The organism is Streptomyces sp. WM4235, from assembly GCF_001279725.1.
Classification (GTDB): domain Bacteria; phylum Actinomycetota; class Actinomycetes; order Streptomycetales; family Streptomycetaceae; genus Streptomyces.
In genome coordinates this window covers 1-55,287 of record NZ_LGDE01000148.1, presented here as the reverse complement: position 1 = coordinate 55,287, position 55,287 = coordinate 1, and the positions used below count along the sequence as shown (strand labels likewise).

Sequence of the window (55,287 nt, the reverse complement as noted above, 5' to 3'; positions counted from 1 at the left end):
CCACAACTTCAACCCCTGGCGGCGCGAGATCCCGCCGATGCTGACGTGGATGAGCGGCCGCATCCAGGCCTGACCGCCTCCAGGCCTGACCGTCTCCGGCCTGATCGCCCTCCGGTGTCACCGTCCGAGGCGTGACCGGCCCCGGCCCGACCGCCCCCGGCTCGACCGCCCCCGGCCCCGCCGCCTTCCGGTCGGGCCGGGGGCGGTCCGGTCAGGCCTCCTGAAGTCGGGACCGGCGCAGCGCCCGGTGCACGCCCTCCGGGGTGAGTACGCCGACGAGCGCGCCGGAGTCCGGGTCGGTGACCCCGACGCGGCCCTCGTCCTCCTGGAGGAGGGCCGCGAGGGCCTCGCGGAGACTCGCCCCCAACGCCACCGTGGCCGCGGGGGCTTTTCCGTGCGCGGGGTCCTGTTCCGCGAGGTCCGCGGTCTCGACCGGGGTGACCGCGAGGCGCTTGAGCCCCCGGTCCGTGCCGACGAAGGAGGCGACGTAGTCGGTGGCGGGGGCGGCCAGCACGGTGGCGGGCTTCGCGAACTGCTCGATGGTGCCGGTCCCGTAGACGGCGATCCGGTCCCCGAGCCGGATGGCCTCCTCCAGGTCGTGGGTGACCAACAGGATCGTCTTGCGGACGGTCCTCTGCAGGGCCAGGAACTCGTTCTGGAGCCGCTCGCGGACCACCGGGTCCACCGCGCCGAACGGCTCGTCCATCAGCAGCACCGGCGGGTCGGCGGCCAGGGCCCGGGCCACGCCGACCCGCTGGCGCTGCCCGCCGGAGAGCTGCTCCGGGTACCGGCCGCCGTACACGGCCGGGTCGAGGCCGACCAGTTCCAGCAGCTCCGCCGCGCGGGCGCGGGCCTTGGACTTCGGGGTGCCGAGCAGGTGCGGCACGGTCGCCGTGTTCTCCAGCACCGTCTTGTGCGGGAACAGGCCGACCTGCTGGATGACGTAGCCGATGCGGCGGCGCAGCTCGACGGGGTCGGCGGCGGCGATGTCCTCGCCGTTCACCAGGATCCGGCCCGACGTGGGCTCGATCAGCCGGTTGACCATCTTCATCGTGGTCGTCTTGCCGCAGCCGGACGGGCCGACCAGGGTGACCAGCTCGCCCTCCGCGACCTCGAAGGAGAGATCCCGGACGGCCGTCGTCCCGTCGGGGTAGCGCTTGGTCACTTGCTCGAATCGGATCACCGGACCATCCTTCCTCACGCGCGGGTGCCGTTTGTGAAGGGCATGTTGCCCGACTGCGAAGGATTCCGGCCATTGTCGGTGGCTGGGGTTAAGGTCGGTCTGACCAGGCCCTCGGGTCGGACGCGTGTGCGATGACGGGCTGACGGAGCGAGGCGGGGGTGAGCGGCATGGCCGGGCAGAGCTGTCTGGTGGCGAACGACTGGATCTGTTGGGAGTACGTCACCTCCCGCTCCCAGGAGCTCACCGACGCCACCGTCGAGCACATCTGGATCACCGGTCTGTCGGTGGTCATCGGGCTCGTCGTGTCCGTTCCGCTCGCCCTGCTGGCCCGCCGCGGTCGCGGCTGGGCGGCGCCCGTGCTCGGTCTGACCACCCTGCTCTACACGGTTCCCTCGCTCGCCATGTTCTCCCTGCTGCTGCCGGTCTTCGGGCTCTCGGCCACGCTGGTGGTGACCGGTCTGGTGCTGTATTCGCTGACCATCCTGGTCCGCAACGTGCTGGCCGGCCTGGAAGCGGTCCCCGACGAGGTGCGGGAGGCCGCGCGCGGCATGGGGTACGGCTCGGGCCGGCTGCTGTGGCAGGTCGAACTGCCGCTGGCGCTGCCGGCGCTGCTCGCGGGGGTCCGTATCGCCACGGTGTCGACGGTCGCGCTGACGACCGTGGGGTCGATCGTGGGCAAGGGCGGTCTGGGCAACCTGATCGCGCCGGCCGTGAACAGCTCCTTCAAGGCCCAGGTGCTGACGGCCTCGGTGCTGTGCGTGCTGCTCGCGCTGGTGGCGGATCTGCTGCTGCTCGGGGTCCAGAGACTGCTCACGCCCTGGACCCGGGCCTCCGCGCCCGCTCCGAGGAAACGTTTCTTCAAGCGGGCTCCGGCACCCGTCGCCAAGGAGGTCTGAGCCATGGGCGTACTGGGCGAGGCCTGGGACTGGCTGGCCGACGGTGCCAACTGGGCCGGCGAGAACGGTGTCTGGCACCGGCTCGGCGAGCACGTGTACGTCAGCGGGATCGCCCTGGCCGTCGCCTGCGCGGTGGCGCTGCCGATCGGCCTGTGGCTCGGCCACCTCGGCAAGGGCGGGGCCCTCGCGGTGAACGTGTCCAATGTCGGCCGGGCGATCCCCGTCTTCGCGGTGCTGGCCCTGTTCATGGTCTCGCCGCTGCGCAGCGCGGGGTACCTGCCCACCATCGTCGCGCTCGTCCTGTTCGCCATCCCGCCGCTGCTGACCAACGCGTATGTGGGTATGCGCGAGGTGGACCGCTCGGTGGTCGAGGCGGCGAGGGGGATGGGCATGTCCGGGACACAGCTGTTCCTGCGCGTGGAACTGCCGCTCGCGCGCGGACTCGTCATGACGGGGCTGCGCTCGGGCGCGGTCCAGGTCATCGCCACCGCCACCATCGCGGCCATGGTCGGCCAGGGCGGTCTGGGCCGGATCATCACCGCCGGCTTCAACACCTTCGACACCGCCCAGGTGGTCGCCGGCGCCCTTCTGGTGGCGCTGCTGGCCCTGCTGGTGGAGGGCGTGCTGGTGGCCGTCGACCGGCTCCTCCTGCGGCGCCCGTCGGTGGCCCGCTGAGCCCTGCCGCCGGCCCCGTCACCTCTTTTCCTTCCCGCTGTACTCACTCCCTGGAGGAGCAACCATGAGCAAGTCCACGCGCGTTCTCGGCGCGGCACTGGGCGCGGTGGCCCTGACCGTCTCGCTCGCCGCGTGCGGTGGCGACAGTCTGGAGAAGGCCAAGGACGGCGGCTCGTCCGCCCCGGCCTCCTCCTCGGGCGGGGGCGCCAAGGGCAAGCTGGTGGTCGGCGCGGCCGGCTTCACCGAGTCCAACGTGCTGGCGGAGCTGTACGCACAGGTCCTGAAGGACGCCGGCTACTCCACCTCGATCACCACGGTCAACAACCGTGAGCTGTACGAGCCCTCGCTGGAGAAGGGCGAGATCGACGTCGTCCCGGAGTACGCGGCCACCCTCGCCGAGTTCCTCAACGCCAAGGTCAACGGCAAGGACGCGCCGAAGGACAAGCCGGTCGCCTCCAGCGACGCGGCGGCGACGGTGGCGGCGCTGGAGAAGCTCGCGACGCCGCTCGGCATCAAGGCGCTCCCGGCGGGCGAGGCGGTCGACCAGAACGCCTTCGCGGTGACCAAGGAGTTCGCCGAGAAGAACAAGCTCAAGACCCTCTCGGACCTGGGCAGGTCGGGCCTGAAGGTGAAGATCGCGGCGGGCGACGAGTGCACCGTCCGTCCCTTCTGCGCGCCCGGGTTGGAGAAGACGTACGGCATCTCCGTCGCCGGCATCGACCCCAAGGGCGTCGGCACCCCCCAGTCCAAGCAGGCCGTCAAGGACGGTGTGGACCAGCTGGTGCTGACCACGACCACCGACGCCACGCTCGACTCCTTCGGCCTGGTCCTGCTGGAGGACGACAAGAAGCTCCAGAACGCCGACAACGTCCTGCCGGTGGTCAACGCCAAGGACGCGGGCGCCCCGGAGGTCGCCGCCGCGCTCGACAAGCTCACCAAGGCACTGACGACGGCGGACCTCGTCGACCTCAACCGCAAGGTGGACGCGGAGCGCGCGAAGCCCGCCGATGTGGCCAAGGCGTACCTGGAATCCAAGGGTCTGCTGAAGAAGTAGCCTCACAGCAAGATCAGTTACGCGATTGATGCGGAAATGACGGGTAACTGCCCGGCAAGAGATTGCCGGGCGGCTTCCCCACACCCCACCTACTCCCTGTAAATTTCAGGCCATGCCCCGTGGACGCCACCGCAATCCAGAACCCCTGCACCGACTGCTCACGCCGACGCTCGTCGCCGGTGTCTCCGTGGCCGGCGCCGGCGCGGCCTGGCTGCTCGCGGGACCCGAAGGCGGCGCCGCGTGGCGCCTCCTCGTGGCCCTCACGGCCGCCTCGGGCCTGGCCGGCGCCGTCGTCATGCGCTCCTGGGACCGCTCGGCCGGCCGCCGGGTGGCCGAACTGACCCGAGAACGGGTCAAGGACGAGTGGAAGACGGACGAGCGGATAGCCGAGCTCGAATCCGACCTCGAGGAAGCCCGCATGCTGCGCGCCAGGCTCGACACGAAGCTGCGCGCCAAGCGGGTCGAACTCGCGGGCCTGCGCGGCGAGCACGCCGCGCTGCTGCGCCGGTACGCCACCGCCGAGACGGAGCGGGCCACCGCCCTCGAAGGGCGCCGACTGCTGGCCATCGAGGCCGCCTCGGGCCCGGGCGCGCCCAAGGAGCTCCCGGCCCCGTCACAGGAGCGCACCGCCGCCGGGGCGCCGACCGCGATCGGCTACGCCCGCGCCAACGCGGCGATGGCGGCGTTGGTGCGCAAGGGCCGGGAGCGGGCCGAGGCGCGCCCCAAGGCCCTGGCGCCCGGCGCCGACCCGACCCCGGGCGCCGACCCGACCCCCGGGGCCCCGACCCCCGGCGCCCGCACTTCCGGCGCCGCGCCCGCCGGCGCCCCGGCCACGACGTCCGGTGCGGCCCGTACCACCGAGGCACACGGCCGTACGGCGGCCGGTGACCGGGCGTCCGCCGTTCCGGCGCGGCGGCCGGCGGCGACCGTGGCCCCGTACACCGCCCCGAGGCGCTCCGCCTCGCGCGTCGAGGGCGGCTTCGACTTCTTCGGCACCAAGAACGCCGCGCAGGCCCGTGCGGCGATCGAGGCCGTGCAGAACGAGGACCTCGCCGACGTGGTCGGCGCCGAGGTCCTCGCCGTGCACAAGGCGGAGACCGTGCGCGCGGCCGGCGACCCGGAGTTCAAGCCGGTGACCCCCGAGCACCGTGCGGTGGGCCAGGTCATCGACCTGACGGAGCACGACGAGACCGAGCCGATCGACGTGGTCCGGCTCCGCACCGCGATCTCCTAGGCCCTGATCCCCGAGGCGCCCTACGACAGCGCGTCGAACCAGCGCACCACCTGGGGGGCCGACCTGAGGGCCGTCGTGAAGTGGTCCGCGTCCGGGCCCTGGTCGACGACCTTCGCCCGGACCCCGCGGCGGGCCAGGTCGGCGGCGCAGGCACGGGAGTTGGCGATCGGCACGTCCGTGTCGGCGCCGCCCGCGTAGAGCCGTACCGGCACGTCCGGCTTCCAGTCGCAGGCGCCGTCGTTGGCCCGCAGGGCGGTGCGCAGGGCGCCGCGCGGGGCGCGGACGTTCTCGGACCAGGCCGGGGTGAGCAGCTCCTCGGGGGTCGCGGGCAGCGCGGCGACGATCTCCTCCTCCGGGTGCGTCCCGTCGAACAGGCCCTCCACCATCCGCGCGTAGGGCGGGCGGAACACCTCGGCCGGGTCCTTGTAGAGCGGGTGGAGCCTGTTCTGGGCCGTCAGGAAGTACGAGAGGTAGAAGACGGCGGTGCGCGGCGCGACCCGGCCGTCCGCGATCCCGGGTATCTCGGACCCCGACAGGTCGTAGGGGCCGGCCATCGGGGCCAGGGCGCGCAGCCGCAGTCCGTCCCGGCCCGCGGAGAGTTCGCGGCCGACGGCCATGGCCACCTGGCCGCCCTGGGAGAAGCCGGTGGCGTACACGTCCCGGGTCACGGGGCGGCCCAGCCGGTCGGCCGCGGTGCGGGAGGCCTTGAGCATGTCGACGGTGGCGGTGACGGCCGAGCGGGTGTCCATGTAGGGGTGGGGTCCGGTGCCGCCGCCGAGGCCGAGGTAGTCCGGCGCGGCGACGGCACGGCCGGCCGAGGCGTGCAGGTACGGGGTGAGCCGGTTGTAGCCCTTGCCCCCGCTCGGCGCGCTGTCGCGGTGGGCGACGGTCCCGTGGGTGTCGGACACCAGGTCGGGCCGGGCCGGGCCGCCGCGCGGCAGGACCAGCAGCCCGGTGGCCGTGGTGGGGCGGCCCTTCGGGTCGACGGTGGCGTAGGTGATCCGGTACGCGCGGACGCCGTACCGGACGCCCGCGGTGTCGACCCCGAGGGCGCCGAGCTCGGCGGTGACGCCGGCGCGGTCGAGGGTGTCGACCGGGGTGACGGAGATCAGGGCGCCCCGGGCGGCCGGGGCCCGGACGGCGGCGGTGGGCGAGGCGAGGGCCGCCGGGGCGGCTGCCGCGCCGAGGACGGCCGCGAGGGCCACCGCCGCGGCTCCGCGCCGCAGCCGGCGCTTGTTCTGATGCGAGGTCGTCGTCATGTCCCGAACGCTAGGACCCGGTCACGATCCCCGACATCCCGTATCCCCCCGGCGGTCGAGGGGGCTACCCCCCGGCAGGGGCGTCTCAGAACAGGGGGAGTTGCCCCGGGTTCGGGCCCAGGACGAAGCCGTCCAGGGTCGGCGCCGACGCGCCGAGCACGACGCGGGCGCGAGAGCCGGGGCAGGACACCAGGTCGCCGCGTCCCCGGCCGTCCGGCGGGTCGTGGCGGGCGATCCGGCCGGCGGTGACGGCGCAGTCGCGGCCGCAGGTGGGGCAGGCCCTACGGGGGGAGTGGGACATGCCCCAAGTCTGCACCCTCGCACCGACAACGCGGGCCCGGTGTCAGCCCACCCGCGACGCGGGCGCGGTCCGCGCCGACGGCTCCTCCCGCGACTCCCGCCACGTCTCGTGCGCGCGGTCGACCCGCTCCCACAGGTCCGCCCGGTCCCGCGCGCTCAGCTCGTCGAGCGACCGCCCGAAGACGCCGGTCAGCACGTCGAAGAACTCCTCGGGCGTGTGCAGTTCCCGGTCGGTCGTCCCCGCGAGGGGGTCGATTCGGCTCAGGACGCGCCCGCGCAGGGCGTCGATGCCGTGCGCGTCGCGCCGCAGCATCGCGAAGGTGCGTACGAAACCGGAGTCCTGCGCGGTGGACAGCCGCAGGTGCTCGGCCTCGAAGTCGGCCATCGTGGCGGGGGCCGAGCGGAAGTTCATCACGGGGAAGGGGCCGTCCGGGTTCCGGTACGTCCAGCCCGGTCCCTCCCCGTCGAGCGGGACGAGCGGCTCCAACGCGTACCGGAAGTGCCCCCGTTCGAAGGTGCCCGCGCGCAGCGGCAGCGGGTCGTGGGGCCCGTCGCCCAACCCGGCGTCCACGAAGAACGCGGCCCCGTCCACCCGCACGACCAGCGCGAGGTGGTCGCCGTTGACGCCCCGCGCGTCGGGCTCCTTGTACACGCCGCCGACATGGCGGGTCACGTCGTAGCCCAGTGCCTCCAGGAGCGTGGAGAAGGCGCCGTTGAGGTGGAAGCAGTAGCCACCCAGGCCCGCCGCGAGCCGGCGCACCGACAGCGCGGGGTCGATCCCGGGCGGCCGGCCCAGCTGGATGTCGATGTTCTCGTACGGCACGCGCTCCAGGTGGGCCCGCTGGAGGGCGAACAGCCCCTCGACGGAGGGCGCCGCCGGGTCGACGCCGAGCCGGCGCAGGTAGTCCACGCACATGTCGGTGATCATGTGATCACCCTAGACACGACCCGCCCGGGGACCGTCGCGTTCAGGACTACTTGTCGATGTCGCCGACGACGAAGAACAGCGAACCCAGGATCGCCACCATGTCCGCGACCAACTGCCCGGGCAGCAACACGGCCAGCGCCTGGATGTTGTTGAAGGACGCCGAGCGCAGCTTCAGCCGGTACGGGGTCTTCTCGCCCTTGGACACCAGGTAGTAGCCGTTGATGCCCAGCGGGTTCTCCGTCCAGGCGTACGTGCTCCCCTCGGGCGCCTTCAGCACCTTGGGCAGCCGCTGGTTGATGGGGCCCGGCGCCAGCTCCGCCATCCGGTCCAGGCAGGCGACGGCCAGGTCGAGGGCGTTGTGCGTCTGGTCGAGCAGCACCTCGAAGCGGGCCAGGCAGTCGCCCTCGGTCCGGGTGACCACCTTCAGCACGTCCTGGAGCTCGCCGTACGCCAGGTACGGCTCGTCGCGGCGCAGGTCGAAATCGACGCCGGAGGCGCGGGCGATCGGGCCGGAGACCCCGTAGGCGTGCACGGCCTGCGCCGACAGCACGCCCACGCCGCGGGTGCGGCCGCGGAAGATCTCGTTGCCGTGGACCAGCTTGTCGTAGACGTCCATGCGGGTGCGGACGTCCGCGACGGCGGCGCGGGCCCGGCCCAGCCAGCCGGCGGGGAGGTCCTCCTTGAGGCCGCCGACCCGGTTGAACATGTAGTGCATGCGGCCGCCGGAGATCTCCTCCATGACGGCCTGGAGTTCCTCGCGCTCACGGAACGCGTGGAAGATCGGCGTGATCCCGCCCAGCTCCAGCGGGTACGAGCCGAGGAACATCAGGTGGTTCAGCACCCGGTTCAGCTCGGCCAGCAACGTCCGCATCCACACGGCCCGCTCGGGGACCTCCATCCCCAGCATCCGCTCGACGGCCATGACCACGCCCAGCTCGTTGGAGAACGCGGACAGCCAGTCGTGGCGGTTCGCGAGCATCACGATCTGGCGGTAGTCACGGGCCTCGAAGAGCTTCTCGGCGCCCCGGTGCATGTAGCCGACCACCGGTTCCGCGCTGACGATGCGCTCCCCGTCCAGGACGAGGCGCAGGCGCAGCACGCCGTGCGTGGAGGGGTGCTGCGGACCGATGTTGAGCACCATGTCGGTGCTCTCCGCCGCGCCGCCGATACCGACCGTGGTCTCCGTCATGGCGGCATTCTCTCAGCCCTAGGGTGTATGCATGGGAACCGGGACAACGGGTGGGACGAGCGGACCCGAGTGGGTGGGGCTGCCGGGCGGGCTCCTCACGCTCCGGCGCATGCTGCTGGTGATCTGGATGACGGTGCTCACGGCGCTCACGGCGGTCGTACTGGGCCTCACCGCCGGGCCGGCGTGGGCCGCCGTCGGGGCGCTGTGGCTCGGGGTGCTGGTCTGGGGCTGGGTGCTGCTCGGCCGCAACTGGCGGTCCTGGCGGTACGCCGAGCGCGCTGACGACCTGCTGATCAGCAGGGGCGTCCTGTGGCGGGAGCAGACCGTGGTGCCGTACGGGCGGATGCAGCTGGTCGAGGTGACCTCGGGGCCGCTGGAACGCCGCTTCGGGCTGGCCTCCGTACAGCTGCACACGGCGGCCGCCGCCACCGACGCCAAGATCCCCGGACTGGTCCCGGCCGAGGCCGAACGGCTCCGCGACCGGCTGTCCGCACTCGGCGAGGCGAAGTCGGCCGGGCTGTGAGCGACACCGCGGCGCCGGAACGCCGGCTGCACTTCCTGACCCCGCTGCTGCGGGCGTGGGTGCCGATCGCGGCCACCATCGGCGTCATCGCCCAGCAGGGCGAGCGGGCCGGGGAGTGGATCGCGGACCTGTCCGGGCTGCTGCGGCTCCTGGTCCTGGCCGGGATGGTCCTCGTCTTCGGCGCGTACGGCTTCCTGAGCTGGTGGTTCACCCACTACGCCGTCACCGACGCCGAACTGCGCATCCGCAGCGGCCTGATCTTCCGGCGCACCGCGCACATCCGCCTCGACCGGCTCCAGGCCGTGGACGTCACCCGACCGCTGCTGGCCCGCGTCGCCGGCGTCGCGAAGCTGCGGCTCGACGTCATCGGTACCGCGGACAAGGACGAGCTGGCCTACCTCGCGGAGAAGGACGCCGTCGCGCTGCGCGCCGAACTCCTGGCCCGGGCGGCCGGCTTCGCCCCCGCGGAGGCCGTGACGCTCGGCGAGGCCCCGGAACGCGAACTGCTGCGGGTCCGGCCGAGGGACCTGGTGGTCTCGCTGGCGCTGACCCTCGCCGTCTGGGCCGCCCTGCTCGCCGGGCTGGTCGTGCCGGTCGTCGTGTGGTGGCTCAGCGGAAGCATCTGGGCCACCGCGGCGACCCTGCTGCCGTTCCTCGGCGGGGTCTGGGCCGGCACGGCGGGCCGGTTCCTCACCGAGTACGACTGGACGGTCGCCGAATCCCCCGACGGGCTCCGGATCGACCACGGGCTGCTGGACCGGGCCCACGAGACGGTGCCGCCGGGGCGGGTGCAGACCGTACGGATCGTCGAGCCGCTGCTGTGGCGCCGGCGCGACTGGGTCCGGGTGGAGCTGGCGGTGGCCGGCTCGAAGAACGACGTGCTGGTCCCGGTGGCCTCGCGGGCCGCCGCGTACGAGGTCATCGCGCGGGTCCTGCCCGGCGTGGACCTCGCGGCCCTGTCCTTCAGCCCCGCCCCGAGGGCCGGCTCGCGGTGGGTGGTCCCGGTGTGGTGGAAGGGCTACGGCCTGGCCGTGACCGAGGACGTGTTCGCCGCGCGCAAGGGGCGCCTGTGCCGCCGCACGGAGATCGTCCCGCACGCCAAGGTGCAGAGCGTGCGCCTGACGCAGGGGCCCTGGGAACGCGCCCGCGGCGTGGCCGACCTGCACGTGGACACCGGCGCGAACGCCACCGTCACCGCGCGGCTGCGGCCGTCGGCGGAGGCCGCGGCGCTGCTGCCCGCGCAGGCGGCCCGCTCCCGCACCTCGCGCGCCGCGGCCCGGCCGGACCGCTGGATGACCTGACCGGGCCCCTGTCCGGGCCCCGGTCCGGCCACGGCACTAGAGACCGCCGGCGCGGACCAGCCCCGTCTCGTACGCCAGGACCACGACCTGTACCCGGTCGCGCAGGCCCAGCTTGGTCAGGATGCGGCCCACGTGCGTTTTGACGGTGGCCTCCGAGAGGACCAGCCGCGCCGCGATCTCGCCGTTCGACAGGCCCTGCGCGACCAGCAGCATGACCTCCCGCTCGCGCTCGGTCAGCCGTTCCACGTCCTTGTTCCGCGGCTCCGCCGTCGTGGTCGGCAGCATCGGCGCGAAGCGGTCCAGCAGGCGTCGGGTCGTGGACGGGGCGACGACGGCGTCGCCGCTGTGCACCGAGCGGATCGCGGCCAGGAGTTCCGCCGGCGGGACGTCCTTGAGCATGAAGCCGCTCGCGCCGGCCTTCAGCCCGGAGAACGCGTACTCGTCCAGGTCGAAGGTGGTCAGGATGATGACCTTGGGGTGTTCCTCGGGTTCGCAGATGCGCCGGGTCGCCTCGACCCCGTCGAGCCGCGGCATGCGGACGTCCATCAGCACCACGTCCACCTTGGTGGCCCGCAGCACCTCCAGCGCCTCCAGGCCGTCCCCGGCCTCGGCGACCACGTCCATGTCCGGTTGGGCGGCAAGCACCATTCGGAAGCCGGTGCGCAGCAGCACCTGATCGTCGACCAGCATCACTCGGATGGACATCGGTTACCTCGTCCTCGTCATCTCTTCTTGAGCGGGAGCAGTGCGCTGATCCGGAAGCCGCCGCCTGGACGCGGGCCCGCGTCCAGGGTGCCTCCGACCATACCGATGCGTTCCCGCATGCCGATCAGCCCGTGTCCGGCGCCGTCGGCGCCGCCGTCCTCGTACAGTTCGTGGGCCGCGCCCCGGCCGTCGTCCTCCACGAGCAGGCCCAGCCCGTCGTCGAAGTAGACCAGCCGGACGCTGGCGCTCGCCTCGGGGCCCCCGTGCTTGCGCGTGTTGGTCAGCGCCTCCTGCACGATCCGGTACGCGGTCAGTTCGACCCCGCTCGGCAGCCGGCGGGGGGTGCCCTCGACCTGGAAGTCCACCGTGAGGCCGGCGGCCCGGACCTGCTCGACGAGGACCTCGATCTGTTCCACGTCCGGCTGCGGCACGTAGTCCTCGGACTCCTGCGGTTCGCCGGTGCGCAGCACGCCCAGCAGTCGCCGCATCTCGGCCAGGGCCTGCCGGCCGGTGCCGGAGATGGTCTGGAGGGCCTCCTTGGCCTGTTCCGGTGCCACGTCCATGACGTACGCGGCGCCGTCGGCCTGCACCACCATCACCGACACGTTGTGCGCGACGACGTCGTGCAGCTCGCGGGCGATCCGGGCGCGTTCGGTGGTGACGGCCGCCTTGGCCTGGGCCTCGCGTTCCTTCTCCAGGCGCTGGTTGCGTTCGACGAGCTGGGCGTAGTAGGCCCGGCGGGTGCGCACGGAGTCGCCGAGGACCCAGGCGAGGGCGAAGGGCACGACGGCGAAGAGGGCGCCGATGACGTTGTCGCCGGTCGCGCCCCGGTCCACGTGGAAGCGCAGGAAGTACAGGGGGGACGCGGTCAGCCCGATGCCGAACGCCACCCGGGACAGCCGGCGCGAGACGTCCGCGGAGGCCGCGACCGTGTAGAGGATGATCAGCATCCCGAAGTCGCCGAGGTGTGGATCGGTGCGGGTCACCAGCTGGTAGACGCCGGTGCCGACGGCCAGCCAGAACATGGGCACGGTCCACTTGCGGCGCATGGCCACCACCGCGCTCATCGCCAGCACCGAGGGGACGGCGATCAGACGGGTCGCGGTGCTGCTCAGACCGCTGTTCGTGACTTCCAGCAGAGAGACCCCGAAGAGCAGGGCAGCCCAGAAGCTGTCGACACCCGTCGGGTGTCTGCGGAGGAAGTCGTAGAGGCGCTGCACGTAACCCAGAGTAGGCAAAGCGGATAGGTGCTGGAGTCAACCAGAGGGGCGATCCGTTGAGGGATGAAGTACTCCCGAAGGTGGAGGGTGAGCTTAGCCTTGGGTCGATGAGCACTCAGGGCGAACGCGCGGTTCCGATTCGTTGGCGGTCCGCGATGGAGGCCGCGCTGTACGGTCCCGACGGTTTCTACACACGTCCCGGCGGCGCCGGCCCCGCGGGGCACTTCCGGACCTCCGTGCACGCCTCGCGGCTGTACGCGGGCGCCGTCGCCCGGCTCCTCCTCACGGTGGACGAGGCCCTCGGGCGCCCCCGGGGGCTGGACCTGGTCGACGTGGGGGCCGGGCGCGGCGAACTGCTCGTCGGGGTGCTGGCCGCCCTGCCCGCGCGGACGGCCGCACGGGTGCGTCCGTACGCGGTCGAGCGCGCGGCCCGGCCCGAGGGGCTCGACCCCCGGATCCACTGGGTCCCCGTACCGCCCGAACGGACGACGGGGCTGTTGTTCGCCAACGAGTGGCTGGACAACGTGCCGCTGGAGATCGCAGAGGACGGGCGCTACGTCACGGTCGCGCCCGACGGCACGGAGAGCCCCGGCGGGCCCCTGGAGGAGGCGGACCGGGCCTGGCTGGAGCGATGGTGGCCGGCCCCGGGCCGGACCGAGATCGGCCGCTCCCGCGACGAGGCCTGGGCGCAGGCGACCGCGACCCTGGAACGGGGCCTGGCGGTGGCGGTGGACTACGCCCACACCCGGGAGGCCCGGCCCCCGTTCGGCACCCTCACCGGCTTCCGCGCGGGCCGGGAGGTCCCCGCGATCCCGGACGGCGGCTGCGACGTCACCGCCCACGTGGCGCTGGACGCCTGCGCGGGACCGGGCGCGACCCTGCTCACACAGCGCCGGGCCCTGGCGCTCCTCGGGGTCTCGGGCGGCCGGCCGCCCCTGGCCCTGGCCCGGGCGGACCCGGTGGCGTACGTCGGCGCCCTGTCGGCGGCGGGCGAGGCGGCGGAACTCACCGCGCGCGGAGGCCTGGGCGACTTCGGCTGGCTGGTCCAGCCGGTCGGCATCGCCCCCTGGCCGGCGGGGTACGGCGATGAAGCGGCGGGGCACGGCGAAGCGGCGGGGCACGGCGAAGGGGCCGGGACGCCCTGACGGGATCCCGACCCCTCTCTCACTTCGTCCGCTCGCTACCGCTCGGTGTGGTGGTCGTGCCCGGGGCGCAGGCCCCCGCCGTTGCCCGAGCCCGTGCTCGGCTTCGGGGCGACCGGCTGCGACAGCGGGGCCAGGTCGTAGGCGTAGTGGCCGACCGCGTTCGCGATGACGTCGACGTTGATGTCGAGCGCCTTCTGGTCGATGTTGTTGATGTCGTCGCCCTTGCCGTGGTAGTTCACGTCGTAGGCGACCCCGGCCTGGCCGCCGAACTTCGCGGCCTGCTCGGCGGTCTTGATGCCCTCGGCGCCCGTGTCCGTACCGCCGGACGGGATGCCGGCCTCGATGAACGGGCCGTAGTCCGAGCGGCCGGTGAAGTCCGAGCCCTCGTGCGGGATCCGCTGCGCGTCGAGGAAGTCGGTGATGCCCTTCTCCAACTGCGCGGAGCCCTCGGGACCGGGGCCCGAGCCGACCTTGTCCGAGTCGTCGCCGTCGTAGACGAAGTAGGCGGCGTTCGGCGAGGCGATCATGTCGAAGTTCAGGTAGAGCTTGATCTGCTTCTTCTGCGCGTCCGTCAGACCGGCGACGTACGCCTCGGAGCCGAGCAGGCCGAACTCCTCCGCCGACCACCAGGCGAACTTGACCTTGTTCTTGATCTTCGTCTGGCTGCTCGCGAGGCGCTGCGCGACCTGGAGGATGCCGGCCGAGCCGGACCCGTTGTCGTTGATGCCGGGCCCCTCCGAGACCGAGTCCAGGTGCGCGCCCAGGAAGACGGTCTTGTTCTCGTCGCCGCCCCGCGTCTCGGCCACGACGTTGTAGGTCTTGCGGTTCTCGCGCAACTCGCGGATGTCCAGGGTGATCGAGACCGGACCTGCGGCCGCCTCGGCGGCGAGCTTCTCGCCCTCCGCCTGGGTGACGCCGCCCGTCGGGACCTTGCCCGCGTCCGCGGCGCCCAGGGTGCCGTTCAGCGCGCCCTCGGTGTTGTTGTAGATGACCGCGCCGACCGCGCCGGCCGCCGCCGCGTTCGCCTGCTTCACCGCGAAGGTGCAGCCGCCGCGCTTCACCAGGGCGATCTTGCCGGTGAAGGTGCCGGAGGCGAAGTCGGCGGGCTCGCAGCCGTTCGTGCCGTCGGCGTCGACGGGGGCGACGGCGAGCTGCGCCGTGATGCCCTCCTCGGGGCCGCTAGCGGTGTACGTCATCAGGTTGATCGGGACTTCGCGTTCGGCGTCGCCGTTCACGGTGAGCTTTTCCGAGATGGTCTCGACATACACGAAGTCGAACTCGTTCTTCGTGACCTTGTATCCCGCCGCGCGCAGCACGGCTTCGACGTACTGGGCGGATTGCACGTGGCCCTTGGAACCGGCCACCCGGGTGCCCTTGTTGTAGTCGGCGAGCGACTGGAAGACCTTCAGGTGGTTGTTGGCGCCCTTGCCGGTCGCCTCCTTGACCAGCTTCTTGGCCAACGCGTCGCCCTTGGCGGCGTCGCTCTGGGGGCCGGTGGCACCGGCGGGACCGGCGAGGAGCAGTGGGGAGACGAGAGCCACGGCGGCCAGGGCGGCGGTGGCTGCGGCTATACGGCGTGAGGGCATGAAGGTCCTTTCACGACAGGTGCAGGCATACGTGTGGTGTCGCACGGTGCGCGAGGGGGAGTGGTGGTCGCACGTTAAACAGCAACGGGCCACTCTGGCCAGAGTTTTCACTGATTCCGGTTTATGAATTCCGTATATCGGTGAAACTGCGCCGGTGTTAATCGGCCACTGTCCGCCGGTTTCGACCTACCGGAGGATGCCTTCCATGAAGTCCGATCCGAGGCGTGCCACCGCGGCCACGTCCAACTGGTGCTGGGCGTAACGACCCTGACGGTGCGTGTGCAGCAGCCCGGCCTTCTTGAGCACCGACAGATGGCGGGACACCTCGGGGGCGGATATGCCGTAGACCGTGGCCAGTTCGCTGGTCGTGTACGGCCCGCGGGCCAGACTTCGGCACAGCATCATCCGCATCGGGTGCGCCAGTGCCTCCATGCGCCGTCGGAGCAGCTCCACCGAACCGGGCGCGGAGGCCAACTCGGGCGAGCCGAGCGGATAGTGGACCACCGGACGCCACCCCGGGGCGTGCAGGACCAGCAGGTGCGGCCAGCCGAAGTGGGTCGGTATGAAGACCAGCCCCTGCCCCACCCGGGGATCGGTCGCGGTCGCCGAACCGTTGACCATCTTGTCGGCGGTGATCGTGGTCCCGGCCCGGTCCACGCTCAACGCCGACGACACCTCCCGCAGCGCGGCCGGCAACCCCTTGTGGCGCAGCACCTCCGCCTTGTGCCGCGCGTCCGCGGCCTGCCGCGGGCCGATTCGCCGCCAGACCTCGCCGAAGAAGGCCTCGTGGCAGTCCTCCAACAACCGGCGCATCCACACCCGCACGGCGGCGGTGTCGTCCAACAGGCGCAGCGAGAACTGCAACTGGCGGGGCCCGCGCGCGGCGGCCGTGTCCAACGCCTTGGCGCGCGAGGCCGCGTCGTGGAGCGGGGAGGCCACACCGCCCTCGTTGTAGAGGGCCAGCCAGCAGTGCTCCAGGGCGGCGATCACGAACCGCTCGTCGTCCAGCCGGTCGAGTACGTCGAGTTCCTCGGCCAGTGTCCCGGCGGGCAGGCCCGAGCCACCGGGCACCCCGGCGAAGGGCATGAAGACGTCCGAGAACGAACTCCGCCACATGAAGTCGGCCTCCAGCAGCCGATCGGCGAGGGAGGGGTCGAGCCCGGCCCGCGTGGCGTTCGCCCACGACTGGAGCCCGGGGTGGTGGGCGGGCTGGGAGAGCGCGTGCAGGGCCATGCAGAGTTCGGCGAGCGGGGAGGGCGCGAACGCGATCCGCTCCGCGGGGAGCCCGGCGATGTCGATGGTGACGCTCATCGCCCCATTCTGTCCGGCGCGGGTCGGGCAGGCGTTCGCCGGGGGGTGCCCGGGCCGGTGACCGGGGAGCCGACCGTCAGGCCGCTCACCAGCAGGAATCCGGTTCGATTGACGAGGACCGTCAATCGAGCGGACGGGTGCGGCCGAGGGGGTGAGGGTGGACCCCATGAGCGCGATCGAGCAGTACCTCCTCGACACCTACCGGGCGTCCCAGCACGGGACGCCGATGCCGCCGCCGCCCGGCCGCGACGACGTGGCCGTCCTCCGCGAGGCCCGCGACCGGGCCCGCTTCCGCGCGGTCCTCGCCGGCCGCCCCGCCCACCACCGGCTGACCTGGGCCGTGCGCCGGCTCTTCTCCCGGCCCCGATCCTGCTGACCGGGGCCGGCCGGGCGGGCCCAAGGGGCCGGAGGGGCCCGCCCGGCCGGCCGGCCACCGTCCCGCCCGCACCGTCCCGCTCCGCCCGCTACAAGCGGGCCACGAAGTCCGCCACCGCCGCCCCGACATCGGCCCCGGTCCACTCCAGACCCGGCTCCGTGACCTCCAGTTCCGTCATCGACAACCCCGGCGGCCCCTCCGCCGACCAGCGGCGGAACAGCACCGTCCCCGTCTCCTCCGCCTGCCGCAGGCCCGCCTCCGTCAGCCGCTCCGCCTCGTACGGCAGCCACACCTGGAACTGGTGCGTGTGCGGCTCCTCCGGATGGACCCGGAACCACGGCACCCCGGCCTCCGTGAAGCCCTCCCGCAGGGCCCCGGCGACCATCCGCGCCCGCTCCACGTACGAGGGCAGCCGCGGCAGCTCCCGTTCCAGCCCCGCCAGTGCGGACAGCGCCTGCGGGAACTGCCGGAAGATCTGGCCCCCGTACCGGTGGCGCCACACGCGCGCCTCCGCGACCAGCTCCGCGGAACCCGCCAGCGCGGCGCCGCTCAGCCCGCCCAGCGACTTGTAGAACGACACGTACACGGAGTCCGCGAGCCCCGCGATCTCCGACAACGGCCGCCCGAAGTGCGTCGTGGACTCCCACAGCCGCGCCCCGTCGAAGTGCACCACCGCGTCCCGCGCCCGGGCCGCGTCCACCAGCGCCGTCAGCTCCTCCCACGAAGGCAGCAGGAACCCCGCGTCCCGCAGCGGCAACTCCAGCATCAGCGTGCCGAAGGGCTCCGCGACCTCCGCGACCTCCTGCGGCGTCGGCTGCCGCGGGTCCCGCGTCGGGTACACCGTCCGCAGGCCCGAGACCACCGACAGCGCCCCGCCCTCCCACAGCTCCGGATGCCCCATCGGGTGCAGCGCCACCACCGGGTTGCCGGTACGTCCCGCCCAGCACCGCAGCGCGATCTGCTGCGCCATCGTCCCCGACGGGAAGAACGCCGCGTCCGCCGTCCCCAGCAGGTCGGCGACCCGCTGCTCCAGCCTGGCCACCACCCCGTCCCCGTACACGTCGGCGGGCTCGTCCGGGTCGCCGGCCGCCGCCTGCGGCAGGGCCGCGAGCAGCTCGCCCACCGTCGGTTCCAGCAGGCTCCGCGAGAGGGTCCGCCCCGCTCCGCGCCACGCCGCGACCAGCCGCTTCGTACGGTCTTCATCAGCAGTCATGCCCCGATCATCGCCGACCGGCCGACACGCCCAGGGGCTAGCATGGCGGCGTATCGTCCGGTACCCCCCGCGGACTGGAACGGAAGGCTTTCCCCGCGTGAACGCACCCCTTCAGACGGAGCCCAGGGATCCGTCGGACCGCCCCGCACGGCTCACCGTCGGCGTCGTCGGCGCCGGCCGGGTCGGCCCCGCGCTGGCCCGCGCCCTCCAGCAGGCCGGACACCGCCCCGTCGCCGTCTCCGGCGTGTCCGAGGCCTCCCGCCGGCGAGCCGCCCGACTGCTGCCCGACGTGCCCGTCGTACCGCCCGCCGAGGTGCTGGAGCGGGCCGAGCTGGTCCTGCTCACCGTCCCCGACGACGCACTGCCCTCCCTGGTCGAGGGCCTCGTCGAGACCGGCGCGATCCGCCCCGGCCGGCTCCTCGTCCACACCTCCGGGCGGTACGGAACCGCCGTGCTGGACCCCGCCCGCCGCGCCGGCGCCCTGCCGCTGGCCCTGCACCCCGTGATGACGTTCACCGGTACCGAGGTCGACGTGCAGCGCCTCGCCGGCTGCTCCTTCGGCGTCACCGCCCCCGACGAGCTGCGGCTCGCCGCCGAGGCCCTGGTCATCGAGATGGGCGGCGAACCCGAGTGGATCGCGGAGGAGAGCCGTCCGCTCTACCACGCGGCCCTCGCCCTCGGCGCGAACCACCTGGTCACCCTGGTCGCCCAGTCGATGGAACTGCTGCGCACGGCCGGCGTCGAACACCCGGACCGGATGCTCGGCCCGCTCCTCGGCGCCGCCCTGGACAACGCCCTGCGCTCCGGCGACGCGGCCCTCACCGGCCCCGTCGCCCGCGGCGACGCCGGCACCGTCGCCGCCCACGTCCTCGAACTGCGCAGGCACGCCCCCGGCGCCGTCGCCGGCTATCTGGCGATGGCCCGCACCACCGCCGACCGGGCCCTCGCGCACGGCCTGCTCAAGCCCGAACTCGCCGAGGACCTGCTGGGCGTGCTCGCCGACGGCGGCGACGGCGTCGGCCCGGAAGGCGAACGCCGATGACCGACCCCCTGCTCCTGAACACCGCCGGGGAACTGCACGGCCTCGCCCGCCCCGGCCGCCGCGCCGTCGTCATGACCATGGGCGCCCTGCACGACGGCCACGCCTCCCTGATCCGCACGGCCCGCGACCTCGCCGGCGCCGACGGCCAGGTCGTCGTCACCGTCTTCGTGAACCCCCTCCAGTTCGGGGCGAACGAGGACCTCGACCGCTACCCCCGCACCCTCGACGCCGACCTGCGCATCGCCGCCGGCGCCGGCGCCGACGCGGTGTTCGCCCCGGCCGCGGACGAGGTCTACCCCGGCGGCGACCCCCAGGTCCGGATCACCGCCGGCCCCATGGGCGGCCGCCTCGAAGGCGCCACCCGCCCCGGCCACTTCGACGGCATGCTGACCGTCGTCGCGAAACTGCTCCACCTCACCCGCCCCGACCTGGCCCTCTTCGGCCAGAAGGACGCCCAGCAACTGGCCCTGATCCGGCGCATGGTGACCGACCTGAACTTCCCCGTCGAGGTGGTCGGCGTACCCACCGCCCGCGAGGACGACGGCCTCGCGCTGTCCTCCCGCAACCGCTACCTCTCCCCGGCGGAACGCCGCACGGCCCTCGCCCTGTCCCGCGCCCTGTTCGCGGGCCGCGACCGCCTCGCCGCCCAGGCCGCGCTGCGCGCCCGCGCCGAGGCCTCCCCGGCGAGCGACGAACGCGCCACCGCCCTGGCCCGGCTCGGCGAGATCCGCGCCTCGGCGGACGCGCACGCCGTCTCCGCGGCCGGCTCCGGCCTGCCCGACGCCGTACGATCCGCCGCCCGGCACGTCCTGGAGGACGCGGGTCGGCACGATCCGCCGCTGGCCCTGGACTACCTGGCGCTGGTCGACCCCCGGGACTTCACCGACATCGGCCCCGGGTTCACGGGACGGGCCGTGTTGGCCGTCGCCGCCAAGGTGGGCGCGACCCGGCTGATCGACAACATTCCATTGGAGTTCGGAGCACACTCGTGAGCACTGGCAGAAGTGCCGCCGGCACCGGCATACGGCTGTACGCCCCCGCCCCCGGCTGGTCCCTCGACGCGGACGTCGTCGTCGTCGGCTCGGGCGTGGCGGGCCTGACGGTGGCGCTGCGCTGCGCCGCCGCCGGCCGCCGCACGGTCGTGGTCACCAAGGCCCGGCTCGACGACGGATCCACCCGCTGGGCCCAGGGCGGCATCGCCGCCGCCCTCGGCGACGGGGACACCCCCGAGCAGCACCTGGACGACACCCTGGTGGCCGGCGCCGGCCTGTGTGACGAGGCCGCCGTCCGGCTGCTGGTCACCGAGGGGCCGGACGCCGTACGACGCCTCATCTCGACCGGCGCCGTCTTCGACACCTCGGCCGAGACCGGGGAGATAGAGCTGACGCGGGAGGGCGGCCACCACCGCCGCCGGATCGCGCACGCCGGCGGCGACGCCACCGGCGCCGAGATCTCCCGGGCCCTCGTGGAGGCCGTCCAGGACGCCGGCATCGAGACCGTCGAGAACGCGCTCGTCCTGGACCTGCTCCAGGACGCCGAAGGCCGCACCGCGGGCGTCACCCTGCACGTCATGGGCGAGGGCCAGCACGACGGCGTGGGCGCCGTCCACGCCCCCGCGGTGATCCTCGCGACCGGCGGCATGGGCCAGGTCTTCTCGGCCACCACCAACCCGTCCGTCTCCACGGGCGACGGGGTGGCCCTCGCGCTGCGCGCCGGCGCCGAGGTCTCCGACCTCGAATTCGTCCAGTTCCACCCGACGGTGCTGTTCCTCGGCGCCGACGCCGAGGGACAGCAGCCGCTGGTCTCCGAGGCCGTCCGAGGCGAGGGCGCCCACCTCGTCGACGCGGACGGCGTGCGCTTCATGGTCGGACAGCACGAACTGGCCGAGCTCGCCCCCCGCGACATCGTCGCCAAGGGCATCACGCGCCGCATGCAGGAACAGGGCACCCGGCACATGTACCTGGACGCCCGGCACTTCGGCGCCGAGATGTGGGAGCAGCGCTTCCCCACGATCCTCGCCGCCTGCCGTTCCCACGGCATCGACCCGGTCACCGAGCCCATCCCGGTCGCTCCCGCCGCCCACTACGCGTCGGGCGGCGTCCGCACCGACCTGCACGGCCGCACCACGGTGCCCGGCCTGTACGCCTGCGGCGAGGTCGCCTGTACCGGCGTGCACGGCGCCAACCGGCTGGCGTCCAACTCCCTGCTGGAGGGCCTGGTCTTCGCCGAGCGGATCGCGGACGACATCGCCCGCCGGTCGCTCACGGGCAGCGGCCCCGGCATCCCCGTGCCGGCCACCGGCCCGCTCCAGCCCGCCGAGGCCCGGTACGAGATCCAGCGCATCATGACGGACGGCGCGGGCGTGCTGCGCTCCGCGGAGTCCCTGGCCACGGCCGCCGCCGCCCTCGAAGACCTGTACGCCGCGGCCCTGAACAACCTCGAAGCGCACGGCAAGACCGCCGAACCGGGCGTGGACACCTGGGAGGCCACGAACCTCCTGTGCGTGGCCCGGGTCCTGGTCGCCGCCGGCCGGCGCCGCGAGGAGACCCGCGGCTGCCACTGGCGCGAGGACCACTCCGACCGCGACGACGCCCACTGGCGCCGCCACCTGGTCGTGCGACTGTCCGCGACCGAGAAGCGGGCGCTGGTCGTCACCCCCACCGACTCGGCGGACTTCCCGCCCGTTTCCCACCCCCTCAGCCAGGAGCAGCAAGCGTGAGCACGCACCAGCACGAAGACACCGACCGCACCGCGCACGACGAACTGCCCCTCCTGGGGCAGGCCGAGGGCGGCTGTGGCGACGACTGCGCCTGCGGTGACGGCGAGGAGTCCGGCCTGGACCCGGCGCTCGCCGAGCTCCTCGCGGACGCCGGCCTGGACCCGATCGAGGTCGAGGACATCGCGCACATGGCGCTGTCCGAGGACCTCGACGGCGGGGTCGACGTCACCACCGTCGCCACCGTGCCCGAGGAAGCCGAGGCCGTCGCGGACTTCATCGCCCGCGAGGACGGCGTCGTGGCCGGCCTGCGCATCGCCGAGGCCGTGTTCTCGGTGGTCTGCACCGAGGCGTTCGAGGTCGAGCGGCACGCCGAGGACGGGGACACCGTCAAGGCGGGCGAGGTACTGCTGTCCGTCCGCGCCCGTACCCGCGACCTGCTCACGGCCGAGCGCAGCGCCCTGAACATCCTGTGCCGGCTGTCGGGCATCGCGACCGCCACCCGCCGCTGGGCCGACGTCCTGGACGGCACGTCCGCGAAGGTCCGCGACACCCGCAAGACCACTCCCGGCCTGCGCGCGCTGGAGAAGTACGCGGTCCGCTGCGGCGGCGGCGTCAACCACCGCATGTCGCTGTCGGACGCGGCGCTGGTCAAGGACAACCACGTGGTCGCGGCGGGCGGCGTCGCCCAGGCGTTCACGGCCGTCCGCGAGGCCTTCCCCGACGTCCCGATCGAGGTCGAGGTCGACACCCTCGCGCAGATCGGCGAGGTCCTGGACGCGGGCGCCGACCTGATCCTGCTGGACAACTTCACCGTCGAGCAGACCGCCGAGGCCGTCGCGCTGGTCGCCGGCCGCGCCGTCCTGGAGTCCTCCGGCCGGCTGACCCTGGACACCGCCCGCGCCTACGCCGAGACCGGCGTGGACTACCTCGCGGTCGGCGGGCTCACCCACTCCTCGCCGATCCTGGACATCGGCCTCGACCTCCGCGAGGCGGTGTAACCGATGCTCCTCACCATCGACGTGGGCAACACCCACACGGTGCTGGGCCTGTTCGACGGTGACGAGATCGTCGAGCACTGGCGCATCTCCACCGACCCGCGCAGGACGGCCGACGAGATGGCCGTCCTCATGCAGGGTCTGATGGGCATGCACCCGATGCTCGGCACCGAGCTGGGCGACGGCATCCACGGCATCGCGATCTGTTCGACGGTCCCCTCGGTGCTGCACGAGCTGCGCGAGGTCACCCGCCGCTACTACGGCGACGTGCCGGCCGTGCTGGTCGAGCCCGGCATCAAGACGGGCGTGCCGATCCTCATGGACAACCCGAAGGAGGTCGGCGCGGACCGCATCATCAACGCGGTCGCGGCCGTCGAGCTCTACGGCGGACCGGCGATCGTCGTCGACTTCGGCACGGCCACCACCTTCGACGCGGTGTCCGCGAAGGGCGAGTACGTCGGCGGGGTGATCTCCCCGGGCATCGAGATCTCGATGGAGGCCCTCGGCGTGCGCGGCGCCCAGCTCCGCAAGATCGAGCTGGCCCGCCCGCGCAACGTCATCGGCAAGTCCACGGTCGAGGCGATGCAGTCGGGCGTGGTCTACGGGTTCGCCGGCCAGGTCGACGGGATCGTGAACCGGATGGCCAAGGAGCTCGCCGGCCCCACCGGCGACCCGGACGACGTCCGCGTGATCGCCACCGGTGGCCTGGCGCCGATCGTCCTCGGCGAGGCCTCGGTGATCGACGACCACGAGCCGTGGCTGACGTTGATCGGACTGCGGCTGGTCTACGAGCGCAACGCGCCCAACTTCGAGTGACGCCGAGGCGCGACGAGGCGTGACACGAGGCCCCCGCCCACCCGGCGGGGGCCTTCCGTTTCGTCTCGCGCCGTCTCGCGTCGCGTCGGCGGTTCACCGGCCGTCAGGCTGACGCGTCGGGTTCGACCTGATGCCTTAGCTTTGTCGGCGTCGGACGCACGTGTTTGCGACGCTCCAGGATGGTCCAAATGCCCCGTGAATCACCGTACTTGCTGGTGGTCGACGCCCTTCGGGCCCGCATCGAGGCGGGCGAGTGGGAGGTCGGCGACAAGCTTCCCTCCCGGTCGCGGTTCGCCGCCGAGTACTCCGTCGGACAGAGCGTCACCCAACGCGCCCTGGAACGACTGATCATCGAGGGCCTCCTCGAAGGCCGCGCCGGTTCCGGGACGTTCGTGCGCACCCCGCGCCGGCGGATGCGCATGGTGCGCACCCGCCGCCGCGTGCCGAACTCGGGCAACGCCTTCCGCGCCGAGGCCCTCGAACACGGCTTCGCGGCCTCCTGGGACGCCCGGACCGTCGCCCACACCCCGGCCCCCGAACACATCGCGGCCCGCCTCGCCATCGCCCCCGGCGACCCGTGCGTGATGACCCGCTACGAGTTCATGGCCGACGGCAGCCCCGCCGAACTGTCCCAGTCCTGGGAGCCGATGGCCCTCACCGCCGACACCCCGGTCGTCCTGCCGGAGGACGGGGAGCTGCGCGGGGCCGGCGTGGTCGCGCGCATGCGGTCCATCGGCATCACGGTCGCCTCGGTGCTGGAGATACCGCGCCCGTCCCGCGCCAACCAGGCGCAGGCCAACCTGCTGGGCATCAGCGTCGGCTCGCTCATCACCGAGATCGAGCGCACGTACCTGGACTCGGACGGCCGCCCGGTGGAGACCGCGGACCTGGTCATCCCCGATTCCCGGTACGAGATCGCGTACGCGTTTCCGATCGAGTGAGCGGGAACTTCCACGGAAATGGCCGAAGTGTGCCCCCGCGGGGGTTACGGTCGGCCCACGACAGGCACCGTGACCCCGTTTCCGCCGGAGGAGACACCATGACCACGACCGCTCGCCCCACCTGGCAGAAGTCGTCCCACTGCGACGACGGCGTCAACTGCGTGTACGTGTCCGCCGCGCCCGGCACCCTGGTCCGGGTGGCCGACCGCTCGGACCCCGCCCACCTCGTGATGGCCACGACGCACGCCGCCTGGGCCGCGTTCCTGGACGCCGTCAAGGCGGACGGGTAGGCATGAACGGGACGATCCTGGCCGGCCGCTACGCGCTGGGCGACCGCATCGGCGCGGGCGGCATGGGGGAGGTGTGGCGGGCCCGGGACCTCGAATTGGGCCGGGCCGTCGCCGTGAAGGTCATCGCCCGGCCCGGAGACGACAAGCTCGCGTTACGGCTGCGCGCCGAGGCCCGGGCGGCCGCGGCGCTGTCGGACCCCCACGTGGTGTCCGTCCACGACGTCGGCGAGACCGTCGTCGACCACCGGACCGTGGTCTACCTGGTCATGGAACTCGTCGACGGGCGCCCGCTCGGCACCGCCACCGGCCGGGCCCCGATCGAGGACGTGGTGCGCTGGGGCACGCAGATATGCGAGGGGCTCCAGGCGGCCCACGGCGCGGGCGTCGTCCACCGCGACATCAAGCCCGGCAACGTGCTGCTCACCACCCGGGGCCGGATCAAGATCTGCGACTTCGGGATCGCCCGGCAGAGCGGCATGCAGGGACTGACCACGACCGGCCTGGCGATCGGCACACCCGCCTACATGTCGCCGGAACAGGCGCGCGGCGACGCGGTGGACGGCCGCACCGACATCTACAGCCTGGGCTGTCTCCTGTACGAACTGCTCGCCGGCGAGCTGCCGTTCACCGGATCCCCCTGGGAGGTCCTCGCCCAGCACGCGCAACGCGCACCCGACTCCCTGCGGGTCCGCCGCCCCGAGATCCCCCGGGCCCTGGACCTGCTGGTCCTGAGCCTGTTGAGCAAGGACGCCGCGGACCGCCCCGACTCGGCGGCGCGGACCGCCGAACTGCTGCGCGCCGCCGTCGCGCCGCCGACCCGGCCGGTGCCCGAGCAGGGCGCCCGCACCAAGGCGCCGTCCTGGCAGCCGCGCCCCCCGGTGACGACCCGGACCGCGGCGGAGGCCCCCGCGGTCGCCGCCCCGTCGAAGGCCGAACCGCAGCCGAAGGCCGAACCGCGGTCGAAGGGCAGCCCCGCTTCCGGGCGCGCGCCGGGCAAGTCGGTCGTGGTCTCCCCGGGGTCCGCCTGGGCGGGCACGCTCCTGCCCGGATTGGCGGCCGGCGGCCAGTTGTTCGGCTTCGGGGCCCTGTCCGGGTTCTGGGCCGTCGCCGCGGCCTTGGGCGTCACGCTCGTCGCCTGGTTCAGCAAGGAGATCCAAACGGACGAGGCGGACCCGCTCACCCTCGTCTACATCCTCCTCGCGCCGGCCGTCGGCCTGGCGGTGCTGCTGACGTTGCTGTTCGCCACCCCGGTGACCTGGTGGAAGGCGATCCTGGTCGGCCTCGCCACGGCGCCGGTGCTCTGGATCGTCGGCCACTGGCAGCACAAGGCGATCCGCGCCGTCTCGCGGGCCAAGGAGGCCGCCTTCCTCGCCAACGACACGGGGCAGATCGCCGGCGTGTTCGCCGCCTGGCTGACGGCCGCCCGGACACCGGTCCCGGCCCTGGGCGCGGTCGCGATCGGCGTCGGGGTCTGGATCGGAGCCGGACTGCTCATCGGCATGCTCCTGCCCCCGCTCGCCGCCGCCCCCGGCCGCCGCCAGGGGGCTGCCCCGGGCCGCTGAGCGGTCCGCGGCGGCCCGGATCGGGCCGCCGGCTCCGACGGCCCGGGAGCATCGCCTACGGACCCGCGATGGCCCGCAGGGCGTCCAGGTGGCGCCGGTAGACGGTCCGGCCGCTCGGGGTCAGCGAGAGCCAGGTCCGCGGGCGGCGGGCCACCCGGCCCTTGGCGACGGCCACCAGGCCCGCCTCCTCCAGCGCCGCCACCTGCTTGGACAGCACCGAGTCGGACACCTCCACGAGGTCCCGCACGAAGCCGAACTCGGCCTTGTCCACCGCGGCCAGCGCCGCCACCACCGACAGCCGCACCGGCGCGTTCAACAGCGGCGCGAGCCCGTGCCGGGGGTGGGCGCCCTCCTTCTCCGTGCTCATGCGGCCCGCCTCTCGGTCACCGCGCCCACGACGGCCGGCAGCGCGCACGCCACCGCGGCCACGACCGTGAACGCCAGGTTGTCCCGGAAGACCTCGGTGCCCAGGACCACCGTCGCCGCGAACACCACGGACCAGGTCCCGATGACCAGTCCGTGCTTGAGGCCGAACCCGCGCCGTACCACCCGCTGCCGCGCCGCGTACACGCTCATCCCGCCCACGAGCAGCATGTTGGCCGTCGCGAAGACGACGGCCTGGGCGGCCCCGTGCCAGAGCAGGGACACCGGTACGAGGACCAGTTGCCCCGCCCCGAAAGCCCACAGGTAGCGCGCGTACCAGCCGCTGTTCAGCAGCGCCGCCCTCTCCATCCGTTTGGCCTCGGTGTACTCGCTCACGGTGTCCCCCTCGTGGTCGGCGCGGCCGGGCGGCCACCACCTGCTTTCCAGAGTGACGCGCACTTTCCATTTTGGCAAGTGCCGATCCCGCCGCGCCGTAGCCGCCCCAATTAAGGGGATTTAGTCCGATTAGCGCGTATCTTCGGCCCATGCCCACGCCCTACGGATCCCGCGGCGGCATGGCGTTCAGTGCTGCCGAGCTGCACGTGCTCAGGCGCTCGCTCGCCCACGCCCTCCAGTCCTCCACGGCCCCGCTCCCGGCCGTCGAGGTCCAGGCCTGCCTTCGCCTCGCGGCGTCGGTGGACGACGCGGTCGCCGAGGCGGAGAGGCTCAGAGACTTCCTCCTCGCCGACCTCGCCCGCTACAGGGGCGCCCTGCCCGGCAGCCTCTCCGGCTACCTGGAGCTGCTGCAGGACGCCCTGGCCGCCGGCTACGAGCCGGTACCCGACGACCTCGCGGCCCTGCGGGCCCTGCGCGCCAACCCGGTCGCCGCCGCCGTGCTGGAACGGGCCCAGGCGGTCGCGGAGCGCTCCGTACGCCGCCGGCTGCGGACGGCGCCCGCCCCCCGCACCCGACTGCTGGCCCTCGCCGGCGGACGCGAGGACGAACGGGGCGGCGAGCCGAAGCCCGCACCCGCCCCGGCCCCCGAGGAGGAGCCGCGCCCCGGGCGCGAGCGCCCCATTCCGACCCCCGGGGAGGTCTTCCCGCCCCGCCGGAAGCCCGCCGCGCCGGGCCGGCCCCCGGCGGACGGCCGCGCCGCCGGGTAGCTAGGCTGGGGGCATGGACTACGTTTCCGCGCTCGTGCCCCCCATCGTGATGGCCGCGTTCTTCATCGCTCTCGTCGTGACGATCGTGAAGAGCCAGGGCGGTGCCAACAAGGCGAAGGAGGACGCGGCCGTGGACGCCGTGCTCGCCTCCGCCGAGGCCGCCCGACAGCCCGGGAAGTAACCCCGGGCGAAAGTCTCGGGGACGGGCGTACGGCCTGCGGGCCGTGCGCCCCATTTTGTTGCCCGGCACCGGCTCGTCGCGCGTTGCCGGCCGAATGGTCGGGCAATTCCGCACAACCCGCACTATCGTGCTGTTGTGCCTCGCCCCTTGGGAGAACTCGAAGACGCAGTGATGACACGGGTGTGGCAGTGGAACCGCCCGGTCACCGTTCGGGAAGTCCTGGAAGACCTCCAGCAGGAACGGTCCATCGCGTACACCACGGTCATGACCGTTATGGACAATCTCCATCAGAAGGGCTGGGTCCGCCGGGAAGCCGAAGGCCGCGCCTATCGATATACCGCGGTCTCCACCCGGCCCGCCTACTCGGCCGCACTGATGAACGAGGCATGGGCCACCAGCGACAACCCGGCGGCCGCTCTCGTGGCCTTCTTCGGCATGATGTCGGCGGAACAGCGCGAAGCCCTCCGCGACGCCGTACGCATCGTCGGTCACGACGGCGAGGCCACCGCCCCCGAACCCCGGGAAGCCCCGGAAGAGCCGGTACCCGCGGAAGAGCCGGTACCCGCGGAAGAGCCGGTACCCGCGGAAGAGCCGGTACCCGAAGAAGACGCGAAGCCCGGGGAAGCCCCGGAAGACCCGCGACCCGAAGAGGACTCCGGCGAGCGCGGGACCGAGCCGGGGCGATAGCGTCCCCCCGCATGGGAGAGTTTTCCGCCGCAGAAGCAAATACCGTGACGATCCGCCGCGCACGCACCCGCGATGTTCCCGCGCTGCGACGCCTGCTCGACCAGTACGTGCAGCAACGGATCCTGCTCGACAAAGCCCCCGTCGTCCTTTACGAGGACATCCAGGAGTTCTGGGTCGCGGAACGCGTCGGTGACGGTCAGGTGGTGGGCTGTGGCGCTCTGCACGTGATGTGGGAAGACCTTGCGGAAGTGCGCACTCTCGCGGTGGATCGCGAGTTGAAGGGCGCCGGTGTCGGACATCGGGTACTGGCCAAGTTGTTGGAGACGGCCCGTCTGCTCGGCGTGAGCCGGGTTTTCTGCCTCACCTTCGAAGTGGACTTCTTCGCGAACCACGGCTTCGTCGAGATCGGCGCGACCGCGGTCGAGCCCGATGTCTACATGGAGCTCCTGCGTTCCTATGACGAGGGCGTCGCCGAGTTCCTCGGTCTCGAACGAGTGAAGCCGAACACCTTGGGCAACAGTCGGATGCTTCTGCACCTCTGATCGATGACGGATCGATCTCAGCCGCTTTTACGGGGCTCCGCCCGCCTGTGGCCTATGTCCGAATCGCGTACGTTTCCCGCCCTGTTGACGTCCTGAACCTCTCGGCGGGGGTTTGTGTTTTCCAGGCAAAAGCGGTTTCCTTTCCGCGTACTGCATTTTCGATGAAAGGAAATCCGGTGGCACAGAAGGTTCAGGTCCTTCTTGTCGACGACCTCGACGGTGGCGAGGCGGACGAGACCGTGACGTTCGCTGTGGATGGCAAGACCTACGAGATCGACCTCACCGCCGCCAACGCTGAAAAGCTCCGCGGCCTGCTTGAGCCCTACACCAAGAGTGGCCGTCGTACCGGTGGCCGTGCCGCCGCGGGTCGCGCCAAGGGCCGCGCCGCCGTTTCGGCGGGCAACCCGGACACCGCGGAAATCCGTGCGTGGGCGAAGGCGAAGGGCCTTACGGTCAACGACCGCGGCCGTGTCCCCGCCGACATTCGCGAGGCCTACGAGAACCGGGGCTGACCCACGGCGCCGACGGGCCTCGCGGGGGCCGCGCGTCGCCGCAGGCGTGCCCGGTGGCACTCCGTGGCCGCCGCGGCGACCAGACGTACGAGATCGGGTCCGGTGCCTCTCAGGCCGGCCCCGGCGCCCTGTCCGGTACCGGGCAGGGACGGCAGGAACGCCTCGCACCCCGGTTCGGGGGGCCGCAGCCACACGGCGGCCCCCTGAGGGCTTCCCTGTGGCCGCCCCGGCGGCACGGGGGCGGTGATGCGGCCACCCACACCCAGGGCGGTCAGATCCAGGGCCACCGGACCCCACTCCAGCCAGTCGAGCAGCCCGTCCAGCTCCTCGGCGCTGCCCGGGGCCACCAGGAAGCGCATACGGCGTCCCATGACGGCCACCGGCCCGGTGTCGACCGGCCTGCGCAGCAGCCGGCCACCCGCGTCGGCCGGCAGTTCCAGTACGTCGAACCGCGTCCCGGTGACCAGCTGGGCGGCAGGGCCGCCCGCGAGGGTCCAGCCGAGCACCCGCCCGTACCAGGAGACGTACGCGTCCTCCTCGGACGGGGAGCGCGGATGCGGGACGGTCTCGGCGATGAGGGCCATGACCGGAGCAACTCCGGAAGTGCCCTGGAGTTACGCAGCGCGGCGGACCCAATACGGAACGTAAACGTCCGTGGGGCGGAGTCCCACATTCGAAGACGGAACCGTGTTCGCCCGTAGCGGAGGGAACCGTCTCCCGGCCGCATGGAGTGTCAGTCCCCACGGGTAAGACATTCCTAGTGGATCGGGGCGACACGCTGATTTGAAGGGTCTCCGACCGGCTTCCGTTCGCCATCGGCGTACACGTGTGACGGGTATCTGCCTGGCCTGCGGGAACATCGTCTCGCACCATCGGGTTGGAGCAGTTGTCGGCACTTACGGCCGGGTTTTCCCGCGGACGTGAGGGTGAGCCGCGGACGGATGTCGGCAGTTGGAATGAGCTGTCCCGCCCCGCGGGACTAGCATGCGGAAGGACAGGGCGGGGACCGACCCCGAACTGCCCGACCGCTCTGAGGAGCGATAAACGATGTTCGAGAGGTTCACCGACCGCGCGCGGCGGGTTGTCGTCCTGGCTCAGGAAGAAGCCCGGATGCTCAACCACAACTACATCGGCACCGAGCACATCCTCCTGGGCTTGATCCACGAGGGTGAGGGTGTCGCCGCTAAGGCCCTGGAGAGCCTCGGGATTTCGCTCGAGGCTGTTCGCCAGCAGGTTGAGGAGATCATCGGTCAGGGGCAGCAGGCCCCGTCCGGCCACATCCCCTTCACCCCGCGGGCGAAGAAGGTCCTGGAGCTTTCGCTCCGAGAGGCCCTCCAGCTCGGCCACAACTACATCGGCACCGAGCACATCCTGCTCGGCCTGATCCGCGAGGGCGAGGGCGTCGCCGCCCAGGTCCTCGTGAAGCTGGGCGCCGATCTCAACAGGGTCCGGCAGCAGGTCATCCAGCTGCTCTCCGGCTACTCCGGAGGCGGCAAGGAGTCGGCCACGGCAGGCGGCCCGGCCGAGGGCACCCCCTCGACCTCGCTCGTCCTCGACCAGTTCGGCCGCAACCTCACGCAGGCGGCTCGCGAATCCAAGCTCGACCCGGTCATCGGGCGCGAGAAGGAGATCGAGCGGGTCATGCAGGTGCTGTCCCGCCGGACCAAGAACAACCCGGTCCTCATCGGCGAGCCCGGCGTCGGCAAGACCGCCGTCGTCGAGGGCCTGGCCCAGGCGATCGTCAAGGGCGAGGTGCCCGAGACGCTCAAGGACAAGCACCTCTACACCCTCGACCTGGGTGCACTGGTCGCCGGTTCCCGCTACCGCGGTGACTTCGAGGAGCGCCTCAAGAAGGTGCTCAAGGAGATCCGCACCCGCGGCGACATCATCCTGTTCATCGACGAGCTCCACACCCTCGTGGGTGCGGGTGCCGCCGAGGGCGCGATCGACGCCGCCAGCATCCTGAAGCCCATGCTGGCCCGTGGTGAGCTCCAGACCATCGGTGCCACGACGCTGGACGAGTACCGCAAGCACCTCGAGAAGGACGCGGCGCTGGAGCGTCGTTTCCAGCCGATCCAGGTGGCGGAGCCTTCCCTCCCCCACACGATCGAGATCCTCAAGGGGCTGCGCGACCGCTACGAGGCCCACCACCGCGTCTCCATCACGGACGAGGCCCTCGTGCAGGCGGCCACCCTGGCCGACCGGTACATCTCGGACCGCTTCCTCCCGGACAAGGCGATCGACCTGATCGACGAGGCCGGCTCCCGGATGCGCATCCGTCGGATGACCGCGCCGCCGGACCTCCGCGAGTTCGACGAGAAGATCGCGAACGTGCGTCGCGACAAGGAGTCGGCCATCGACTCCCAGGACTTCGAGAAGGCGGCTTCCCTCCGTGATTCGGAGAAGCAGCTGCTGACGGCGAAGGCCAAGCGCGAGAAGGAATGGAAGGCCGGCGACATGGACGTCGTCGCCGAGGTCGACGGCGAGCTCATCGCCGAAGTCCTCGCGACCGCGACCGGCATTCCGGTGTTCAAGCTGACCGAGGAGGAGTCCTCGCGACTCCTGCGCATGGAGGACGAGCTCCACCGTCGCGTCATCGGTCAGAAGGACGCCATCAAGGCCCTCTCGCAGGCGATCCGACGGACCCGTGCGGGTCTGAAGGACCCGAAGCGTCCCGGTGGCTCGTTCATCTTCGCCGGCCCGTCCGGTGTCGGTAAGACCGAGCTCTCCAAGACGCTCGCCGAATTCCTCTTCGGCGACGAGGACGCACTGATCTCCCTCGACATGTCGGAGTTCAGCGAGAAGCACACGGTTTCCCGTCTCTTCGGTTCGCCCCCCGGCTACGTGGGCTACGAAGAGGGCGGCCAGCTGACCGAGAAGGTCCGCCGGAAGCCGTTCTCCGTCGTCCTCTTCGACGAGGTCGAGAAGGCGCACCCGGATATCTTCAATTCCCTTCTCCAGATCCTGGAGGACGGTCGTCTGACCGACTCCCAGGGCCGGGTCGTGGACTTCAAGAACACGGTCATCATCATGACGACCAACCTGGGTACGCGGGACATCTCCAAGGGCTTCAACCTGGGCTTCGCGGCCCAGGGCGACACCAAGACCGGATACGACCGGATGAAGGCGAAGGTCAACGAAGAGCTGAAGCAGCACTTCCGGCCCGAGTTCCTCAACCGTGTCGACGACACGGTCGTCTTCCACCAGCTCACGCAGGAAGACATCATCCAGATCGTCGACCTGATGATCGCCAAGGTGGACGAGCGCCTCAAGGACCGCGACATGGGCATCGAGCTCAGCGGTGACGCGAAGCAGCTCCTGGCCAAGCGCGGCTACGACCCGATCATGGGTGCGCGCCCGCTGCGCCGGACGATCCAGCGCGAGATCGAGGACATGCTGTCGGAGAAGATCCTCTTCGGCGAGCTGCGTCCCGGTCACATCGTGGTCGTGGGTGTGGAGGGTGAGGGCGAGGCCGCCAAGTTCACCTTCCGCGGCGAGGAGAAGACTCCGATCTCGGACCTTCCCCCGATCGAGGCCACGGGCTCCGGCCCGGACCTCTCCAAGGGCGCCTGAGGCCTGACCGCTGTACGAAGGGGCGGCCCCGGAACCGAACGGTTCCGGGGCCGCCCCTTTCGCGCGTCCGGGGCCCTGCGGGGCGGGGGAGAGCCGGAGCGGACGTCCGGGCCCGTGCGAGGCGGGAGGGATTGCGGCCCGTCCCTGCGGGCACGAGCGGGCCCGGGGCGCGCGCAGGGGCCCCGGACCCGCCCTCCGGGTCCGTACCGCCCTCCCGGGCCTGTACCGGGCGACCGGGCCCGTACCGGCTCCCCCGGCGCGGGGGTGGTCCCACGGGTGGCGCCCGCGTGGGTCGGCGGAAGGCACGGGGGCAGGGGGCGGAGGGTGCTTCGGGTGCCTTCCGGTGGCCCGAGGGGCGTGACCTGGGTCTCGATCAGGGTGGGCGGAGGCTCCGCGCCCGGTGACAAGCCGCACAGGGCAAATCGGACCTACTAGGACCTTTCGTAGATCGAGTGTCCGATTTGCCCCCTCCCTTGGCCCAGTAATCGCCGGGTCAACAGTCCTCTCGACCCCCCTCGCACCTACGAGTCGACGTAGTAATGAGGACGTTTGAGGAAGCCGGGGGGCTCGGGTTACCAAGGTGGAGCAAGTTCGCCCGGCACCCGCTCAGCATCCGCTCAGCGTGCCGGGTCACCTATTGCCCTTGTTCCCGGCCCCGGAGGTCCACACATGTCCGCGAAGCGCGTCAGCACCCGTCGTACCCGTATCGCCCTCGCCGCCACCGGCCTCGGTGCCGCACTGGCCCTCGGTGCCGGAACGACCGCCGCTTTCGCCGGCGAGGCGCAGACCGCTCTCAACGGCACCCCCGGCCTCGTCGCCGCCCAGGCGAAGGCCCAGGCCGCCGCCGCCAAGCCGGCCGCCGCCGCGAAGCCGGCCGCCGCCGCGAAGTCGGCCGGTTCCTGGAAGAAGCCGGTCTCCGGCTACACCCTGTCCGCGACCTACGGCAAGGGCGGCAACATGTGGTCGCACAAGCACTCCGGTCAGGACTTCGCCGTTCCCGTCGGCACCAAGGTCAGTGCCGCGAGCTCCGGTGTGGTCGTCAAGGCCGGCCCCAACGGCGGTGGCGACGGTCCCGCGTACGGCAACGCCGTCGTGATCAAGCACGCGAACAACAAGTACTCCCAGTACGCGCACCTCTCGCGGATCCAGGTCAAGATCGGCCAGAAGGTCTCGGCCGCCCAGCAGATCGCGCTGTCCGGCAACACCGGCAACTCCAGCGGTCCGCACCTGCACTTCGAGATCCGCACCACCCCGAACTACGGCTCGGCCATCAACCCGGTGAGCTTCCTGCGTCAGGTCGGCGTCACCGTCTGACACGCCGACGGCGCCGGGCGACCGGCGTCCGACCCCCCGCCGCACCGGGCGGCTCGCGACGGCTCAGAACAGCAGCCACGACCCGGTCGGCGTGACCATCGGGTCGAGCTTGCCCGGCTTGAGGGCGTCGATCCGCTCCTGCGGCAGCGCAGCGTCGTAGACCCGCAGGCTGTCCATGGCGCCCTGCCAGGGCGACACCCACTGATCCTGATGGCGTGAGCGCGCCAGTTGCAGCGGGCCGGGGGCGGGGAAGATGTCCGCGGGAACCGGGGCCTCGCCCGTCCGCTTGCCGTTCACGTACAGGGCGATCACCTTCTTCTCCGCGTCGTAGGTGCCCGTCAGCTCCGAGAAGGTCTTCTCCATCTTCGAGCTCGTGCCCGTCACCGTCGTCGTGCTGGCGTTCGCGCCCGGGGTGCCGGTCTGCACCCGGAAGATCCAGGACGGCTTGCCGTTCACCTCGTCCAGACCCAGCTCGAACGAGAACGACTTCTCGTTGCCCTGGCTCACCGCGATCTGCTGCCCCTTGGGGGAGCGGTTCCAGAGCCGGGCCGAGACCGTGAAGCTCTTCGACGGGTCCACGACGCGCTGCTGGGACTCGGCGAACGAGTTCGCGTTGCCCTTCGTGCGCATCTCGTGCCGCTTGTCGATCGGGAAGACTCCGGCCTCCGGCCCCATCTTCAGGTTCGCCTTGCCGATCTGGTCCCGCACGGTCGTCGGGTCACCCGCGACCGTGGGCGTGAGATCGATCGGATTCTTGACCCCGCTCTGCGAGGGCGCGGGCGAATCCGAGGCGGCCGCCGTCGGCTTGTCGTCGCCCTTCCCGTCGCCGCCACCCAGCAGCAGGAACGTTCCACCACCGGCGAGCAGCGCCAGCACGGTCACCGTGCCGACGACCACCCACACCCGCTTCCTGCGCCGCTCCGACGCCGAACGATCGGCGAGCGCGTCCCAGTCGGGCTGATCCGACCGCTGCCGGAACGGCTCGGGCTCCGCCGTCGGGCCCGGCATCGAACCGCCCTGCTGCCACGACGCGGGCGGCGCGTCGTAGGGGCCCGGCATCCCGGGATCCTGCCAGTACGGATTCGGCTGCTGCGGTCCGGGCTGCTGCGGTCCGGGCTGCCGCGGGTAGCCGTAGCCGCCGTCCTGGTCCGAGCCCGGCGGGGGGCCGAAGCCACCCGACGCGGGGGGCCCGGGCGGGAACCCGTAGCCACCGGACGCGGGCGCTCCCGGCGGGAACCCGTAGCCACCGCTCCCCGGGGCGGGCTGCTCGGGCTGCGGGTTGGTCGGGGGGTTCGTACCGTCGGTCATGCCACGGATGCTAGAACATCAGCCCCGCGGGGCGAACGGCCGAGGGTCCCGATACGGTCGCGATCCCGGGCCGGCGCCGCCGCGGCTCTGCCGCCCCGGGTCGCGACGACGCCCGACTCAGGTCTGGGGCTTCAGGATCGGGAAGCTTCCCGTCGCCGTCGGCGCGTGCTCCGGCAGCCACAGCACCGCCACCGCCCCGGCGGCCGAACCCTCCCTGTCCACGCCGCCCGGCGCGGCCACGTTACGGAACGTCAACCGCGCGCCCAGCACCCGCGCCTGACCCTCCGCGATGGTCAGACCCAGCCCGTGGCCCACCCCGGCCCGGTCGGTGGACCCGGTCCGGAAACGGCTCGGCCCCTCGCGCAACAGCGCCTCCGGGAAGCCCGGTCCGTGGTCCCGCACCCGTACGACCCGGCCCTCGACGTCGACCTGGATCGGCGACTGCCCGTACCGCGCGGCGTTCGCCAGCAGGTTGCCCAGGATCCGTTCCAGCCGACGCGGGTCGGTGCTCACGATCTCGTCCGCCACGACGCGTACGGACGCGTCCGGCATCAGCGACGCCACCCGGCGGCTGACGAACTCGCCGAGCGCCACGTCCTGCAACTCGGCCCGCTCCGAGGCGCTGTCCAGCCGGGCCACCTCCAACACGTCCTCGACCAACGCGCGCATCGCCTGCGCCCGGTCGCGCACCAGCTCGGTCGGCCGCCCCGGGGGCAGCAGTTCCGCCGCCGTGAGCAAGCCCGTCACCGGGGTCCGCAGCTCGTGCGCGATGTCCGCCGTCACCCGCCGCTCGGCCTCCAGCCGCTGCTGGAGCGCGTCCGCCATGGCGTCCACGGCCCGCGCCAGGTCATCCGTCTCGTCACGTACGACACCACCCACCGCGTCGCGCACCCGGACCTCGGGATCTCCGTGCGCCACCCGCTGCGCGGCGGCGGCCGCCTTGCGCAACCGGCGCGAGATCTGCCCGCCGATGAGCACCCCGAGCGCGGAGCCGCCCACCACCACGGAGAGGGAGCCGACGACGAGGGCCTGGTCCAGGTCGTGCACCATGTTGGCGCTCTCCTTGAACGGCAGGTGCAGGGACAGCACTTGTCCGCTGCCGAGCGGTACGGCCGCCCACACCTCGGGAACGCCCCGCCGGCTCTCCTGGATGTAGGTGCCGCGCCGCCCGGACTGGACCTTCTGCCTCAGTTCGATCGGCAGCTCGGGGTCGTTGAGCTTGGCGCCCATCATCGGCTTGCGGCCGGCGTCCACGCTGCGGGCGAGGAACTGGACCCGCTCCAGCTGGGAGTCGCGGGCGCTCTCCAGCATCGACACGCGGGCAGCACTGTGCACCACCAGACTCAGCGCCACCGCCGTCAGCGCGCCGACGGCGGCGATGGCGAGGGTGATCTTCCAGCGGATCCCGGTACGGAGTGTGAACCGCCTCATGCCTTCAGCTTGTATCCGAAGCCTCGGACCGTCTCGATCCGGTCCTGTCCGATCTTGGTGCGCAGCCGCTGGACGTGGACGTCCACGACCCGGGTGTCGCCGCCCCAGTCGTAGTCCCAGACCCGCTCCAGCAGCCGGTCGCGCGACAGCACGGTGCCGGGCGCCGAGGAGAACTCCAGCAGCAGCCGCATCTCGGTCGGCGTGAGGCCCACCGGGGCACCCGCCTTGCGCACCTCCATGCCCTCGGTGTCGACCTCCAGGTCGCCGAAGGCCAGCACCCCGCGCTCATCGGCGCCGTCGTCGTCCGACGCGCCGCCGTTCGGACCGCCCGCGTGGCCGAAGCGGCGCAACACGGCGCGGATCCGGGCGACGAGGACCGACCCGTCGAAGGGCTTGGTGACGTAGTCGTCGGCGCCCGCCTCCAGGCCCAGTACGACGTCGATGGAGTCGGCGCGCGCCGACAGCATGATCACCGGGACGGTGGACTCGTCACGGATGCGCCGGCACAGGCTGACGCCGTCCATCCCGGGCACCATGACGTCGAGCAGCGCGATGTCGGGGCGGTCGGCCCGGAAGGACTCCAGGCCCGACAGTCCGTCGGGCATGGCGGTCACCACGAACCCGTCGCGCTCCAGCGCCAGGGTCGTGGCCTCGCGGATGACGTCGTCGTCCTCCACGAACAGCACATGGGTCTCGGCCATCCGGAGCCTCGCTTCAGTTCTTCTCTGAGATGGCCGGGGCGGGCTGGCCGCCGCCGTCGACCACGTTGCTGTAGTCCGTGTGGACACGGTCCTGCTCGGTGAACCTCTCACCGCTCCAGCGGTAGGTGATCACGTCCTCGCCGGACGGGTACGAGAGCGCGTCGCTCTTCCCGTAGACCGGCTTGGTGACCACCAGGTCCCCCCGGTCGATCTCCGCGTAGACGGGCGGTTGTTCGTCCGCGAAGACATTCTCGTACTTGCCGTTGTCCGCCCGGTACACGTACGAGCCGCGCCCCAGGGCGTCGGCGCAGGAGAGCACGTTCACGACGATGTCCACGGCCGGGCTCCCGGTGACCTTCCCGTAGCTCACGTCGACCGGGTACTCCCGGCCCGTGCAGGGCTTCAGGTCCCGCTTGATCGCCGGACTGACCTTCGGGTCCGCCTTCAACAGCGCGACCGGGTCCACCTTGGGCGGCTTGGCCGCGGAGGTGTCCGAGGTCGCCGGTGAGTGGTCCCCGCCGGAGGGGGCCGGGCCGACCGGGGGACCGGTCTTCGCCACGGATTCGGTGCGGGCCGGACCGCCGTCGCGCAGGCCCGTGCCACCGGTGGCACAACCGACCGCGAACAGCGCTGTGCCGGCGAGGACGACCGTCCCCGCCGACACCAACACCAGCGACTTTCTGCCGCTCAAGCCTGGGCCGTTCAGGCCGCGCACCGCTCCCGCCCCTCGTACCGGATGGTGTGGTCACCGCGTTCCAGCGCGCGCATGTCGAGGTCCCGGCTCTCCAGCTCCTGCCGGAGGCGGGCCAATGCGCGGTGCAGGGTGCTCTTCACGGTTCCCGCCGACATGCCGAGCGCCGCGGCCGTTTCCTCGGTGCTCATCTGCTCCCAGTGTCGCAGCACCACGACGCTTCGCTGCTTGGGCGCCAGAACCTTGAGGATGTCCATCAGCAGGGCGCGATCGGCGCGCTGGTCGGAGCCGTCCTCGACGGAGGCGTCCGGGAGCTGTTCGGTGGGTACCTCGTCGAGCTTGCGGGCCCGCCACCACTCGGTACGCGTGTTGATCATGACGCGGCGGAGGTAAGCGTCGGCCAGGGACTTGTCGGCGATGCCGTCCCAGCGGCCGTAGGTGCGGACGAGGGCCGTCTGGAGGAGGTCCTGGGCGTCCGTGGGGTCCGGAACCAGGCGCCGGGCACTGCGCAGCAGCGCGTCCTGCCGGGTGCGTACGTACTCCTCGAATTCGAGTACCTCGCCGTGCGCCATCTCAGACCGCCTCCGTTCCGTCCCAACCCGCCACCGCTGTCTTACGGATTCGAAGGTACGGAGGCGTTGTCACGGCACTGTGCGGGTCAGCCTTCGGTGGACGCACGGACACCCGTAGATTGTGTAACAGCGTCTTTGAGCTGCGGGTTTCCCGGCGCCAAGCGGAATCTTCGAGTCAGCTTCGAGCCGGGCTCCCCACGCAGTGGATCAACGGATCGGATCAGGTGCGGGCCGGCCCCTGCGGAAGTCGGTACATCCCCTGGCCGAGCGGCTCGACCAGACCGTCGGACACCAGCCCGTCCAGTGCGCGGGCCCGCTGCACCGGCTCGTCCCAGACCGTGTCCAGCACCGCCTGCGGAACCGCGCCGACCGCCTCCCGCAGGACGGCGAGCAGCTTGCCCCGCACCTGACGGTCGGTACCGGCGTACGTCTGTCCTCGGCGCGGCGGCCCGTCGTGGGCCGGCTTCCCCGCGAGGCGCCACGCGCACAGCCCGGCGACCGGGCAGCGCGCGCAGTCCGGACTCTTGGCCGTGCACACCAGCGCGCCCAGCTCCATCGAGGCCGCCGCCCAGCGGGCCGCGGTCTCCTCGTCCGGCGGCAGCAGGGCCCGCGCCAGACGCCGCTCGGCGGCCGTGGTCGCGTTCGGCGGGTACTCGACCCCGCCGGCGGTGCGGGCGAAGACCCGGCGGACGTTGGTGTCCAGCACCGCGTGTCGCTGCCCGTACGCGAAGGAGGCCACCGCGGCGGCCGTGTACTCGCCGATCCCGGGCAGGGCGAGCAGCTGCGCGTGCTCCCGCGGCACGTCGCCCCCGTGTCGTTCCGTTATCGCGACGGCCGCCCCGTGCAGGCGCAGGGCCCGGCGGGGGTAGCCGAGGCGGCCCCAGGCGCGCACGGCCTCGCCGGGCGCCTCGGCGGCCAGGTCGGCGGGCCGGGGCCAGCGGGCGAGCCACTGCTCGTACACCGGCAGGACCCGGTTGACGGGGGTCTGCTGGAGCATGAACTCGCTGACCATCACGCCCCAGGGGCCGGCCTCGGGGCGGCGCCAGGGCAGGTCGCGGGCATGCTCGTCGAACCACGCGATCACGGGGGAGTGCAGTGCGTGGGAGACGTCGGGGGAAGGAGTGGTGGATGCAGTCATGGCAGACGGCATCCTGGCACGTTTCGTCCCTACCGCGCGGGGCCCGGACCGGTGAACCACAGCACGGGCCGGATGCCACTGGCCCGCATGCCGGCGGTGATCCTACTGATCGGACCGGCGAGGGCGAGCACGAACAGGGCGGCCAGCGATCCGCCGAGCAGCAGGCCCAGCGCCACGTCGTGGGGGAAGTGCACGCCGACGAACACCCGGGAGAAGGCCATCAGCAGGGCGAGCGGCACGGTCAACAGCGCGAGGCGGCCGACGGCCAGGGCCAGCGCGACGGCGGCGGCGCCCGCGATGGAGGAGTGGTTGCTGGGGAAGGACCAGTCGCCGTACTCCGGGCACGGGATCAGCGACGCGGCCGCCCCGGCCACCGTCCGACAGGGCCGGTCCTCGTCGACGGTCGACTTCACCAGCTCGGAGGCGACGTACGCGACGGCGGTGGCGAGCGGCGCGAGGACGGCGAGCGCCATCGCGCGCGGGGCGGCTTGCCGGCGGGCACGCCACCAGACGGCTATGAAGAGCAGACCGAACGCGAACAGCCCGTACTCCGTCCAGGCCTCGGACGCCGACCGCACCCAGGGGGGCGTGGTGTGGGCGAAGTCGGTGATGTCTCTGTAGAGGTCGGAGCTGTCCATGATCACAGACCGTACTCAATGGGATGTCGCGGTCGTGTCAGCACCCTGGCCGGTTCCGATCGGTTCGGACCGGCCCCGCAGGATGATCATCGGCAAATCAAGCCCGCCGCCCGGCATGTGGGGCACTGATCGCGGCGCGAACTCTCGTAAGGTTCCGCTCGTGGGATCTCTGCGCAATCCGGTCGGGCCGCTCCCCTCCTCCATCTACTGGCGACGGAGGGCTGTGCTGGCGTCCGTCGTCGCGCTCCTCGCGCTCCTCGCCGTATGGACCGTCAGCTCCGGTGGGGTGAAGTCCAGTACGAACGGCAAGGGCGAGGGCGGGCGAGATCCCGTCGCCCCGATCACCCCCGGCCCCTCCGGCTCCGGGCCGGCGATCAGTCAGGCCCCGGGCGGGCGGGCCGAGTCGGGAACCGGGTCGGCCGGCTCCGGCTCCGGTTCCGGTTCCGACGCGGGCACGGCGGGCGCCGGCAAGAACGGCGAGCCGAGCGGTGGCACGGGCGGCGGCTCCGGCAACTCCGCCCCGGGCGGCGGCGCGAGCCAGGTCCCGGCCGACTCGCCCCTGCCGACGTGCGCGCCGTCCGCGGTGCAGTGGGAGGTCAAGAGCGAGAAGAACGAGTACGAGGCGAACGAGAAGCCTCGTCTCGAACTCATCGCCCGCAATGTCTCCGGCACCACCTGCAAGGTCGACCTCGGCCCGAAGCAGGCGGTCCTGACCATCACCCAGGCCAGCAACCCCAAGGCCGTCTGGTCCTCGACGGACTGCCCGACCGGCGCGGGCAACGTCTTCTTCCGGCTGGCCGCGCAGAGCGAGATCAAGGCGCCGACCCTGGAATGGGACCGCCGGTTCAGCGCCGCGGACCAGTGCCAGTCACCGCCCGCGGGAGCCGCGACCGCGGACACCTACGTGGTCGAGGTCAAGTCCCCCGGCCTGCCGGTGGCCCGCACCTCGTTCGTCCTCAAGCAGGACTGACGCACCACGACCGGCCGGGCGGGTCCGATCCCGCCCGGCCCCGTACACGGGCCGGTCGGGCTAGACGTACCGCTCCAGGATCGAGGACTCCGCCAGTCGCGACAGGCCCTCGCGGACGCTCCGCGCCCGGGCCTCGCCCACGCCGTCCACCGTCTGCAGGTCGTCCACGCTCGCGGCGAGCAGCTTCTGCAGTCCGCCGAAGTGCTCCACCAGCCGCTCGATGATCGCCCCGGGCAGCCGCGGCACCTTCGCCAGCAGCCGGTAGCCCCGCGGGGACACCGCCGAGTCCAGCGTCTCCGGCGACCCCGTGTATCCCAGGGCCTTCGCCACGATCGCCAGCTCCAGCAGTTCCGGATGCGTGAGCGCGTCCAGCGCCGGAAGCGCCTCGTCCACCGTGCGGGAACGCTTCGCCGTGGGTTCCGGAACGTAGTCCCGGATCACCAACTCCCGCTCCTGCTCGATGCCGACCGTCAACTCGTCCAGTTGCAGGGACAGCAGTCGCCCGTCCGTGCCCAGTTCGACCACGTACTCGGCGATCTCCGTCGCGATCCGGCGGACCATTTCCAGCCGCTGCGCGACCGCCGTCACATCGCGGACCGTGACCAGGTCCTCGATCTCCAGCGCGGACAGCGTGCCCGCGACCTCGTCGAGCCGCAGCTTGTACCGCTCCAGCGTGGCCAGCGCCTGGTTCGCCCGCGACAGGATCGCCCCGGACTCCTCCAGGACCCGCCGCTCACCGTCCACGTACAACGCGATCAGCCGCATCGACTGCGACACCGACACCACCGGGAACCCGCACTGCTTGGAGACACGGTCGGCCGTGCGGTGGCGGGTGCCCGTCTCCTCCGTGTGGATGGACGCGTCCGGGACCAGCTGCACGCCGGCCCGCAGGATCTTGGTGATGTCCTTGTCCAGGATGAGCGCCCCGTCGAGCTTGCACAGCTCGCGCAGCCGGGTCGCGGTGAACTCCACGTCCAGCACGAAACCGCCGGTGCACATCGCCTCGACGTTCTTGTCCATGCCGAGGACGATCAGGCCACCGGTGTTGCCGCGGACGATCCTCTCCAGGCCGTCTCTCAGGGGCTGACCAGGTGCGACCGCGCTCAGCGAGGCACGCATCATGGCCTCTTGCCTGGAGCTCGCGCCCGACTTTCCGGATGCTGCTGCCCCGTCCTTGGCTGCCACTGCACTCCTCCGGTCGCGGGTTGCGCCGCCTGCGTACGGCCGGGCGGACCAGCACAAAGTCTACCGGCGTGGCCTGTGCGCCCGCCGAGCCTTGGCCCGCCTCGTCCCCGGACCCTACGGTGCGAACCCCCGGAAGCGCTCCCGACCCGGCAAAGCCCGCCCCCGCCCGTTGGCCGGACCGGCCTACGACCTGTCGGCCGCGCCGTCCTTGGCGGGGGTCCGCGAGCGCCCGCGCGGCAGGACCCGCAGCGCGTCGCCCATGTCCGCGACCTCGATCACCTTCATGCCCGCCGGCACCTTGCCGGGGTCGCTCGGCACCAGCGCGTGCGTGAAGCCGAGCCGGTGCGCCTCGGCGAGCCGCCGCTGGACGCCGGTCACCCGCCGCACCTCGCCCGCGAGACCGACCTCCCCGATGGCGACGAGGTTCTTCGGGAGGGGCACGTCGCTCGCCGCCGAGGCCAGCGCCAGCGCGATCGCCAGGTCGGCGGCCGGCTCGGTCAGCTTCACCCCGCCCACGGTGGCGCTGTAGATGTCCCGCTTGCCCAGCGCGGTGATCCGGCCGCGCTGCTCCAGCACCGCCAGCATCATCGAGACGCGGGAGGTCTCCAGGCCCGACGTGGTCCGCCGGGGCGAGGGGATCTGTGAATCCACCGTCAGCGCCTGCACCTCCGCGACCAGGGGCCGCTTGCCCTCCAGCGTCACCGTCAGACAGGTCCCGGGGACCGCCTCCGCGCGCCGGGTCAGGAACAACCCGCTCGGGTCGGCCAGCCCGGTGATCCCCTCGTCGTGGAGTTCGAAGCAGCCGACCTCGTCGGTGGCGCCGTACCGGTTCTTCACACCGCGCACCAGTCGCAGCCGCGCGTGCCGGTCGCCCTCGAAGCTCAGGACGACGTCGACCAGGTGCTCCAGCAGCCGGGGACCGGCGATGGCCCCGTCCTTGGTGACGTGGCCGACGAGGAGCGTGGACATGCCGCGCTCCTTGGACGCCCGGATCAGCGCGCCCGCGACCTCGCGCACCTGGGCCATGCCGCCGGGCGCCCCGTCGATCTCGGGCGAGGCGATGGTCTGTACGGAGTCCAGGATCAGCAGCGCGGGTTTCACGGCGTCGAGGTGACCCAGCACGGCCGACAGGTCCGTCTCCGCGGCCAGGTACAGGTGGTCGCTGAGCGCCTTGATCCGGTCCGCCCGCAGGCGCACCTGGCTCGCCGACTCCTCGCCCGTCACATACAGCGTCCGGTGGTCGGCGTCGGCCGCCTTCGCCGCGACGTCCAACAGCAGCGTCGACTTGCCCACGCCCGGCTCGCCCGCCAACAGCACGACCGCCCCGGGCACGAGACCGCCGCCGAGGACCCGGTCCAGCTCGCTCACGCCCGTGCTGCGCGCGGTCGCCGTCCTGACGTCGACCTGGCCGATCGGCACGGCCGCGGTCGAGACACGACCCGCCGCGGTGGTCCGCACGGCGGGCGCGCCCATTTCCTCGACGGTGCCCCACGCCTGGCACTCGGGACACCGCCCGAGCCATTTCGCGGTCGTCCAGCCGCACTCGGTACAACGGTAGGACGGCCGGTCCTTGGCGGATGAACGAGATGTGCGGGCTGCCATGCGCCCACCGTAGTCGCCGGTACCGACACCGCCGCCGGCCGTGCCCCGCGGAGGCTGGGCGGGGTCCGACCGCGCGCCCCGCCTCGCCCGCTCCGGTCGCCCGCCCCGTCCGCCTCCTCCCGCCTCGTCCGGGTTCGTCGGTCGCGGCGTCAGGGCGGCCGTCAGCACCGCTGTCAGCGCGGGCCCGATCTGTTCACCCGTAAGGGCTAAAACTGCTGAAGGCTTCCGGGGGGTCACCGGCGCGCCGCCTACGGTCGCCAGGTGAACAGCAGCAACCAGGAACCCCTCTCATCGCGCACCGGCGCACACCGGGCGCACGGGCACATGCCTTCAGAGGGACGCGGAGGGCAGGGACTCGCCGGCGAACAGCCTCCCCCGTTCCGACACGAGCCCTACCTCGACGGCCTGTTCACCTACTGCCTCTCGGTGCTCTGCGACCACGACACCGCCACCGACGTGCTCGGAGACGCCCTGGCCGCCGCCGAACGGCACCCCGGCCGCTGCCCCGACGAGGGCGAGCGCCGCGCCTGGCTGTACGCGCTCGCCCGCTGGGGCTGCCTGCGCCGGCTCGCCGAGCAGCGGCGCGCGCGGCAGGGGGCGCACAGCGCCCGTCGTACGCCGGAGCACACCGACGTCGAGCGTGCGCCGGGTGGGCCCGGCGCCCTCGACGTGTCCGCGTACCGCCGTACCGAACTGGCCCGCCTCGCCTGGCCCGAGGCCGCCGGCACCACCCCCGAGCAGCGCGAGGCCCTCGAACTCGCCGTCCGCCACCGCCTCGGCGTCCCCGAACTCGCCTCCGTCCTCGGGACCCCGCCCGCCGCCGCCCGCGAACTCCTGTCCGCCGCCGCCTGCGAGGTGGAACGCACCCGCGCCGCCCTCGCCGTCGTCGAGACCGGCAACTGCCCTGCCGTGTCCCGGCTCACCGGTGACGACGGGGACCCCCGGGTCCTGCTCTCCACCCCGCTGCGCGCCGAACTCGTACGCCACGTCGACGACTGCCCGCGCTGCCGGCGCGTCGCCGAACGCGTCGGCGCCGGCGGCCCCTGGCCCGGCACCGGGGGCATCCACCCCGCCGCGCTCCCGCTCGTACCGGCCCCCCGCACCGCCGTCCGCGCGGCGATGCTGCGCTCCGGGCGACGCGGCGGCGGCCCCGGTCCCCGCTTCGACCGCACCGGCTTCCCGATGGATCCCAAGGACCGGGCGGCCCGCCGCGACCGGTTCCGGGCCCGCGTCGTCACCACGACCGTCGTCGCCACCGTCGTCGCCGCGCCCGTACTGGCCCTGTGGGCGGCCTACCGGGGCGCTCCCGCCACCGGCGAACCCCTCGACGGCGGCGCCACCCGGATCTTCGCCGGCGAGTCCGACATCCCGCCGCCCCCGGCCGGCGGCCGGCTGCTCGCCGCGTACGAGAACACCGGCAACACCGCCCACACCGGCGACGGGCCGGGCTTCGCCCCCGGTACCGCCGCACCCGACGTCTCCGTCGAGGTCATCAGCTCCGGCGCGCCGGCCACCCCGGAATCGGACCGTCCGGGAGCCCCCGGCCGGCTCACCGTGTCCGCCACGACATACGGCTCCACCACCCTGCTCACGCTCAGCGCGTCCGGCGGCGCCCCCGTGGACTGGCGCCTGTGGTCCGACGCGCCCTGGCTGCGGGCCGGCCAGACGGCGGGCACCCTGGCCCCCGAAGAATCGGTCACCCTACGGATCACCGTGGACGCCGCCGCCCAGCCCGTCGGCGCCTGGTCGGCCCGGGTCGGGGTGGACCCGTCCGGCGCGGTCGTCGCCATCCAGGGCCGCGGCCGGCCCGCCCCGCCGCCGAACGGGGGACCGCCGACCACCCCGGCGAACCCCAGGCCGACTCCCACGCCGCCGACGCCCACCCCCACGCCGACGCCCACACCGACCCCGACCTCGACTCCCACGCCGACGCCGACCGAGTCAGAAGGAACGGTTTCCCCGACGCCGCCCACCGACCCGCCGGCCCCGGCCTCCTGACCGCGGGCGGGCCCCCCGGGCGCAGCGCGCACCGACTTCCCGATCCGCCGACTTCCCGATCCGCCGGCCTTCCGATCCGCCGGTCGACAGCCCTACGCCGTCGGCGGATCCGCGGGGTGCGGGGCCATCGGCAGCAGCGAGGCCAACCGCGCCTCGCAGAGCGCCACGAGCGCCTCGTAGCCCTCCTTGCCCATCAGCTCCGTCAGCTCGGGGCGGTACGACACGTACACCGGGTCACCGGCCCCGTGCGCGGACGTGGCCGACGTGCACCACCAGTGCAGGTCGTGGCCGCCCGGACCCCAGCCGCGCCGGTCGTACTCGCCGATCGTGACCTGGAGGACCCGCGTGTCGTCGGGCCGGTCGATCCAGTCGTAGGTGCGACGGATCGGCAGCTGCCAGCACACGTCGGGCTTGGTCTCCAACGGCTCGCGCTTCTCGCGCAGCGCCAGGATGTGCAGCGAGCAACCGGCGCCCGCGGCGAAGCCGGGCCGGTTCTGGAAGATGCACGAACCCTCCCAGCGGCGGGTCTGCCGCTCGCCGTCCTCGTCCTTCTGCACCCAGCCGGACTCGGTGCCCACGTCGTGGAACTGCCACAGCTCCGGTGTGAGGCGGGCCACGTTCTCCGCGACGCGCTTCTCGTCGTCCTCGTCGGAGAAGTGCGCGCCGAGGGTGCAGCAGCCGTCGTCCGCCCGGCCGGCCTGGATGCCCTGGCAGCCGCTGCCGAAGATGCAGGTCCAGCGCGAGGTCAGCCAGGTCAGGTCGCAGCGGAAGATCTGTTCGTCGTCGGCGGGGTCCGGGAACTCCACCCAGGCCCGGGGAAAGTCGAGGCCCTTCTCGTCACCGGAGACCGCGGGGGACTCGCCGCCCTTGGCCTTCTTCGACTTGGGGCGGGACTTGTTGGCCTTCTTCGTATTTGGCACAAACCCAAGCCTAAGGGCCCCTTACTCCACCCCTACGCGACCGGACCAGTAGCGTTTCCCCGTATGAGACTCGGTGTCCTTGATGTGGGTTCGAACACGATCCATCTGCTGGTGGTCGACGCACACCCCGGTGCGCGCCCGCTGCCCGCGCACTCGCACAAGGTGGAACTGCGGCTGGCGGAACTCCTCGACGAGCACGGGGCGGTCACCCCGGAGGGCATAGAGCGCCTCGTCTCGGTCCTCGGCGACGCCGTGCAGGCCGCCGAGGACAAGGGCTGCGAGGACCTGCTGCCCTTCGCGACGAGCGCCGTGCGCGAGGCCACGAACGCCGACGAGGTCCTGGCCCGGGTGAAGGCCGAGACCGGCCTCGACCTGCCCATCCTCAGCGGTGAGGACGAGGCGCGGCTGACGTTCCTCGCCGCCCGGCGCTGGTTCGGCTGGTCGGCGGGCAAGCTGCTGGTCCTCGACATCGGCGGCGGCTCGCTGGAGATCGCGTTCGGCATCGACGAGGAACCCGACGCGGCGGTGTCCCTCCCGCTGGGCGCCGGCCGCCTCACCTCGGCGTGGCTTCCGGGCGACCCCGCCGACCCGGCCGACGTGAAGGCCCTGCGCCGGCACGCGCGGGCCCAGATCGCCCGGTCGGTCAGTGTGTTCAGCCGCTTCGGAGCGCCGGACCACGTGGTGGCGACCTCCAAGACGTTCCGGCAGCTGGCCCGCATCGCGGGCGCGGCCCGCTCGGCCGACGGCCTGTACGTCCAGCGCGACCTGACCCGCAAGTCCCTGGAGGAGTGGGTCCCGCGCCTGGCGGCGATGACCACCGCGCAGCGCTCCACCCTCCCGGGCGTGTCCGAGGGCCGCGCCGGACAGCTCCTGGCGGGCGCCCTGGTCGCGGAGGGCACGATGGACCTCCTCGGCGTCGAGGAGTTGGAGATCTGCCCCTGGGCCCTGCGGGAGGGCGTCATCCTCCGCCGCCTGGACCACCTCCCGTCCTGACCGGGCCCGCTTCGCCCGACCGGGCCCACCCCTTCCGACCGGGCCCGTCCGGCCTCACCCCTCGTACCGGCCCGAGCCCGTGCGCGGCCTCGTCGGGCCGGGTCCACGGGCACTTTGAACCGGCGGATCCCCCCACCCCGCCCGGCGGGGGCACCGGCATCGGTAACCTGTCCCCGTGGCAGAACCCCGCCCCCAGACCCCGAGACCAAGGCCCAAGGTCGCCCTTTCCACCGCCTCCGTCTATCCGGAGTCCACGGCGACCGCCTTCGAGATCGCCGCGCGCCTCGGCTACGACGGCGTCGAGGTCATGGTCTGGACGGACCCGGTCAGCCAGGACATCGACGCCCTGCGCCGCCTCTCCGACCACCACGGGGTCCCGGTCCTCGCGATCCACGCCCCCTGCCTCCTGATCACCCAGCGCGTCTGGTCGACCGACCCCTGGACGAAGCTGCGGCGCGCCCAGTCGGCGGCCGAGCGGCTGGGCGCGGGCACCGTCGTCGTGCACCCGCCGTTCCGCTGGCAGCGCGCGTACTCCCGCGACTTCGTCGCCGGCATCTGGCGCATGGCGGACGAGACCGACGTCAGGTTCGCCGTCGAGAACATGTACCCCTGGCGCTACCGCGACCGCGAGATGCTCGCGTACGCGCCCGAGTGGGACGTCACCAAGGACGATTACCGGCACTTCACGGTGGACCTCTCGCACACCGCGACGGCCCGCACCGACGCGAACGCGATGATCGACCGGATGGGCGACCGGCTCGCCCACATCCACCTCGCCGACGGGAACGGCTCCGCGAAGGACGAGCACCTCGTCCCCGGTCGCGGTACCCAGCCCTGCGCCGAACTGCTGCGCGGCCTGGCCCGTACCTCCTTCGACGGTCACGTCGTCATCGAGGTCAACACCCGCCGCGCCATGTCCTCGGCGGAACGCGAGGCCGATCTCGCCGAGGCCCTGGCCTTCACGCGGCAGCACCTCGCGGCCGCGACCAGCGACAGCCCGGCCCGCCGGCCATGACGGACCCGGTCGGCAAGCCCCGCCGCGGCCCCGGTCGCCCCCGCCAGGACGAGGCCGACGACGGCCCCGGCACGCAGGAGCGGATCCGGCTCGCGGCCCGTTCGGAGTTCGCGGCGCGCGGCTACGACAAGACCTCCGTACGCGGGATCGCGAAGGCGGCCGGCGTGGACCCGGCACTGGTGCACCACTACTTCGGCAGCAAGGACGACCTGTTCGCCGCCGCCATCGAGGTCAGCATGGAGCCGGCCCTGGTCGTCCCGCAGATCGTCGGCTCCGGCCCGGACGGCATCGGCGAGCGCCTGGCCCGCTACTTCCTGGGCATCTGGGAGAACCCGGCCACCCGCGCCCCCCTCCTCGCCGTGATCCGCTCCGCCCTCACCCACGAGGCCGCCGCCGCCGTGCTGCGCCGATTGATCCTGCGCCGGGTCCTGGAGCGGGTCGCGGCCGACCTCGACGTGCCCGACCCCACCTTCCGCGCCGAACTCGCGGCCTCGCACATGATCGGCATCGCGATCCTGCGGTACGTGGTCCAGATCGAGCCCCTCGCGTCCGCGGACCCGGAGGAGATCATCGCCCTCGTGGCCCCGACCCTCCAGCGCTACCTCACCGAACAGTGACCCCGTCGAACACGGTGCCCCTCACCGAACAGTGACCTCACCGCACAGTGACCTCACCCAGCAGTGACCGAAAGCTGAGCCGGCCGTCCCGGCATGCGGACACCGTGTCCGCATCGCGGGCGAGAGGCGTAGCCTCGTAAACAGCCATATCCACAGTCGCGGCAGGCCTCTCCGGCGCCGCCGCACTCATGGGGAGTGAACCCGATGCCCGAGCTGAGGTCCCGCACCGTCACCCACGGCCGCAACATGGCAGGCGCACGTGCGCTGATGCGCGCCTCGGGCGTAGCGAGCGCGGACATCGGAAAGCCGATCATCGCGGTGGCCAACTCCTTCACCGAGTTCGTCCCCGGGCACACCCACCTGGCGCCGGTCGGCCGGATCGTCTCCGACGCCATCCGCGAGGCGGGCGCGATCCCGCGCGAGTTCAACACCATCGCGGTCGACGACGGCATCGCCATGGGCCACGGCGGCATGCTGTACTCCCTGCCCTCCCGCGACCTGATCGCGGACAGCGTGGAGTACATGGTCGAGGCGCACTGCGCCGACGCCCTGATCTGCATCTCCAACTGCGACAAGATCACCCCCGGCATGCTGATGGCCGCCATGCGCCTCAACATCCCGGTCGTCTTCGTCTCCGGCGGTCCGATGGAGGCCGGGCAGGCCATCCTCGTCGACGGCACCGTCCGCAAGCTCGACCTGATCGACGCCATGGTCGACGCCGCCAACGAGAACGTCTCGGACGAGGACGTGCTGCGGATCGAGGAGAACGCCTGTCCGACCTGCGGCTCCTGTTCGGGCATGTTCACCGCCAACTCCATGAACTGCCTCGCCGAGGCCATCGGTCTGGCCCTCCCGGGCAACGGCTCGGTCCTCGCCACGCACACCGCCCGCCGCGCCCTGTACGAGGACGCCGGCCGCACGGTCGTGGAGATCACCAAGCGCTACTACGAGGACGGCGACGAGTCCGTCCTGCCGCGCAACATCGCCACCCGCGAGGCCTTCGAGAACGCCATGGCGCTCGACATCGCGATGGGCGGCTCCACCAACACGATCCTGCACCTGCTGGCGGCGGCGCAGGAGGCGGGCCTGGAGTACGACCTCACCGACATCGACGCCGTCTCCCGCCGCGTTCCCTGCCTGTCCAAGGTCGCGCCGAACGTGGCGCCCGGCGGCACGTACTACATGGAGGACATCCACCGGGCCGGCGGCATCCCCGCCATCCTCGGCGAGCTGTACCGCGGCGGTCTCCTCAACAAGGACGTCACCTCCGTGCACTCCGACAACCTGGAGGACTGGCTCGCGCGGTGGGACGCCCGCTCCGGCACGGCGTCCGACACCGCCATGGAGCTGTGGCACGCGGCCCCCGGCTGCAAGCGCTCCGCGACCGCCTTCTCCCAGTCCGAGCGCTGGGACACCCTCGACCTCGACGCCGAGGGCGGCTGCATCCGCTCGGTGCAGCACGCGTACTCCAAGGACGGCGGCCTCGCCGTCCTGCGCGGCAACATCGCGGTCGACGGCTGCGTCGTGAAGACCGCCGGCGTGGACGAGTCGATCTGGACCTTCGAGGGTCCGGCCGTGGTCTGCGAGTCGCAGGACGAGGCCGTCGACAAGATCCTCCGCAAGGAGATCAAGGAGGGCGACGTCGTCGTCATCCGCTACGAGGGCCCGCGCGGCGGCCCCGGCATGCAGGAGATGCTGTACCCGACGTCCTTCCTCAAGGGCCGCGGTCTCGGCAAGGCCTGCGCCCTCGTCACGGACGGCCGTTTCTCCGGCGGCACCTCGGGCCTGTCCATCGGCCACGCCTCCCCGGAGGCCGCCTCGGGCGGCACCATCGCCCTCGTCGAGGACGGCGACCGCATCCGCATCGACATCCCGAACCGCTCGATCGAGCTGCTGGTCCCCGACGAGGAACTGGCCGCCCGCCGCGAGGCCCTCGGCGGCGTCTACGCCCCGAAGAACCGCGAACGCAAGGTCTCCGCGGCCCTGCGCGCCTACGCCGCCATGGCCACCAGCGCCGACAAGGGCGCGGTCCGCGACGTCTCCCTCCTGGGCTGAACCCGCCGAGTCCTCCCGAACCCCGCCGGTCGTGTCACCAGCCGGCGGGGTTCGCCGCGTCCACGGCGAAGACGGTCCCGTCGGGCGCGGACGCGTACACCCGCCCATCGGAGAGAACGGGAGCGGGGATCGCGGAGCTGACAGCCGCCCGCCCCGCAGCCAGACGGGTCCCGGTCTGCCCGACGAGCCGTCCGGTGGCCGCGTCGACGGCCAGCAGGCGGCCGTCCGACACGCTGAGGTACACGTGCCCATCCGCGTACATGGGGCTCGACGCGCTCGCCGCGCCGGTTTCCAGGCGCCACAGTTCCTTGCCCGTGCCGACCGCCGCGACCGTGCCCTGCGTGCCGAAGGCGTAGGTCGTGCCGTTCGCCCCCACCGTCGCCTGGGCGTCGTACAGGGGAGCCGACAGTCGGACCCGCTGCACCGAGCGCGTCGTCCGACCGATCCTCACGACACCGATCGCGTGAGCGCTCGCGTCGTTGTCCAGTAGGAAGAGCGTGTCGGCCGCGGTCCCGAAAGGACGAAGCCTGCCGTCGGTCCGTACCTGCCAGCGCACGGTGCCGGTGGACGCGTCCACCTCCGAGACCTCCGTCGACCGGCCGCTGCCGTCGGGCGTCGACCGGAAGAAGGAGGGCGCGCCGTTCTGCCCGGTACCACCCCACCAACCGGATCCCGCGGCGCCGGGTCCGGTCCAGCGCTGGGCTCCGTCGGCCGCGTCGATGGCGCGCACGCTTCCGTCCGCCGAGGTCAGGAGGACGTGCGGGCCCGCGGTCACCACCTGCGTGCCGGCCGACAGCCCGCGCTGCCAGCGCTCGGCGCCGGTCTTCGGGTCCAGTGCCCGGAGCCGTTCGCCCCCGTCCGCCACGACGACGATCACGCCACCGGCTTCCCGGGGGACCGGCGGGGTCGCGCCGGGCAGCGCGCCGCTCGCGGGGGCGGGAACGGACCAGGCCACCGCGCCGTTCGTGACGTCGAGGCGGGCGCCGGTGAGGTGGCGTCCGGCGCAGTAGAGCGCCGCGCCCACCGCCGAGCAGGACGCGGTGTGCCCGCCCAGGGACACCGACCAAGGGGTCACGGGCGGCGGTACCGCGGTTTCGTCTCCCGGCGCCTCGGACGCGTTCCGTACGGGTGTCCCCGCGTCGGCGGCGAGCCACAGCCCACCCCCGACCGCGCCGACGGCGAGGAGCGCGGCGGCCACCCACGCCCTCAAGGCCCATCCGCGCGGGGGCCGTGCGGGTCGGCGGACGACGGCCGGCACGGCGCGTCGATGCGTGTCCTCCTCGTCGGGCGCCGGCTTGCGCTGCCGAGGTATGCGCGGCTGCGCGATGAAGGACTGGGTGTTCTCGGAGGTCGGACTCGTCAGCGCCCGGATCTCGGCGATGAGCGCGTGGGCGGTCGGCCGCTCGTTCGGATCCTTCGCCAGGCACCGGGCCACGACCGGAACCAGCAGGTCCGGCAACCCCGTCAGGTCGGGCTCGCTGTGCACGACCTGGTACGCCACGAGGTAGTGGCTGTCCGAGTCGAACGGCCCGTGCCCCGTCGCCGCGTACACCAGCACCGCGCCCAGCGCGAAGACGTCGGCGGCCGTGCCCACGTCCCGGGGGCTCTGGAACTGCTCGGGCGCCATGAACGGCGGCGTTCCGATCAGCTTCCCGGTCTCGGTGCGCAGGTCGCTGTCGGCCGGGCGCGAGATCCCGAAGTCGATGACCCGGACCCCGTCCGGGGCCATCAGCACGTTGCTCGGCTTCAGATCCCGGTGTACCACCCCGGCGCGGTGGATGTCCCTCAGGGCTTCCGCCAGCCCGGCGGCGAGCCGGGTCAGTTCGATAGAGTCCAGGACGCGTTCGCGCACTCGTTCGGACAACGTCGGCGCGTCGACGAACAGGGTGGCCATCCAAGGCCGTTCGGCATCCGGATCGGCGTCCACGACGGGTGCGGTGAACGCCCCGCTCACCCGTCGCGCGGCGGCGACCTCCTGTCGGAAGCGCGCCCGGAACTCGGGGTCCACCGCGTGTTGGGCGTGTACGACCTTGACGGCGAGTTTCAGCCCCGAGCTGGAGGCGGCCAGGTGGACGACCCCCATGCCGCCGGAACCGAGCACGGATTCGAGCCGGTACTGCCCGGCATACTCCGGAAACCCGGCGTAGTCCGCGCGCCGCGAATGCACCGCTCACCACCCCCGCCGGAGCCTAGCCCATGGCCCGTGCGATTCTCCAAGGTCCTGCTAGCCTGCGCGCGTTGCGCTGGGCAACACCCATGGGGGGAGCTTTCACATGTCCATTGAGAATGATTCAAGCCACGTCACGAGCGTCACGGCGAGCGGTGGCCTGCCGATGTACCAGGTCGCTCCCGGCTACCGCGTCAACGTTCGCAGCGGCCCCGGAACCGGCTACGCGATCATCGACACCCTCCCGCTCGGGGCGAGCGTGTCCATCCGCTGCCAGTGCCCCGGCACGACGGTTTCGGGTCCGTACGGGACGACCGGCCTCTGGGACTGCATCGGCAACGGCCGCTTCGTGTCGGACGCCTACGTGAAGACCGGCAGCGACGGGTACGTCGCCAGCCGCTGCGACTGACCCGGACGAACCCCCCGGGCCCGCCCCGCCCGGGCACACCCTTCCCGGGCGGGGCGGCCCACCGCGGCCCACCCCGCCC

At 72.6% G+C, this 55,287-nt stretch carries 55 protein-coding genes (1 of these 55 only partly in view); 31 read left to right on the top strand and 24 right to left on the bottom strand.

The window, feature by feature from the left end; genetic code table 11:
- Positions 1-73, top strand: partial view of an alpha/beta hydrolase gene (locus ADK55_RS13635; RefSeq protein WP_053678456.1) — the final stretch only. The gene continues 1,037 nt to the left of window position 1, outside the view; only the last 73 of its 1,110 coding nucleotides appear in the window; the start codon falls outside the window, past its left edge; the stop codon is at positions 71-73.
- Positions 74-211: 138 nt separating this feature from the next.
- On the opposite strand, the gene ADK55_RS13630 is transcribed toward ADK55_RS13635, so the two are convergent.
- Complete coding sequence (locus ADK55_RS13630) at positions 212-1,183, bottom strand: ABC transporter ATP-binding protein (RefSeq protein WP_053678454.1); 972 nt, start codon at positions 1,181-1,183, stop codon at positions 212-214.
- 167 nt (positions 1,184-1,350) lie between these two features.
- Here ADK55_RS13630 and ADK55_RS13625 point away from each other — a divergent pair, with 167 nt between their 5' ends.
- The 4 genes from ADK55_RS13625 (at position 1,351) to ADK55_RS13610 (ending at position 5,042) form a co-directional block, all read left to right on the top strand.
- Positions 1,351-2,079: an ABC transporter permease gene (locus ADK55_RS13625; RefSeq protein WP_053678509.1), complete on the top strand. Its 729-nt coding sequence runs from the start codon at positions 1,351-1,353 to the stop codon at positions 2,077-2,079.
- A 3-nt stretch (positions 2,080-2,082) separates the two neighbouring features.
- Positions 2,083-2,754, top strand: coding sequence for an ABC transporter permease (locus ADK55_RS13620; RefSeq protein ID WP_053678453.1), 672 nt, complete (start codon positions 2,083-2,085; stop codon positions 2,752-2,754).
- Between the two features lie 64 nt (positions 2,755-2,818).
- Positions 2,819-3,808: an ABC transporter substrate-binding protein gene (locus ADK55_RS13615; protein ID WP_053678451.1), complete on the top strand. Its 990-nt coding sequence runs from the start codon at positions 2,819-2,821 to the stop codon at positions 3,806-3,808.
- A gap of 112 nt (positions 3,809-3,920) precedes the next feature.
- Complete coding sequence (locus ADK55_RS13610) at positions 3,921-5,042, top strand: hypothetical protein (protein ID WP_053678449.1); 1,122 nt, start codon at positions 3,921-3,923, stop codon at positions 5,040-5,042.
- A 20-nt stretch (positions 5,043-5,062) separates the two neighbouring features.
- Here the strand turns inward: ADK55_RS13610 and ADK55_RS13605 are convergent, their stop codons facing one another.
- The 4 genes from ADK55_RS13605 to ADK55_RS13590 form a co-directional block, all read right to left on the bottom strand.
- Positions 5,063-6,301: an alpha/beta hydrolase family protein gene (locus tag ADK55_RS13605; RefSeq protein WP_053678448.1), complete on the bottom strand. Its 1,239-nt coding sequence runs from the start codon at positions 6,299-6,301 to the stop codon at positions 5,063-5,065.
- Positions 6,302-6,386: 85 nt separating this feature from the next.
- On the bottom strand, positions 6,387-6,602 hold the full coding sequence (locus ADK55_RS13600; protein ID WP_053678446.1) for a hypothetical protein: 216 nt from the start codon (positions 6,600-6,602) through the stop codon (positions 6,387-6,389).
- Between the two features lie 42 nt (positions 6,603-6,644).
- On the bottom strand, positions 6,645-7,529 hold the full coding sequence (locus ADK55_RS13595) for an arylamine N-acetyltransferase family protein (protein ID WP_053678444.1): 885 nt from the start codon (positions 7,527-7,529) through the stop codon (positions 6,645-6,647).
- Between the two features lie 46 nt (positions 7,530-7,575).
- Positions 7,576-8,718, bottom strand: a complete 1,143-nt coding sequence (locus ADK55_RS13590; RefSeq protein WP_053678442.1) for an NADH-quinone oxidoreductase subunit D — start codon at positions 8,716-8,718, stop codon at positions 7,576-7,578.
- A gap of 31 nt (positions 8,719-8,749) precedes the next feature.
- Here ADK55_RS13590 and ADK55_RS13585 point away from each other — a divergent pair, with 31 nt between their 5' ends.
- Both ADK55_RS13585 and ADK55_RS13580 read left to right on the top strand, forming a co-directional pair.
- Complete coding sequence (locus ADK55_RS13585) at positions 8,750-9,241, top strand: PH domain-containing protein (protein ID WP_053678440.1); 492 nt, start codon at positions 8,750-8,752, stop codon at positions 9,239-9,241.
- Positions 9,238-10,542 carry a PH domain-containing protein gene (locus ADK55_RS13580; RefSeq protein ID WP_053678438.1) on the top strand — a complete coding sequence of 435 codons (1,305 nt, stop codon included), beginning with the start codon at positions 9,238-9,240 and terminating at the stop codon, positions 10,540-10,542. Before ADK55_RS13585 ends, ADK55_RS13580 begins: the two co-directional genes overlap by 4 nt.
- Before the next feature lie 36 nt (positions 10,543-10,578).
- Here ADK55_RS13580 and ADK55_RS13575 read toward each other — a convergent pair whose 3' ends face one another.
- Positions 10,579-11,247: a response regulator gene (locus ADK55_RS13575; protein WP_053678436.1), complete on the bottom strand. Its 669-nt coding sequence runs from the start codon at positions 11,245-11,247 to the stop codon at positions 10,579-10,581.
- Between the two features lie 17 nt (positions 11,248-11,264).
- The gene (locus ADK55_RS13570; protein WP_053678433.1) at positions 11,265-12,467 is read right to left on the bottom strand and encodes a sensor histidine kinase; all 1,203 of its coding nucleotides are present in this window, start codon (positions 12,465-12,467) and stop codon (positions 11,265-11,267) included.
- A 107-nt stretch (positions 12,468-12,574) separates the two neighbouring features.
- On the opposite strand from ADK55_RS13570, the gene ADK55_RS13565 reads away from it, so the two are divergent.
- Complete coding sequence (locus tag ADK55_RS13565) at positions 12,575-13,612, top strand: SAM-dependent methyltransferase (protein ID WP_078998880.1); 1,038 nt, start codon at positions 12,575-12,577, stop codon at positions 13,610-13,612.
- Positions 13,613-13,647: 35 nt separating this feature from the next.
- On the opposite strand, the gene ADK55_RS13560 is transcribed toward ADK55_RS13565, so the two are convergent.
- Entirely contained in the window at positions 13,648-15,198 is a 1,551-nt protein-coding gene (locus tag ADK55_RS13560) for a M28 family metallopeptidase (protein WP_053678431.1), read from the bottom strand.
- 186 nt (positions 15,199-15,384) lie between these two features.
- Entirely contained in the window at positions 15,385-16,509 is a 1,125-nt protein-coding gene (locus ADK55_RS13555) for a DUF5937 family protein (RefSeq protein ID WP_053678429.1), read from the bottom strand.
- 166 nt (positions 16,510-16,675) lie between these two features.
- Between ADK55_RS13555 and ADK55_RS13550 the strand changes: the two genes are divergently transcribed.
- Positions 16,676-16,885: a hypothetical protein gene (locus ADK55_RS13550; protein ID WP_053678427.1), complete on the top strand. Its 210-nt coding sequence runs from the start codon at positions 16,676-16,678 to the stop codon at positions 16,883-16,885.
- An 88-nt stretch (positions 16,886-16,973) separates the two neighbouring features.
- Here the strand turns inward: ADK55_RS13550 and ADK55_RS13545 are convergent, their stop codons facing one another.
- A complete protein-coding gene (locus ADK55_RS13545) occupies positions 16,974-18,098 on the bottom strand; it encodes a threonine aldolase family protein (RefSeq protein WP_053678424.1) in 1,125 nt (374 codons plus the stop codon).
- 97 nt (positions 18,099-18,195) lie between these two features.
- Here ADK55_RS13545 and ADK55_RS13540 point away from each other — a divergent pair, with 97 nt between their 5' ends.
- The 8 genes from ADK55_RS13540 (at position 18,196) to ADK55_RS13505 (ending at position 26,463) form a co-directional block, all read left to right on the top strand.
- The gene (locus tag ADK55_RS13540; RefSeq protein WP_053678422.1) at positions 18,196-19,140 is read left to right on the top strand and encodes a Rossmann-like and DUF2520 domain-containing protein; all 945 of its coding nucleotides are present in this window, start codon (positions 18,196-18,198) and stop codon (positions 19,138-19,140) included.
- Positions 19,137-20,132, top strand: coding sequence for a pantoate--beta-alanine ligase (gene panC / locus ADK55_RS13535; RefSeq protein WP_053678420.1), 996 nt, complete (start codon positions 19,137-19,139; stop codon positions 20,130-20,132). The genes ADK55_RS13540 and panC overlap by 4 nt, the downstream gene beginning before the upstream one ends.
- Positions 20,129-21,859 (top strand): L-aspartate oxidase, encoded by a 1,731-nt coding sequence (locus ADK55_RS13530; protein ID WP_053678418.1) that lies wholly within the window; start codon positions 20,129-20,131, stop codon positions 21,857-21,859. The genes panC and ADK55_RS13530 overlap by 4 nt, the downstream gene beginning before the upstream one ends.
- Before the next feature lie 44 nt (positions 21,860-21,903).
- Positions 21,904-22,857: a carboxylating nicotinate-nucleotide diphosphorylase gene (nadC, locus tag ADK55_RS13525; protein WP_234350032.1), complete on the top strand. Its 954-nt coding sequence runs from the start codon at positions 21,904-21,906 to the stop codon at positions 22,855-22,857.
- Positions 22,858-22,860: 3 nt separating this feature from the next.
- A complete protein-coding gene (locus ADK55_RS13520; RefSeq protein ID WP_053678414.1) occupies positions 22,861-23,670 on the top strand; it encodes a type III pantothenate kinase in 810 nt (269 codons plus the stop codon).
- Positions 23,671-23,858: 188 nt separating this feature from the next.
- Positions 23,859-24,611 carry a GntR family transcriptional regulator gene (locus ADK55_RS13515; RefSeq protein WP_053678412.1) on the top strand — a complete coding sequence of 251 codons (753 nt, stop codon included), beginning with the start codon at positions 23,859-23,861 and terminating at the stop codon, positions 24,609-24,611.
- 98 nt (positions 24,612-24,709) lie between these two features.
- A complete protein-coding gene (locus ADK55_RS13510) occupies positions 24,710-24,901 on the top strand; it encodes a DUF397 domain-containing protein (RefSeq protein ID WP_053678410.1) in 192 nt (63 codons plus the stop codon).
- A gap of 2 nt (positions 24,902-24,903) precedes the next feature.
- Positions 24,904-26,463: a serine/threonine-protein kinase gene (locus ADK55_RS13505; protein ID WP_053678408.1), complete on the top strand. Its 1,560-nt coding sequence runs from the start codon at positions 24,904-24,906 to the stop codon at positions 26,461-26,463.
- A gap of 55 nt (positions 26,464-26,518) precedes the next feature.
- Here the strand turns inward: ADK55_RS13505 and ADK55_RS13500 are convergent, their stop codons facing one another.
- Both ADK55_RS13500 and ADK55_RS13495 read right to left on the bottom strand, forming a co-directional pair.
- Positions 26,519-26,830: a winged helix-turn-helix domain-containing protein gene (locus ADK55_RS13500; protein ID WP_053678406.1), complete on the bottom strand. Its 312-nt coding sequence runs from the start codon at positions 26,828-26,830 to the stop codon at positions 26,519-26,521.
- Positions 26,827-27,222, bottom strand: coding sequence for a hypothetical protein (locus ADK55_RS13495; protein WP_159041386.1), 396 nt, complete (start codon positions 27,220-27,222; stop codon positions 26,827-26,829). Before ADK55_RS13495 ends, ADK55_RS13500 begins: the two co-directional genes overlap by 4 nt.
- A gap of 149 nt (positions 27,223-27,371) precedes the next feature.
- Here ADK55_RS13495 and ADK55_RS13490 point away from each other — a divergent pair, with 149 nt between their 5' ends.
- The 5 genes from ADK55_RS13490 (at position 27,372) to ADK55_RS13475 (ending at position 29,911) form a co-directional block, all read left to right on the top strand.
- The gene (locus ADK55_RS13490; RefSeq protein WP_078998877.1) at positions 27,372-27,989 is read left to right on the top strand and encodes a hypothetical protein; all 618 of its coding nucleotides are present in this window, start codon (positions 27,372-27,374) and stop codon (positions 27,987-27,989) included.
- A 13-nt stretch (positions 27,990-28,002) separates the two neighbouring features.
- On the top strand, positions 28,003-28,170 hold the full coding sequence (locus tag ADK55_RS39180; protein ID WP_199826512.1) for a hypothetical protein: 168 nt from the start codon (positions 28,003-28,005) through the stop codon (positions 28,168-28,170).
- Positions 28,171-28,341: 171 nt separating this feature from the next.
- The gene (locus ADK55_RS13485) at positions 28,342-28,857 is read left to right on the top strand and encodes a BlaI/MecI/CopY family transcriptional regulator (protein WP_053678399.1); all 516 of its coding nucleotides are present in this window, start codon (positions 28,342-28,344) and stop codon (positions 28,855-28,857) included.
- Positions 28,858-28,868: 11 nt separating this feature from the next.
- A complete protein-coding gene (locus tag ADK55_RS13480) occupies positions 28,869-29,399 on the top strand; it encodes an amino-acid N-acetyltransferase (protein ID WP_053678397.1) in 531 nt (176 codons plus the stop codon).
- Positions 29,400-29,575: 176 nt separating this feature from the next.
- On the top strand, positions 29,576-29,911 hold the full coding sequence (locus tag ADK55_RS13475) for a histone-like nucleoid-structuring protein Lsr2 (protein WP_053678395.1): 336 nt from the start codon (positions 29,576-29,578) through the stop codon (positions 29,909-29,911).
- On the opposite strand, the gene ADK55_RS13470 is transcribed toward ADK55_RS13475, so the two are convergent.
- The gene (locus ADK55_RS13470; RefSeq protein ID WP_199826511.1) at positions 29,893-30,495 is read right to left on the bottom strand and encodes an SCO3374 family protein; all 603 of its coding nucleotides are present in this window, start codon (positions 30,493-30,495) and stop codon (positions 29,893-29,895) included. The two genes, ADK55_RS13475 and ADK55_RS13470, sit on opposite strands and share 19 nt — an antisense overlap.
- 463 nt (positions 30,496-30,958) lie before the next feature.
- Between ADK55_RS13470 and ADK55_RS13465 the strand changes: the two genes are divergently transcribed.
- Together ADK55_RS13465 and ADK55_RS13460 are read left to right on the top strand one after the other, a co-directional pair.
- On the top strand, positions 30,959-33,484 hold the full coding sequence (locus ADK55_RS13465) for an ATP-dependent Clp protease ATP-binding subunit (RefSeq protein ID WP_053678393.1): 2,526 nt from the start codon (positions 30,959-30,961) through the stop codon (positions 33,482-33,484).
- Positions 33,485-34,153: 669 nt separating this feature from the next.
- Positions 34,154-34,798, top strand: a complete 645-nt coding sequence (locus ADK55_RS13460) for a M23 family metallopeptidase (protein ID WP_053678391.1) — start codon at positions 34,154-34,156, stop codon at positions 34,796-34,798.
- A gap of 63 nt (positions 34,799-34,861) precedes the next feature.
- Here the strand turns inward: ADK55_RS13460 and ADK55_RS13455 are convergent, their stop codons facing one another.
- The 7 genes from ADK55_RS13455 to ADK55_RS13425 all read right to left on the bottom strand — a co-directional run bounded on the left by ADK55_RS13455 (position 34,862) and on the right by ADK55_RS13425 (position 41,277).
- Positions 34,862-36,106 carry a LamG domain-containing protein gene (locus ADK55_RS13455; RefSeq protein ID WP_053678389.1) on the bottom strand — a complete coding sequence of 415 codons (1,245 nt, stop codon included), beginning with the start codon at positions 36,104-36,106 and terminating at the stop codon, positions 34,862-34,864.
- Between the two features lie 117 nt (positions 36,107-36,223).
- Positions 36,224-37,537, bottom strand: coding sequence for a two-component system sensor histidine kinase CseC (cseC, locus tag ADK55_RS13450; RefSeq protein WP_053678387.1), 1,314 nt, complete (start codon positions 37,535-37,537; stop codon positions 36,224-36,226).
- Positions 37,534-38,238, bottom strand: coding sequence for a two-component system response regulator CseB (gene cseB, locus ADK55_RS13445; RefSeq protein ID WP_053678385.1), 705 nt, complete (start codon positions 38,236-38,238; stop codon positions 37,534-37,536). The genes cseC and cseB overlap by 4 nt, the downstream gene beginning before the upstream one ends.
- Positions 38,239-38,251: 13 nt before the next feature.
- Entirely contained in the window at positions 38,252-38,929 is a 678-nt protein-coding gene (locus tag ADK55_RS13440; RefSeq protein ID WP_371591398.1) for a hypothetical protein, read from the bottom strand.
- Between the two features lie 11 nt (positions 38,930-38,940).
- Positions 38,941-39,501 carry a SigE family RNA polymerase sigma factor gene (locus ADK55_RS13435; protein ID WP_053678383.1) on the bottom strand — a complete coding sequence of 187 codons (561 nt, stop codon included), beginning with the start codon at positions 39,499-39,501 and terminating at the stop codon, positions 38,941-38,943.
- Positions 39,502-39,721: 220 nt separating this feature from the next.
- Positions 39,722-40,639 (bottom strand): A/G-specific adenine glycosylase, encoded by a 918-nt coding sequence (locus ADK55_RS13430; RefSeq protein ID WP_199826510.1) that lies wholly within the window; start codon positions 40,637-40,639, stop codon positions 39,722-39,724.
- A 29-nt stretch (positions 40,640-40,668) separates the two neighbouring features.
- The gene (locus ADK55_RS13425) at positions 40,669-41,277 is read right to left on the bottom strand and encodes a phosphatase PAP2 family protein (RefSeq protein WP_053678502.1); all 609 of its coding nucleotides are present in this window, start codon (positions 41,275-41,277) and stop codon (positions 40,669-40,671) included.
- 160 nt (positions 41,278-41,437) lie between these two features.
- Between ADK55_RS13425 and ADK55_RS13420 the strand changes: the two genes are divergently transcribed.
- Positions 41,438-42,247, top strand: coding sequence for a hypothetical protein (locus ADK55_RS13420; protein ID WP_053678379.1), 810 nt, complete (start codon positions 41,438-41,440; stop codon positions 42,245-42,247).
- A gap of 60 nt (positions 42,248-42,307) precedes the next feature.
- Here ADK55_RS13420 and disA read toward each other — a convergent pair whose 3' ends face one another.
- Positions 42,308-43,432 (bottom strand): DNA integrity scanning diadenylate cyclase DisA, encoded by a 1,125-nt coding sequence (disA, locus tag ADK55_RS13415; protein WP_053678377.1) that lies wholly within the window; start codon positions 43,430-43,432, stop codon positions 42,308-42,310.
- Positions 43,433-43,615: 183 nt separating this feature from the next.
- Complete coding sequence (radA, locus tag ADK55_RS13410; protein WP_053678501.1) at positions 43,616-45,034, bottom strand: DNA repair protein RadA; 1,419 nt, start codon at positions 45,032-45,034, stop codon at positions 43,616-43,618.
- Between the two features lie 324 nt (positions 45,035-45,358).
- On the opposite strand from radA, the gene ADK55_RS13405 reads away from it, so the two are divergent.
- The gene (locus ADK55_RS13405; protein ID WP_107089180.1) at positions 45,359-47,032 is read left to right on the top strand and encodes a BACON domain-containing protein; all 1,674 of its coding nucleotides are present in this window, start codon (positions 45,359-45,361) and stop codon (positions 47,030-47,032) included.
- Positions 47,033-47,124: 92 nt separating this feature from the next.
- Here ADK55_RS13405 and ADK55_RS13400 read toward each other — a convergent pair whose 3' ends face one another.
- Positions 47,125-47,952 (bottom strand): hypothetical protein, encoded by an 828-nt coding sequence (locus tag ADK55_RS13400; protein WP_053678373.1) that lies wholly within the window; start codon positions 47,950-47,952, stop codon positions 47,125-47,127.
- A gap of 63 nt (positions 47,953-48,015) precedes the next feature.
- Here ADK55_RS13400 and ADK55_RS13395 point away from each other — a divergent pair, with 63 nt between their 5' ends.
- The 4 genes from ADK55_RS13395 (at position 48,016) to ilvD (ending at position 52,632) form a co-directional block, all read left to right on the top strand.
- Positions 48,016-48,945 (top strand): Ppx/GppA phosphatase family protein, encoded by a 930-nt coding sequence (locus ADK55_RS13395; RefSeq protein ID WP_053678371.1) that lies wholly within the window; start codon positions 48,016-48,018, stop codon positions 48,943-48,945.
- A gap of 175 nt (positions 48,946-49,120) precedes the next feature.
- Positions 49,121-49,960, top strand: coding sequence for a sugar phosphate isomerase/epimerase family protein (locus tag ADK55_RS13390; protein WP_053678369.1), 840 nt, complete (start codon positions 49,121-49,123; stop codon positions 49,958-49,960).
- Entirely contained in the window at positions 49,957-50,577 is a 621-nt protein-coding gene (locus ADK55_RS13385; protein WP_053678367.1) for a TetR family transcriptional regulator, read from the top strand. Before ADK55_RS13390 ends, ADK55_RS13385 begins: the two co-directional genes overlap by 4 nt.
- A gap of 204 nt (positions 50,578-50,781) precedes the next feature.
- Positions 50,782-52,632, top strand: coding sequence for a dihydroxy-acid dehydratase (gene ilvD, locus ADK55_RS13380; protein WP_053678365.1), 1,851 nt, complete (start codon positions 50,782-50,784; stop codon positions 52,630-52,632).
- A 34-nt stretch (positions 52,633-52,666) separates the two neighbouring features.
- Here ilvD and ADK55_RS13375 read toward each other — a convergent pair whose 3' ends face one another.
- A complete protein-coding gene (locus tag ADK55_RS13375) occupies positions 52,667-54,799 on the bottom strand; it encodes a protein kinase domain-containing protein (protein WP_053678363.1) in 2,133 nt (710 codons plus the stop codon).
- Positions 54,800-54,965: 166 nt separating this feature from the next.
- On the opposite strand from ADK55_RS13375, the gene ADK55_RS13370 reads away from it, so the two are divergent.
- Positions 54,966-55,208, top strand: a complete 243-nt coding sequence (locus tag ADK55_RS13370) for an SH3 domain-containing protein (protein WP_234350031.1) — start codon at positions 54,966-54,968, stop codon at positions 55,206-55,208.
- The last annotated feature ends 79 nt before the right edge of the window (positions 55,209-55,287 follow it).

Excerpts from the sequence above, each read along its gene's own strand:
- ADK55_RS13545 (WP_053678424.1), bottom strand. The coding sequence starts at position 18,098 with ATGACTGCTGATGAAGACCGTACGAAGCGGCTGGTCGCGGCGTGGCGC.
- ADK55_RS13405 (WP_107089180.1), top strand. The coding sequence starts at position 45,359 with ATGCCTTCAGAGGGACGCGGAGGGCAGGGACTCGCCGGCGAACAGCCT.
- ADK55_RS13395 (WP_053678371.1), top strand. The coding sequence starts at position 48,016 with ATGAGACTCGGTGTCCTTGATGTGGGTTCGAACACGATCCATCTGCTG.
- ADK55_RS13565 (WP_078998880.1), top strand. The coding sequence starts at position 12,575 with ATGAGCACTCAGGGCGAACGCGCGGTTCCGATTCGTTGGCGGTCCGCG.
- cseB (WP_053678385.1), bottom strand. The coding sequence starts at position 38,238 with ATGGCCGAGACCCATGTGCTGTTCGTGGAGGACGACGACGTCATCCGC.
- ADK55_RS13460 (WP_053678391.1), top strand. The coding sequence starts at position 34,154 with ATGTCCGCGAAGCGCGTCAGCACCCGTCGTACCCGTATCGCCCTCGCC.
- ADK55_RS13575 (WP_053678436.1), bottom strand. The coding sequence starts at position 11,247 with ATGTCCATCCGAGTGATGCTGGTCGACGATCAGGTGCTGCTGCGCACC.
- ADK55_RS13615 (WP_053678451.1), top strand. The coding sequence starts at position 2,819 with ATGAGCAAGTCCACGCGCGTTCTCGGCGCGGCACTGGGCGCGGTGGCC.
- ADK55_RS13385 (WP_053678367.1), top strand. The coding sequence starts at position 49,957 with ATGACGGACCCGGTCGGCAAGCCCCGCCGCGGCCCCGGTCGCCCCCGC.
- ADK55_RS39180 (WP_199826512.1), top strand. The coding sequence starts at position 28,003 with ATGGACTACGTTTCCGCGCTCGTGCCCCCCATCGTGATGGCCGCGTTC.
- panC (WP_053678420.1), top strand. The coding sequence starts at position 19,137 with ATGACCGACCCCCTGCTCCTGAACACCGCCGGGGAACTGCACGGCCTC.
- ADK55_RS13610 (WP_053678449.1), top strand. The coding sequence starts at position 3,921 with ATGCCCCGTGGACGCCACCGCAATCCAGAACCCCTGCACCGACTGCTC.
- ADK55_RS13470 (WP_199826511.1), bottom strand. The coding sequence starts at position 30,495 with ATGGCCCTCATCGCCGAGACCGTCCCGCATCCGCGCTCCCCGTCCGAG.
- ADK55_RS13455 (WP_053678389.1), bottom strand. The coding sequence starts at position 36,106 with ATGACCGACGGTACGAACCCCCCGACCAACCCGCAGCCCGAGCAGCCC.
- ADK55_RS13505 (WP_053678408.1), top strand. The coding sequence starts at position 24,904 with ATGAACGGGACGATCCTGGCCGGCCGCTACGCGCTGGGCGACCGCATC.
- ADK55_RS13585 (WP_053678440.1), top strand. The coding sequence starts at position 8,750 with ATGGGAACCGGGACAACGGGTGGGACGAGCGGACCCGAGTGGGTGGGG.
- ADK55_RS13600 (WP_053678446.1), bottom strand. The coding sequence starts at position 6,602 with ATGTCCCACTCCCCCCGTAGGGCCTGCCCCACCTGCGGCCGCGACTGC.
- ADK55_RS13625 (WP_053678509.1), top strand. The coding sequence starts at position 1,351 with ATGGCCGGGCAGAGCTGTCTGGTGGCGAACGACTGGATCTGTTGGGAG.
- ADK55_RS13485 (WP_053678399.1), top strand. The coding sequence starts at position 28,342 with ATGACACGGGTGTGGCAGTGGAACCGCCCGGTCACCGTTCGGGAAGTC.
- ADK55_RS13520 (WP_053678414.1), top strand. The coding sequence starts at position 22,861 with ATGCTCCTCACCATCGACGTGGGCAACACCCACACGGTGCTGGGCCTG.
- ADK55_RS13560 (WP_053678431.1), bottom strand. The coding sequence starts at position 15,198 with ATGCCCTCACGCCGTATAGCCGCAGCCACCGCCGCCCTGGCCGCCGTG.
- ADK55_RS13465 (WP_053678393.1), top strand. The coding sequence starts at position 30,959 with ATGTTCGAGAGGTTCACCGACCGCGCGCGGCGGGTTGTCGTCCTGGCT.
- ADK55_RS13500 (WP_053678406.1), bottom strand. The coding sequence starts at position 26,830 with ATGAGCACGGAGAAGGAGGGCGCCCACCCCCGGCACGGGCTCGCGCCG.
- ADK55_RS13595 (WP_053678444.1), bottom strand. The coding sequence starts at position 7,529 with ATGATCACCGACATGTGCGTGGACTACCTGCGCCGGCTCGGCGTCGAC.
- ADK55_RS13515 (WP_053678412.1), top strand. The coding sequence starts at position 23,859 with ATGCCCCGTGAATCACCGTACTTGCTGGTGGTCGACGCCCTTCGGGCC.
- ADK55_RS13430 (WP_199826510.1), bottom strand. The coding sequence starts at position 40,639 with ATGACTGCATCCACCACTCCTTCCCCCGACGTCTCCCACGCACTGCAC.
- ilvD (WP_053678365.1), top strand. The coding sequence starts at position 50,782 with ATGCCCGAGCTGAGGTCCCGCACCGTCACCCACGGCCGCAACATGGCA.
- radA (WP_053678501.1), bottom strand. The coding sequence starts at position 45,034 with ATGGCAGCCCGCACATCTCGTTCATCCGCCAAGGACCGGCCGTCCTAC.
- ADK55_RS13605 (WP_053678448.1), bottom strand. The coding sequence starts at position 6,301 with ATGACGACGACCTCGCATCAGAACAAGCGCCGGCTGCGGCGCGGAGCC.
- ADK55_RS13590 (WP_053678442.1), bottom strand. The coding sequence starts at position 8,718 with ATGACGGAGACCACGGTCGGTATCGGCGGCGCGGCGGAGAGCACCGAC.
- ADK55_RS13370 (WP_234350031.1), top strand. The coding sequence starts at position 54,966 with ATGTACCAGGTCGCTCCCGGCTACCGCGTCAACGTTCGCAGCGGCCCC.
- ADK55_RS13550 (WP_053678427.1), top strand. The coding sequence starts at position 16,676 with ATGAGCGCGATCGAGCAGTACCTCCTCGACACCTACCGGGCGTCCCAG.
- ADK55_RS13555 (WP_053678429.1), bottom strand. The coding sequence starts at position 16,509 with ATGAGCGTCACCATCGACATCGCCGGGCTCCCCGCGGAGCGGATCGCG.
- ADK55_RS13510 (WP_053678410.1), top strand. The coding sequence starts at position 24,710 with ATGACCACGACCGCTCGCCCCACCTGGCAGAAGTCGTCCCACTGCGAC.
- ADK55_RS13480 (WP_053678397.1), top strand. The coding sequence starts at position 28,869 with ATGGGAGAGTTTTCCGCCGCAGAAGCAAATACCGTGACGATCCGCCGC.
- cseC (WP_053678387.1), bottom strand. The coding sequence starts at position 37,537 with ATGAGGCGGTTCACACTCCGTACCGGGATCCGCTGGAAGATCACCCTC.
- ADK55_RS13620 (WP_053678453.1), top strand. The coding sequence starts at position 2,083 with ATGGGCGTACTGGGCGAGGCCTGGGACTGGCTGGCCGACGGTGCCAAC.
- ADK55_RS13425 (WP_053678502.1), bottom strand. The coding sequence starts at position 41,277 with ATGGACAGCTCCGACCTCTACAGAGACATCACCGACTTCGCCCACACC.
- ADK55_RS13435 (WP_053678383.1), bottom strand. The coding sequence starts at position 39,501 with ATGGCGCACGGCGAGGTACTCGAATTCGAGGAGTACGTACGCACCCGG.
- ADK55_RS13490 (WP_078998877.1), top strand. The coding sequence starts at position 27,372 with ATGCCCACGCCCTACGGATCCCGCGGCGGCATGGCGTTCAGTGCTGCC.